Raw genomic sequence first — 54,573 nt, 5'->3', positions numbered from 1 at the left:
AGGGGGGACCCTGTGGGAGAGTAGGACGCCGCCGAACAAGTTTTGGAGAAAACCCCTGTACCGGGAAACGGTACGGGGGTTTTCTGCGTTCAGGGGTATATCCGGCTATCTCTGTTTTATTGGTGCCGGGGTATGGCGCCATACCCCGGCACTGGCTCCCGTTCGGACAGTGGTTACTTCAGGCGGGACGACGAGACGATCGAGATGATGTGGGCGGGGACGAGCAGCCAGACGATCGCTGTTATGGCGATGGTGGCGATCTTTGTGGCCGTCAGGTCGCCGAGGGCCACGTCCACGACCGCGGTCACGAGGAGCAGGATGGTGGCCTCGATGCCGTTGCACAGGCGGTGGAGCTGGACGGAAGAGGCCAGGCGACGTACTCGGGCCAGGCCGGTGGAGCGGGGGACCACGGACTGGTCGGTGGCCTTTTGGAGGCCGCTGTCCGAGCGGGCCACGTGGACCAGGTCGGAGGACGACTTGAGGAGCAGGACGCCGATGGCTGCTGCCAGGCCGGCCACCAGGTAGGGGTCCAGGCCGAGTTCGGAGGCGCGCAGGCCCATGCCGACCATGACCGCGGCGTCGGCGAGGTAGGCGCCGAGGCGGTCCAGGTAGACGCCGAGGGGGCTGAACTGCTTGCGCCAGCGGGCTACTTCGCCGTCCACGCAGTCGAGCAGGAGGTAGAGCTGCATGAAGAGGACGGAGAGTACGGCGCCGCCCAGGCCCGGCAGGAGCAGGGCCACTCCGGAGAGAACGCCCGCGAACACCATCACTACGGTGATCTGGTTCGGTGAGACGCGGGTGCCGAGCATCAGGCGGGTCACCCGGAGGGACAGGGTCCGCATGTAAAGGCGGCCGGCCCAGTGTTCCGCCCTGCTGTCCAGCTTGCCCGGAGGGTGGATCACGTTGCGGAGTTCGTCGAGTTGGACCTTGGGCATGCGGCGCTTCTCCATGGAGAGTGGGGAGTGAGTGACAGCCCCTGGCGGGCTTCTACGTCAGTCTGACGTCGTACAGGGACGATCATGACGGGGGCCCTGACGGTGGGTGTCGGCAGGGTGGATATCCGGTGGGCGTTGTCGGAGGCAGGTAATACCGTGGTTTTCATGAACCACGTGATTCGTTCCATACGTTCCGACGAGTGGGCCGAGGTGAAGGAGCTGCGGCTCGACTCGCTGCGGGACCCCGTTGCTCATCTCGCGTTCCTGGAGACGTACGAGGAGGCCGCGGCCAAGCCCGACGCGTTCTGGCGGGAGCGGGCGGCCGGGGCCGCCGAGGGGGCTGCTGAGCGGCGGCAGTTCGTGGCCGTGGGGCAGGACGGGGTGTGGGACGGGTCCGTGGCCGTGCTGGTTGAGGAGGCCGGGGAGCAGGACATCTTCGGGGGCGTGGTCGAGCGGCGCCAGGGGCATCTGGTGGGGGTGTACGTGCGGCCCGAGCGCCGGGGGAGTGGCGTCGGGGTGACCGGGGCGCTCTTTGACGCCGCCCTGGAGTGGGCTTGGGAGAGCGGGCTCGAGCGCGTACGGCTGTTCGTGCACGAGAAGAACGGGCGGGCCGAGGCGTTCTATCGGAAGGCGGGGTTCCTGCCGAGTGGGGTGGCCGTGCCGTCGCCGGGGAGTTCGGGGGAGCGGGAGCTGGAGTTCGTGATCGCTCGGCCCGCGAAGAGTCGCGGCCAGGTCAGGTACTAGACCGGTCTTTGGCCAGTCCTAGAGCGGGAGTTCGTACTGCGGCCAGCGGGAACGGGCCTGCTCCTGGGAGCGGAGGAGGACCAAGGTCGGGAAGCCTCGGGTCGCTCCGGTGGACAGGAGGTCCGGGAGCTGGGGGAGGGGGGCCACGGCCGCCACGTCGTCCAGGACGAGGGTGAGTGGTGGGTCGAGGCGACCGGAGGATGACCGTTCGGCCATGCGCCGGCCGCGCTCGACCACGCTTGAGGCGAGGGCCGTCAGGAGCGGCATCGCGCCGGGATTCGCCCTGGGGTCCTCGATGGGTTCACCGACCACATAGAGCGTGCCCCCTTCGTTCACGAAAGAATCCAGAGTGAGGGTGTCACTTCGGTTTGGGGTGCAGGATTCGCGGATGTTGACCGTGGAGAAGGCGGAGAGGGCGCGGGCCGTCAACTCCTGGGCGATGTCGCGACGTTCGGGGTGCGAGGTGAGGGCCGCTTCCAGTTCGCCTGCGGCTCCGGATGCGGCTTTGGGGTTGGTACGGAGGGCTCGTACCGCGTCTTGTACTTGCATGCCCTGGGACCAGCGGTGGACATGGCGGAAGGGTTTGCCCTCCACGGCGGCGGCGTGCAGGTAGCTGCGCAGGAGCGTTTCCGCTACGTCTGCCATGGGTTGGTCCACCTTGGCGGTGGGGCGTACGGGGGCGAGTAGGGCTGCCGCCCTTGCCGCCGCGGTGGCCTTGTCCTCGCAGCCGGAGGAGGGGGACCAGTGGAGGCGGGCCGGGGTGTCGCACAGGTGCGCGGGGTCGTAGAGGAGGACTGGGCCGAGCTTGGCTCTGGCGTCCTTGGTGTCCGACCAGGTTCTGGGGTTCGAGGTGACGACCAGAGCGGGGCCTTCTGCGTCTTGGATTGCCTGGACGGCTTGGGGGTGGCGGGATTCGGCGGGGGCCAGTCGGACGGGGCGGGGTAGTTTCGCCGGGGGGTTTTCCCACGCGGCCGGCCGATCGGCCTGGTGCAGCGGCTGTGCTTGCGTTTTGGTCTCCGCGGGGGTTTCCAGCCCGCCCGCCCCTTCACCCCCTGTTGTCAAGGGAGCCGTCGTCTGCAGTGGTTGCTCTTGCGTTGGCGGGTGCCGGTGCGTTGTGGTCTCCGCGCCTTCGGCGCGAAGAGTTTCCCACCCACCCGCCCGCTCGCCCTCCGCCGCAAAGGGAGCCGTCGACAACCCCGCCTTCGCCCCGCGTCTCGTTCTCCCCGCCCGCCACCTCGCCACCGTTCCGATCACGAACACCGTCAGTACCACCAGCAGCATCAGCTGGCCGATGAACAGTCCCCAGAACAGTCCCCACCCCGACAGCTGATCGGCAGGCGTGTCCGGCCACGCCCCCGTCAGGTCGTGCGGCTCCCCGATGAGGTGGCGCATGGCGAGGGGCGTGTGCGCGAACGTGACGGCGTTCGGCCATGCTCCCCGGGAGAACAGTCCCGCGAACCCCGTGGACGTCCACACCATCAGGGTCATGCCGAGCAGGAAGGCCAGCACCCCGACCAGCAATCCGTCGGGGACGCCCCGTTCTTCGCCGCGTTCTTCCCGTGTCATGTCATGCCGCCGTTCTCACGCCACCGTGGACTCGGACGAACCGTCGAGATCGCTGAGGTGCTGTTCCATGAAGGCTGCCGCGCGTTCCTCCGCCTCCAGTTCCGCGGCGTGCAGCGCGTCGTCGGCGATGAGTTCGGCGGAGGTCTGGGTCATGGCGCGGTCGGTGAAGACGAGGGGGCGTTCGGTCTCGGTGATCAGGTGTTTGACCACCTGGACGTTGCCGTTGACGTCCCAGACCGCGATGCCGGGGGTGAGAGTGGGGATGATCTCCACTGCCCACCTGGGGAGGCCCAGTACCCGCCCCGTAGCCCTCGCCTCGTCGGCCTTCTGGGCGTAGATCGTTCGGGTCGAGGCCATCTTGAGGATCGCGGCGGCCTCCTTCGCCGCGGCCCCGTCCACGACGTCGGAGAGGTGGTGGACGACCGCGACGAAGGACAGGCCCAGGCGGCGCCCGAACTTCAGCAGGCGCTGGAAGAGCTGGGCCACGAAGGGGCTGTTGATGATGTGCCAGGCCTCCTCGACCAGGAAGATCCGCTTCTTCCGGTCGGGGCGGATCCAGGTGTGCTCCAGCCACACACCCACGATCGCCATCAGGATCGGCATGGCGATGGAGTTCCGGTCGATGTGGGAGAGGTCGAAGACGATGAGCGGGGCGTCGAGGTCGATGCCCACCGTCGTGGGGCCGTCGAACATGCCCCGCAGGTCGCCGTCCACCAGTCGGTCGATGACCAGGGCCACGTCCAGGCCCCATGCCCGTACGTCGTCTATGGCGACGTTCATCGCCTCGGCCGACTCCGGTTCGGGGTGGCGCAGTTGCTCCACGATGTCCATCAGGACCGGCTGGCGTTCGACGATCGTCTCGTTCACGTAGGCGTGCGCGACCTTGAGGGCGAAGCCGGAGCGTTCGTCCAGGCCGTGGCCCAGCGCGACTTCGATGATGGTCCGGAGCAGCGCGAGCTGCCCGGTCGTCGTGATCGCCGGATCGAGCGGGTTGAGCCGGATGCCCATGTCCAGGGCGGCGGTGGGGTCCAGCCGGATGGGGGTTATTCCCAGCTCCTGCGCGATGAGATTCCACTCACCGGCGCCGTCCTCACCCTGTGCGTCGAGCACGACGACCTGTCGGTCGCGGAACCTCAACTGCCTTAGGACGTACGTCTTCTCCAGCGCCGACTTGCCGTTGCCGGACTCTCCAAGGACCAGCCAGTGCGGTGCCGGGAGCTGCTGGCCGTACAGCTGGAAGGGGTCGTAGATGTAGCCCTTCCCGGAGTACACCTCGCGGCCGATGATGACGCCCGAGTCGCCGAGGCCCGGGGCGGCGGTCGGCAGATAGACCGCCTGGGCCTGGCCGGTGGACGTGCGGACCGGGAGCCGGGTCGTCTCGATCTTGCCGAAGAGGAAGGACGTGAAGGCGTCGGTTGCCGTGGACAGCGGATCCCGCATCAGAACATCAGCCCCTACCTGCGGATTCCGGTGGCGAACGGCAGTGTGTTGACGAAGGCCCGGTGGTGCTCGCGGTCGCACCACTCCAGCTTCAGATACGACTTGCCGGCCGAGGCGCGGATCGTCCGCTTGTCGCGGGCGAGGGCCTCGGGGGAGCGGGAGCTGACCGTGATGTAGCCGACGAGGTTCACGCCCGCCGCGCCGCTCGCGAGGTCCTCGCCGCGCTGGTCCATGCGCCCGTGGGCGGCGACGTCGCGCGGGTCGACGGTCCGGTTCATCTTGGCGGCGCGACTGGCCTCGGCGTCGTCGTTCGTCTTCTCCGTCAGCATGCGCTCGATGGCGATCTCGGTGGGTTCGAGGTCCATCGTGACGGCCACGGTCCGGATGACGTCCGGGGTGTGGACGAGCAGCGGGGCAAGGAAGTTGACGCCGACCGGCGTCATCGGCCACTCCTTCACCCAGGCCGTGGAGTGGCACCAGGGCGCACGGGTGGAGGACTCGCGGGTCTTCGCCTGGAGGTAGGTGGGTTCCATGGCGTCGAGCTCGGCGGGCCAGGCGTTGCGCTTCGTCATCGCCTGGATGTGGTCGATGGGGTGGTCCGGGTCGTACATGGAGTGGACGAGGGAGGACAGACGGCCCTGGCCCAGCGGCTGTCGTACGCGGATGTCGGCTTCCTGGAGGCGGGAGCAGATGTCGGTCAGCTCGCGCGCCATGACGACGGCCAGGCCTGCGTCACGGTCCAGCTTCCGGCCACCCTGCGGGCGCGCCGCGCGGGCCATCGCCTGTGCCTCGGCGGCCAGTTCGCGGTTGAAGTGCATGCACGCGACGAGGTACGCACGGTGCTGCTCGCTGCTCGTGGACACCATGGACTGGAGCTGGTCGTACGACTGCTGCAGCCAGCCGGGGGCGCGCTCGTCGCCGCGTACGGAGACGTCCTTGGCGTGGGCGTCCGGGTCGGCGGGGAGGGTGCGGGCGAGCATCTGGATGCGGGTGACGAAGCCGTCGCCGTTCGCCACGTGCTTGAGGAGGGTGCCGAAGCGGTCGACGAGGGCCTCTTGGTCCTCGGAGTCGCGCAGGCCGACGCCCGGACCCTCGATCTCGATCGCGGCGGTGACCGTGCGGCGGTCGGCGTGCAGGAGTACGGCGATCTCGTCGGGGCCGAAGGGCGCCGCGAGCCAGTTGATCCGCCCGATGCCGGGCGGCGGGCCGATCTCGACCTCACGGCCTTCGATGCGCGTACCGGCCTCCATGACACTGCTGCGGTACGCCGTTCCCCGGCGCAGGCTCCGCTTGTAACTGCGGTTGATCTCGAACCACTTGTAGAACGTGCGGCGCTTGTAGGGGACGTACACCGCCGCGAGGGCGACCAGCGGGAAGCCCATCAGCAGCACGATCCGCAGGGACAGCACCGGGACGAGCAAGCCGCACATCATGCCGAGGAACGCGCCCGCGATGATCAGTGCGATCTCGCCGGACTCACGGTTCCGGCCGACGATCGCGTTCGGCCGGGCGCGGCCGATCAGATATGTACGGCGGGGCGTGATCACGTGGGACACGTGGGACTCGGTCGTCAACGCCCTTCACCTCCCGTGCGGTTGTTGCGGGCGTGCGGGGTACTCGTCGGGTTCGTACGGGGTGCGGGTGCGGCGGAGGGGACAGATCCGCCGCCTCCGTTCGACGTACGGGTGCTGTGTGCGGCCACCCCGCCGGCGGCGGGGTTGGAGGGGCGGGGCTGGCTGTTGCCGCCTCCGCCACCGCCCCCACCGCCGCCGTTGTCGGCGCGGGTGCTGTGGGTCTTGATGCCCTGGGCGACCAGGGTGGCCGGGGAGCTCATGACGGCGGCGGCCTTGCCCTCGGCGCCCTGCATGATGCGGTTGTTGCGGGAGCCCGCGATCTCGTCGCCGAAGCCCGGTACGAAGCGGTAGATCATCGCGCTCGCGAAGATGGCGAGCAGGATGATGGCCAGTCCCGAGACGACGGCGGAGAACGCGTCCGGGCCCTCCGCGGTGGACAGCGCACCGGCCAGGCCCAGCACGATCACGATCACCGGTTTGACCAGGATGACCGCGATCATGATGCCCGCCCAGCGGCGGACGTGGCCCCACAGGTTCTTGTCGACGAGGCCCGCGTACACGACGGTGCCGAGCAGGGCGCCCACGTAGAGGAGGGCGGCTCTGATGACCAGCTCCAGCCAGAGCACGCCGGCCGCCAGGATCGACACCATCGACACGACGATCAGCATGATCGGGCCGCCGCCGATGTCCTCGCCCTTGGCCAGGGCGCCGGAGAAGTTGCCGAAGAAGGTGTCCGTCTGGTTGCCCGTCGTCGACGCCAGGACCTCCGTGACGCCGTCCGTCGCCGACACGACCGTGTAGAGGATCAGCGGGGTGAACGCCGATGCCAGCACCGTAAGCCACAGGAACCCGACCGCTTCCCCGATCGCGGTGGTGAGGGGGACGCCTCGCACCGCCCTCTTCGACACGGCCAGCAGCCACAGGACCAGGGTCAGGATCGTCGACGCCGCGAAGACCACCGCGTACTGCTGGAGGAACTTCGGGTTCGTGAAGTCGACGTTCGCGGTGTCCTTGACGGCCTCGCTGAGCTTGTCGATGGTCCATGACGCGGCGTCGGCGCAGCCCTGGGCGAGGGAGGTGAGGGGGTCGAGGGTGGAGGGGAGAGAGGTGGTGCCGCTTCCGCCTCCGCCGGTGCCGCTGTCGCCTTCGCAGTAGTCCTTGGCGGGGCCCTTGATGAGGCTGCAAGGGTCACTGGTCGGGGTCGGTGTGGGGGCGGCCGCGGCTCGGGCGGCCAGCAGCAACACCGTGGCCTGTACGGCCCCGACGGCGGCGGTGAGTTTGAGTACGCGATGGTTAGCGGGCATACGTGAACCCTCCGTACTCCTCGACAGCCTTCGCGATGTCGTCGGCGCTGGAGGCCCGGTCGTCGCCCGGTACGGGCGCGGGGCCTTCCTTCTGAGAGTGCGTCACGATCTTCCAGTCGCCGCCGGTCCACTCCAGCTGCGCGGTGATCGTGAACCAGGTGCTGGTGACGGGGTTGGTGGAGTTCGTGCCTGCGAGGCCGAGGAGACCGCTGCACCAGACCTCGACGGTCGCCGTGTCGCTGGACGACTTGGTCACCTTGGTGCCGAGAGGGCTCGTACGCGAGACGAATGTGTAGCCCTGGGGTGTCGAGCCGTCCTGATTCAGACCGAGGTTCTGGTTGAACTGCGGGGTGTACGCCTGGTCCAGCGACGCCTGGAACTCGGCGACCTTGGACGGGGTGATGACGGCCGACAGGATCTGGTCCCGCCTGGTCTTGTTGAACATGTCGGCCGAGCCCAACGCCACCGCGTAGTTCGCCGCAGCGGACTCCGCGCCCTGGGAGCTGTGCGCGAACCCCGTGGGAATCCCCGAGTCCTTCGACCCCACCGGCCGCTCCCCCGAAGCCGCCGTAGGCGAAGTCTGGGCGTTGTCGGTGCCCCCTCCGTCGGAGGAGGAGGAGGAGGAGTCGTCGTCTCCACGGTTGGCGAAGGCGATCGCGGCGATGAGGAGGACGACCACGCCGACGACCGTGACCAGGCTCCGCGAGGAGGACCGCCCGCGGCGGGCACCGCCGTACACGTCGCCCGTGCCACCGCCCGGGAGTCTGGTCCGGGTCTGGCCGGAGCCGCCGTATCCGCCGTCCTCACCGCGAGAGCCGTCACCGTATCCGGGATCGTCACCGAGACTCATGCCGCGTACGCCCCCTCAACCTCTCGCTGAACCGCTGAACCGCGTAGTACGACGGTAGCCGTGCTGGTTCCCGCGCGGGCGGGGTGTGGTGACTCGACATCAGGGAACGCAACCTCAGCCGGTGGGCACGACGGACGGGTGGGTCGGAGGGAGAGGAGAGATCCGGGCGTGCCCGGCCCGCCCTAGACGGCCATGCCGTACACGATGGTGAACAGCGTGCCGAGGGACCCGATGATGAAGACTCCGGTGAGGCCCGCGATGATGAGGCCTTTGCCCTGTTCGGCGCTGAAGGTGTCCCGGAGGGCCGTCGCGCCGATGCGCTGCTTGGCCGCGCCCCAGATCGCGATCCCGAGGCAGAGCATGATGGCGACCGCCATCACAACCTGGACCATCGTCTTGGCTTCGTTGCCCAGGCTGCCGAAGGGACCCCAGTCCGGAGCGATCCCGCCGATAATTGTGGTGATGTCGCCCTTTTCGGCTGCGAAAAGCATGTAAGTCACCGCCCCTAGTGGGTAGTTCTGCACCCTCTGCCCTGTGCGCAGAGGTCGGGCCCATTCTCGCCGACGATGGCCCTGTCGGATGTCGACTTGGCGTCATTGATTGGCGAGTTTCGTACGAATCCCTTGCCGTTCCCTCGCGGAAGGCCCACGCGGGATCCCTTACGGGGTGTGTGGGACGGTATGCGAAGGATCGTATGGTCACTCTGTGTATCACGGCTGGTTACGCCGAGCAATGAAGTTGGTGCGGAACCTGTCGTGTGGTTCCGTCGTTAGCCCCTACTCATGAGACTGCGGACGGTCGCGCGTCCGCGGGGTGTGGCCGAGTGACCGTCAGCCCGAAGGCTATCCCGCGTTGTTGCGGGACAGGGAAACGGGCCGCGGCTGGTAGCCGCGGCCCGTTCTCATATGCCGCCGGTGGTCCCCACGTTCTGCCGCCGGCGGCTCCCTGTCGCCCCGGAGGTCAGCCCGTGAAGGCTGCGACTCCCTCCGGGGTGCCATAGCCGGTCGGGCCGTCGTAGCCCGACTTGGCGGTGCAGAGGTAGCTGGAGCCGCAGCTGCCGTTGGTGCCGCTGGTCACGTCGTTGAGGGCCGAGGTGCCGGCCGCCGCGTACGGGAACTTCGCCGGGTAGGAGCCGGCGGAGGGGGTGCCGGCGAGGGCGTAGACGCCCGCGATGATCGGGGCGGAGGCGCTGGTGCCGCCGAAGGTGTACCAGCCGGCGGTGACGCCGTAGGAGTCGTAGACCGAGACGCCGGTCGCCGGGTCGGCGACGGCCGAGACGTCGGCGATGGTGCGCTTCGCGCAGCCCGTGTCGGTCTGCCAGGTCGGCTTGGTGTCGTACGAGGAGCAGCCGGAGCCGGTGCCCTCGGTGCTGCTGGTCTCCCACACGCTCTCGCTCCAGCCGCGGCTGGTGGAGCTCGCGGAGAGGGCGGTGCCGCCGACGGAGGTCACGTACTGGGAGGCCGCCGGGTACTCGGCGCCGTAGCCGGAGTCGCCCGCGCTGACGGTGATGGCGACGCCCGTGTGCTTGAAGTACGAGGTGTCGTAGGTGGAGTCGGAGGAGGACTCGGAGCCGCCGTAGCTGTTGGAGACGTACTTCGCGCCCAGGGTGACGGCCTCGTTCACCGACTTGCCGAGGTTGGCCATGCTGGCGGAGGTGGCCTCGACGAGCAGGATGCTGCAGTTCGGGCAGACGGCGCTGGCCATGTCCAGGTCGAGGGAGATCTCCTCGGACCAGCCCGAGTCACTGGTGGGGAGGGAGGTCGTGGAGCCCGTCTGACTGACCTTCTTGAAGCAGCCGTTGGCGGTGGTGCAGGCCGAGAGACCGTAGTACGTACGGTACTTGGCGAGGTCCGCCTCGGCGTTCGGGTCGTTGTACGCGTCGACGATCGCGATGGTCTCGCCGGAGCCGTTGGAGGCGGCGGCGGATGTCAGGCCATAGGCGCCCTGGAGGTCGCTGGGCCCGTAGCCGGAGGGGGTCGACGCGTCGGCGGCGTCGGGGGTGACGGCGTCCGTGCGGGCCCGGGCCTGCTGCTCCTTCTGGAACGCGGTCGTGCCGCCGGTGACGCGGAGGGCCTTACAGGCCATCTGGCCCTTGGCGGGTGTGGCGCAGGCGCGGGTCCAGGTCACCGCGGGGGAGGGGGACTTGGTCGCGACCACCTGGGCGGCACCAGCGGGGGCAGCGGTGCCGAAGCCTGCGAGGACGAGGGCCGCGGTGCCGAGGGTCGCGGCACCCAGGCGGCGCCATCTGCCACGTATCGCAGGTCTTTTGGGGGATTCGGTAAGCAACGGACAGCCTCCTGAGACTGGTTGACAGGGGCGGTGCGGGTGCGGTGCGCCGCCGGTCCGGTGTCCCCGGCGGTGGGCTTGATCGGCCCGCGGATGACCATCCCTTGTTGAGTACGTGACAACAAGAGGCATCTGGAATCCTGACTTCCGCCTTACCGAACCAAGGCTGTCGGCTTACCGCCCAATGGCGCCTCGATGGCCGGAAGCTGACGGCGGCTTGACTCGACTCACAGGAAAGTCATCGGCGGCGCACCAGTGATGCATGGGTACAGCACCGATCGCTGACTATCATCTCCCACTTATATAAGCGAGAGATGATATAGTGCGGCTGTGCATGCATTTGACGTCCTTGGTGACCCCGTACGCCGCCGCATCCTGGAGCTGCTCGCCGACGGTGAGATGAGTTCCGGAGCGGTGTGTGAGGTCATCACGGTGGAGTTCGGGATATCGCAGCCCGGGGTCTCGCAGCACCTGAAGGTGCTGCGGGAGAACGGCTTCGCGACGGTACGGCCGGAGGGGACCCGGCGGCTGTACGCGGTGAACTCGGAGCCGTTGCGGGACATCGACGCATGGCTGGAGCAGTTCCGCCGCTTCTGGACGCCCCATCTGGACGCCCTGGCCACGGAGTTGGCCCGAGGGAAGCGGGAGCGCCGGCTCAGAGAGTCCGGCGATGGTGAGTAGCCGGATCCGAGGAGGACCCCAATGATCGACGTCACCCATCAGATCAATGCCGTACGGCGCCAGGTCGGCACCCGTGATTTCGAGGCGGGCGAGGCGCGTGTGGTCACGGTGAGCCGGACGTACGACACGACGGTCGAGGACGTCTGGGACGCCTGCACCAACGCCGAACGCATCCCGCGCTGGTTCCTGCCGGTCTCCGGCGACCTCCGCCTCGGCGGCAAGTACCAGTTGGAGGGCAACGCGGGCGGCACGATCGAGCGCTGCGAACCGCCGTCGAGCTTCCACGCGACCTGGGAGTACGGCGGGGAGGTCAGCTGGATCGAGCTCCGGCTGACGCCCGCCGAAGAGGGCGGCACCCGCTTCGAGCTTCAGCACATCGCACATGTCGACGACGAACGCTGGGCGGAGTTCGGACCCGGCGCGGTCGGTGTCGGCTGGGACCTGGGACTCACCGGCCTCACCCTCCACCTGGCGTCCGGGAACGCCGTCGACCCACAGGAGTTCGCGGCCTGGACGGCGTCCGAAGAGGGGCGGCGGTTCGTGACGCTGAGCAGCGAGGGCTGGTACGAGGCGAGCGTGGCGGCGGGGGCGGCGTCGGCCGGGGCACGGGCGTCGGCGGACCGGACCACGGCGGCTTATACGGGGGCGGAGCCGGATTCGGGGGCGGAGTCGGAGTTGGCTGAGTGATGTCGGGGTTTTGGCCGCCCGTTGCTTGGGCAGCCCCACGGCAACCACCCAAGCAACGGGCGGCCATACCGTCCCGGTGGTCCGCGTCAGCTCACGGCATCTGCCAGGACCGTGGCTGTCTTCGCGACCAGTGGGTTGTCCGCGGTGGCGGCCGGGTCGGGCTTGGTGGTCAGCACGGCCACGACGATCGGGGTGCCGTCCGGGGTCCAGGCGATTCCCACGTCGTTGGCTGTCCCGTACTGGCCCGTGCCGGTCTTGTCGGCGACTGTCCAGCCCTGGGGGAGGCCCTTGCGCAGGCGTTCGCCGCCGGTCGTGTTGCCGAGGAGCCAGGTCGTCAGGCGGGTGCGGTCCTCGTCGTTCAGGGCGTTGCCGAGTACGAGCCGTGCGTACGTGTGGGCGATGGCACCCGGAGTGGTCGTGTCCTCCAACCGCCCCGGCTCCGCCGAGTTCAGGGCCGGCTCCCAGCGGTCCAGGCGGGTCTTCGGGTCCCCGAGCGACCGGCTGAAGCGGCTCACTGCCGTGGGGCCGCCGAGTTCGTGGAGCAGGAGATTGGCGGCGGCGTTGTCGCTGTAGCGGATCGCGGCGTCGGACAGTTCCTCGATGGTCAGGCCGGAGGCGATGTTCTCCGGCTTGACGGTCACTGCCCCGCCTCCGGCCGCCTCCACGTCCGCCGCCGTGTAGTGGATGCGCTTGGCGAGCGTCTCCCCGTGCCGGTCCAGGTCCCGCAGCACGGCCGCGACCGCCAGCGTCTTGAACACCGAACACATCGGGAAGAGCTCCTCCGCCCGGTACCGCACGGTCGCCTTTGTCCCCAGGTTGTGGGCGAACGCGCCGATCCTGGCTCCGTGTTGCTCTTCCAGTTCCCGCAGGCTGGCGTGTGCGGTGTTCCGGGTACGGGGGGCTGCGTGCGCCGGGTTCCCTGTGAGCGCGAGTGCGGTTGTCGCGGTGGCCGTGGTGAGCAGGGTCCGGCGCGTTGTCCTTGAGCCTAGGATTTCTGGTCTCCGGTTCTTCAGCCTTTGGTTGCGGTGACGGAGACGATGTCCGTGGCGATCATGGTTCCACCGCCCGCGCTGATTCGCCGTGGGTGGGTCACGCCGTGGTGAGGCGGCCGTGGTGGACGCGGGTGCCTGCTTGTTTGACGCGGTGCAGGACCGGGACGATGTCGGCCTGGGTGACAGCCAGCAGGGCGCCGACCTTGCCGGTGACGTAGGCGTAGAGGTCGTCCATGCTGCGGCAGGTGACGGTGACCAGGAGGTTCGCCGAACCGGTGACGGCGGCGGCGAAGGTGGTCTCGGGATGGCGGGACAGCGCCTCTCCTGTGGTCGTCAACTGGCCGGGGGCGACGGTGAGCCAGAGGTAGGCCGTGGCGTGGAACCCGAACTGGGCGTACGCGAGGTCGACGGCCAGGCGCAGGGCCCGTCCGTGGAGCAGTTCCTCCAGGCGCGATGAGACGCGGGCCTTGGACCAGCCGGTCGCGCGTGCCAGTTCCACCACGCTGGTACGCCCGTCGCGGGCCAGTTCAGCCAGCAACGGGGCGTCTGTCTCGTTCAGGGTTCCGGTGCGCGGGCTGCGCTCGGGGTCCAGGTCGGTGGCGTCCTCATGGTGGTGCAAGGCGGCGAGTTCGGCGGGGGTGAGGGGTTCGTCGAAGGCGCGCCATTTGGCGCCGGCGCCGAGATGTATGTGCAGGACGGCGTAGGCGTGGAAGCCCAGGACCTTGGCGGTACGGGGCAGGCTCTGCAGGACGGAGCCGTGTGGCCGGGCGGGGTCGCTGCGGGTCTGGCAGACGATTTCGGAGCCGCCGGAGGTGACGCTGACGTAGGAGGTGTCCTCGCGGGCGGCCAGGGCGTCGGCGAGGGCGTCGGTGGCATCGGGGCGGCACTCGACCCGTACGAACCAGGTCTGCTCGCGGGAGCCGCCGTGTCCTGGCAAGCCGCGAACGCGGACCGTGCCCTCGGCGATCAGGGCCCGGTAGCGGCGTGCCACGGTCTGCTCCGAGACGCCCGCGACCTGTGCGATGCGGCGGAAAGACGCGCGCCCGTCCTGTAGCAGGCACTGCACGATGCGCCGGTCCGTCTGATCCATGACGGAAGTATAAGTCTCCCGCATCCACTTCTTTGGAGGTTCAGCACGCTTTTGGCCTGCTCGACTGTTGGGTCGGTGATCGCGGCGGCAGTGTTGACACCGAGGCCCGTGCGCCTCGGCCGATGGCGGGAACACCTCGCCCCGGACCTTCCCCCGACTGAGTTCTCAGCAAGGAGTTCGCGATGAGCGACGTACATCCCGGAGGCACCCTGCGCCTGTCCGAGACCCTGACCGTTTCCCGCGTCGGCTACGGCGCCCTCCAACTGGCCGGGCCGATGGCCTACGGGCCGCCGCGCGACCGCGTCGAAGCCCTGGCCGTCCTGCGCGCCGTGGTGGAGGCGGGGGTCACGCATCTGGACACCAGCGACTACTACGGTCCGTACCTGGTGAACGGACTGATTCGTGAGGCCCTGTACCCCTATCCCGAGGGTCTGCATATCGCCACCAAGGTCGGGGCGCGCCGCACCGCGGAGCGAGGGTGGCCCGCGGCGCTGTCGCGGCCGGAGCTGGTCCAGGCCGTCCACGACAACCTGGACCACCTGGGTCTGGAGGCACTGGACCTGGTGAACCTGCGGATGACCGACACCCTGGAGGCGGCCGACATCGTCGAGCCGTTCACAGTGCTGTCCGAGCTCCGCGACCAGGGCCTGATCCGCAACCTGGGGGTCAGCAACGTCAGCGCCGAGCAGGTCAAGGCCGCCCAGCAGATCGCGCCGGTCGTCGCCGTACAGAACCACTACAACGTCGCCTTCCGTCAGGACGACGAACTCGTGGACCGGTGCGCCGAGCAGGGCATCGCGTTCGTGCCGTTCTGGCCGTTGGGCGGGTTCCGGCCGCTGCAGGCCGAGGCACTGGAACAGGTCGCGGCCGACCTCGGTGCCACACCGCGTCAGATCGCTCTGGCGTGGCTGCTGCACCGCTCTCCCACGATGCTGCTGATCCCCGGCACCTCGACCCGTGCCCACCTCACGCAGAACATCGCCGCCGCCATGATCGACCTGCCCGTGCGGGCGCTGCACACCCTGAACGCCATCGCCGACCCCGCCCGCTGACCCCCCGCCGCCGCGTCTGCCCCGTGCCCTGGCCTTGTACTTCCTTTCCTCTCATGGAGTTTGCTGTCATGTCACAAGCACCTGTCCGTCACCGCACGCTGGTCCTGTCCGGGAGTCTGCGCACCGGGGCCGTGACCACCCAGGTCGCCCACGCGGCCCTGGCCCAGGAGCTCACCGGGCACGAGGTGGTCCTGCACACCGGGCTGGACCAACTGCCCCTGTACAACGAGGACCTGGACACCGACCCCGCCTTGCCCGTCGTGGCCGCCCTGCGGGCCCAGGTCGCCTCCGCCGACAGCCTGCTGGTCCTGAGCCCGGTCAACAACGCCAGCATCTCGGCCGCCCTGAAGAACGCCCTCGACTGGCTCTCCCGTCCCCGCAACGACGCCCCCCTCGCCGGCAAGCCTGTCACCGGCCTGGTCACCGGCTACCACTCCCACGGCGCGGAAGACCACCTGGAGGCGATCCTTCACGCCACCGGCGCCCTCAGCGTCCCTGCCCCGATCCCCGTGCTGAACCTGCGTACCGTCAACGGGAATCAGGCCGCCTATGACCCGCGGGTCATCACCGCCGTGACGCAGGCCCTTGCCGCCCTGCACCTTCCCGATCCGGCGGTGGCATGACCCGCCTCGCCGCCACCCTCCACGACCTGATCCTCGACAACCTCATCCTGTGTACGGAGCGGGCTCACGGCAACGACGTCGGAGCCCTGCGGACCACCGTCAGTCGCGACCGGCGGCGCGAGTAGTTCGTCCTCCACACGCCGAACGAGGGCACGTAGAAGTTCTTGCCGAACGCGGGTGGGCGGGCGGCCCGAAGACGGGAGTCGCTGCCGCCCGGCTCCAGCGGCGAGCGGCCGGCGCCCCCGCCCCCGCCCCGGGGCTCAGCAACCTGGGCTGCCCGTAGGGCCGTTGCCCATTCCGCACGCAGCGCGGTGAATCCTCCTGCGATGCGCTCCGCCGGTGACGCGATGCCGTTCCTTGGCCGTCTCCGGCCGGACAGCGGGCACCAGGCCCCTCCGCCATTGACCGGCCCGGCTCTTTTTCGGCTTTCGTCACAGGCGTACTGCCGCCGGACATTCACCAGCTTCAACCCACCGTGATTCATCAGCAAGGCGAAGGTGCCCCCCGTGATGACCCCCACCGCATCAGCCGCTCTCGCAGAAGCCCTGGCTTTTCTCCGGCAGTTCTCCCGCACCGCGAAAATGACGGGATCCGTCGCGCCCAGCGGAGCCGCCCTCTCCCGTGCTCTCACCCGCCACATCCACCCCGGCACCCCACACCATCCGCGTGCCGTACTGGAAGTCGGACCGGGAACCGGAGCCGTCACCCGCCACCTCGCCCCCCGCCTGGGACCCCACGACACACTCGAACTCATCGAGGCCAACGGCCCGTTCGTCGACCACCTCACCACAGCCCTCCAGCACGACCTGCGACTGGCCGCCATCGCCCACCGCACCCGCCTGCACCACGGCCTCATCCAGGACCAGAAACTCGGCCACTACGACAACATCGTCTGCGGACTCCCCTTCGCCAACTTCCCACCCCCACAGATCGAAGCCGTCCTCGGCCAACTCCTGTCCTCACTCCGACCCGGAGGCCGCCTCTCCTTCTTCACCTACCTCGGAGGCCGCGCCATCCAACACCTCAACCCCCGCCAGGCCCTCTCCCGCCACGTACTGCGCGAGGCGATAGCCCCCCACGTGGTAGGCAGCGAGATCGTCCTCTCCAACCTGCCCCCCGCCTACGTCCACCACCTCCTCGCCCCCGCCCCAGTCACCTGCCACTGCGGAGCACTGGACAACCCTTAGGCGTCTTCCGCCTCCAGCCCCTCTACGAAGTGGTCGAACTCGCCTGCCTGTACGCCCAGTACGAACGCGTCCCACTTCTTCTGGGTGGTCGTGACGACGTTCTCCGGGTCGCTGGTTTCCCGGATGTAGACCAGGTCGTTGTCGCCGAAGGCGAGTTCGATCCAGGGGCCGGGGCCGGTCGCGTCGTCCGGGGCGGCGCGGACCCAGTCCAGGTTCGGGGGGATGTCAGCCACGGGGCGGTTCCTTGTGCTTGAGGGTCTGGAGGAGGGTGCGGAAAGTGGCGGGGGCGGCGGTGAGTATGGATTCGGTGGGGTCGCTGGATTCGGTGAGATGTATTCGGGCTTCGGTTGCGGCGACGTGCAGGCAGGACTCTCCTTCGCCGCAGTAAGAGGACTTCTGCCAGGGAGTGGTGAGCACATCTACCTTTCAGAGGGTCTGGATGATGGTGTGGATGAGGGCTCGGGACTCGACTTCGATCAGGCTGAGGGCCGTCAGACGGTCGAAGATCGTGCGGTACTTGTCGAGTTGGGCCTCGGCGTCCAGGAGGACGATGCCGTGCGACTGATCGAGCTGGACGGTGTCGAGCTGCGGTACGGCTCCGTGTACGTAGTAGATGGGCTGTCCCGACCCGGGGTACCCGCCTGCGTCGAACGGGATGACCAGGATCGAGATGTTGGGATGCTCGCCCATCTTGAGCAAATGCTTGAGCTGCTGCCGGGCGATCTCACGGCCGCCGAACCTCATGTGCAGGGCCGCCTCGTGGATGATCGCCTGGTACGGGATCATCGGCTTCCCGTGGAAGAGGACCGCCTGCCGCTTGATGCGGAACGAAGTGCGGTGCTCCACCTCTGGGGGTGGTAGCTCCGGGACGACCTGCTGGAAGACCTCGCGGGCGTGATCCGTCGTCTGGAGCAGGCCAGGGATGCCTGAGGTGTGGGCGGTGCGCAACGCGTGCCCATGGCGCTCCAATTCGGCCAGGTCCAGCAACCCCGCGGGCAGAATGTTCCGGTACTCCTCCCACCAGCCGCGCTTGCGCTCGCCGGTCATCCCGGCGATGGCCTCCACCAGGTTCTTGTCCGGGCACTCGTACTGGCAGGCCAGGGTGCGTACGCGTTCCGCGCTCACGCCGAGCCGTCCGGTCTCCATGTTGCTGACCTGGGCCTGCTTCATTCCCAGGAGCTGGGCGGCCTGCGTTGACGACAGTCGCGTGCGCTCACGCAGTCTGCGCAGTTCGGCACCGAAGCGCAGTTGACGTGCCGTTGGGTTGGTCCTCACGGGCATCGCCGTCGTTCCTCCGTGCTGTCTGGTCACTCACACGAGTGGTTGCAGTAATTATCGTCCGGAACGGGATGAAGAATATATCCGTCACCGCTACTTTGGTCCCAGGCGCCTCTGCTCAGAAGAACCCCGCTCGACGGAGCGGCACCGTCACTAAGCGACCACCCAACTCCCCTCCGTGATCGGAGACTTCCGATGGCAACCGTATCCCCGTCCTGGGCCTACACCCTTCAACTCCCGCACGATCCCCGTGCCCCCGGCATCGCCCGAGCCACCCTCCGTACCATCCTGACCGCGCACGACCTCACCGAACTCACCCTCACCGCCGAACTGTTGGCCTCCGAGCTGCTCACCAACGCCCACCTGCACACCCGGGGTCCGTACGCCCTGCGCCTGTTCGCCGCCGAGCCCGACCGGCTTCGTATCGCGGTCTGGGACACCGATCCGACCGTCCCGCCGGGCTTTGCGGAGAAGGACGCCCCCGCCCTCGTACCCCCGGAAGACGCGGAACGCGGGCGCGGCCTGCACCTCGTACGTGCCTGCGCGGACGCGTGGGGCGTGTCCGCGCTGCGGGAGCTGGGGGCTTCGAAGGGCGGGAAGCTGCTGTGGGCGGAATGCGGGGGCTAGGCCAGCGCCTCGGTCGGAGACAGACGTGACGCCCGTACGGCTGGGTAGAGGCCTGCGATCGCGCCGATCAGCAGGGTCGCTCCGGCGCCGCCGGACATGGCCCACAGGGGGACGACCGTGGGCCAGTCCTGCGTGGTCGCGTAGGCCGTGGTCACGCCGATGCCCAGGAGGAGGCCTCCGGCGCCGCCGAGCGCGGACAGCAGGAGGGACTCGGCAAGGAACTGGAGCCGGATTTGTCCGCGGGTGGCGCCCAGTGCGCGGCGCAGGCCTATCTCGGGGCGCCGTTCCAGCACGGAGATCACCATGGTGTTGGCCACCCCGATGCCGCCGACCAGCAGCGCCACCGCACCGAGCCCGAGCAGTAGCGCGCCGAGTGTGGAGTCGGCGGCGCGCTGGGCGGCGAGCGCGTCCGACGGCCTGGAGACCTGGACCTCGGCCGGCGCCTCGGGGTTGACGGTGGCCGCCAGCACGGTCCGTACGGCTTCGACGGAAGGCTCGGCGGATCGCACGTACAGCTCGGTGGGGTGGCCGTCGAAGGAGAGGAACTGCTGGGCGGCGGGCCAGCCGACCATCGCGGAACTGTCCAACTCGTCCGCCAGCGGGACCGGTTCGAGGATCCCGGTGACGCCGAACCACTGGTTCCCCAGCCACACCCGCGTCCCGGGCTCACGGATGTCCAGCCGTCGTGCGGCCGCCGCCCCGAGCACCACCCCCGGATAGCGCGCGGTCGCCTCGTTGAGCCATACCCCTGTGCGCATGTGGCTGCCGACCGCCGTCGGCAGGCCGGGCTGGACCGCCACCACTTCGATACTGCCGGTCTGCCCGGCGGGAATGTGGTCGTTGCGGTAGACGTGTGCCGTGACCCGGCCGACGGCGGCGACCGAGTGCACGGGGCCGATGCGGCCGACCATCGTGACCGATTCCTCGGGGAGTCGGGCGGCGTCACCGAACATGGTGCTGCCCGGTTCGACGGTGAGGAGATTGGTGCCGAGCCGGTCCAGCGTGCGGTTCAGGTCGGCCCGGCTGGAGGTCGAGATACCGACGACGGCCAGCATGGCGGCGATGCCGATGGCGATCCCGAGCGCGGACAGCACGGCCCGCAGCGGACGGGCGCGCAGTCCCGCCGCGCCGACGCGGGCCACATCGGTGGCGCCCAGCCGCGCGGGGACGAGTTCCGTACGCGGGTCCGTACCCGTTTCCGTCTGCCTTTCCGTGCGCGCACTCATGACCTGCTGCCCTTCGCCCTGCCGTCACGGACGTGCACTTGACGTGGTAGTTCCGCCGCGATCTCCCGGTCATGGGTGATGACGACGACCGTTGTCCCGGCCGCGTGCAGGTCTCGCAGTACCTGCATCACCGCCTCGCCGGCCGACGAGTCGAGGTTGCCGGTCGGCTCGTCGGCGAGCAGCAGCGCCGGTGACCCGACGACCGCACGGGCGATCGCCACGCGCTGCCGCTCCCCGCCGGAGAGCTGGTGCGGCAGGTGGTCGAGCCGGTGGTCGAGCCGTACGCGTTCCAGCGCCTCGGCCGCCTCCCGTCTGCGCTCGCGCAGCGGTACGCCCGCGTAGAGCAGACCGTCGGCGACGTTGTCCAGTACGGGCACTCCGGCGGCGAGATGGAACTGCTGGAAGACGAAGCCGATGCGCCGGGCTCGCAGTGCCGACACCTTGCGGTCCGAAAGCCCGGCGATGTCGTGCCCGGCGATGCGGACCGTGCCGGCGGAGGGTCGGTCGAGCGTGCCGACGATGTGCAGCAGTGTGGACTTGCCGGAACCGGACGGGCCGACGATGCCCAGCAGCTCGCCGTACTCGATGGCGAGGTCGACGTCCCGCAGTGCGACGACCCCGCCGGGATAGGACTTGGACACGCCCTTCAGCTCGACCACCCTTGTCCCGATCGGCGGGCTCACCGGGCTCACCGGGCTCGTTGAGGTCATCCGGGTATCCCCACGCGCTGCCCCGCGCTGATGCCGGATCCGCTCACCTCGACCCAGCCGTCGGCGAAGAGGCCGGTGCGTACGGCGACGATGGCGGTGTGTGTGCCGGCCACCGTCTCCAGCCCGTAGCCGCCCTCGGCCAGGGCGAGCAGCGCCGCGACCGGAACGGCCAGCACGTCCTTGCGGGTCTCGACGGTGTGGCGGACGTCGACCGGCGTCGTTTCCAGGCTGCCGAGCGCCGACTGACGGGCGACGGTGACGGTGACCGGCACGGTGGCGGTGTCCGTGCCGGTGGCCGGATCGTCGCCCTGGCCGCCCTCGCCGGAGGCCTGAGCCGCGGTGGCGTCCGTACCCACGCTGAAGACCGTCCCCGCAACGGTCTTCCCGCCCGGCAGGGCGACCGTCACCTTCGTCCCCTTGACCGCCCAGGCGGTGTCGGCCGCGCGGACGTCGACGGTGACCACCTTGGTCGTGGCGGTGCGGGTCAGCATCTCCCCGGTGGCGGACGCCCCGACCTTGGCGGAGTGCGAGGCGATCCGTACCGGACCGGCGGCGTATACGACCTGGTCGATGCCGACCTTTCCGGTCCGCGGCAGGCCGAGGTCCTTCTGCCAGCGTTTCACCGCCTTCGCCGTCAGGTCGGTGAACTCCTGATCGACGGTGAAGCCTTCGTAACCGAGCTCCCGCAGATTCCGCTCGAACTGTTCGACGTCCGGGCCGTTGGTCGCCGGGGTGCCGACAGCCGGTTCCGGCTGGGTGGCCTCCGAGGGTGCCGTGCCGGTGCCCTCGGTGCCCGAGCCGGTCTCCGGCTCCGGTGGAGTCGGCGGAGGAGCCGGGACGGCCGCCGTGAGAGTGCGGTACATGGGCAGGGCTCCGTACAGGAGAACCACCGGCTTGTTGTCCGCCCGCAGCAGCACACCGCCTCGGCCGATCGTCTTTCCCACGGCGGGCAGCCAGGTCAGAGTGCCCGTCGCCCTGGACTCCACGGACGTGGCGGCCCCGTACCCGAGTCTGCCCGCAACGGTGGTCTCGTCGACGAGGGTCCGGCGGGTGATGGTGGCTGTCTTCCCGGGGGTGTCCGCCGCCTTGTCCGTACCGGCCGGGGACGACCCGCCGAAGCCAAGGGCCGCTGCGGCGACCGAGGCGGCGACGGCTGCCACCAGGACCACGGTCAGGATCGTGCCCCGGCGGCGCCGGACCGAGCGCGTGCTCATCCCCCGCGCACCCCGCTCGAACTGGGCGAGGGCAGGACGTTGCGGCATTCCGCGAGCGCCGACTCGAACGTGGCGTCCGTCTTGAGCTGTCGCGCCAGTTCGTCGTCGAGGACCGACTCCCCGGTCCGGGGATCGGGGTCGGGGTAGTCCTTCACTCCGTGCTCACGGATGCAGGCCGCGTACTCCCGGCGCTTCTCGAGGTCTTCGGGCGACACCTGCGGCACGTCGGTGGCAGCAGCCTCGGGCTGGAGGTTCCGGCACTTCTCGGACGCTTGGAGAATCGTCGTCTGCGGAGTCTTTTCCTTGTCCACCTCTAGCGTCCCGTCGGCGCCCTGCGTCATCGTCACGCCCGCGTCCTTGAGGCAGTTCGCGTACTTCTGGGCCTGCTGGGCCGCGTCGCCGCCGGACTGGCTCGCGCTCCCGGCGGACTGGGCGGTCGCCACGCCCGGATCGTCACCGCCGCCGCCACAGCCGGTGATGCCGAAAACCAGCGCGGTCAGCGGTACTGCGGCCAACATGGTCAATCGGATTCTGGTCATCTGCGGCTCCCTCCCGTTTGCCGACCGCCATCACAGCGCCTGCCATGTAAGCCAGTTGTGAGGGAAAATCCTTATGAGCGGCTTACACAGGGCCCGGCAGCATGACCCGTCCACGGGAGCGGGGACCTGGCCCGTCCACGGGAGCGGGGGGACTGTGCGCGTACTCGTCGTCGAGGATGAGGTGCTGCTGGCCGACGCCATTGCCGAGGGTCTGCGCCAGGAGGCCCTGGCGGTGGATATCGCCTATGACGGCGCCGCCGCCCTGGAACGGATGGGTGTCAACGAGTACGACGTCCTCGTCCTGGACCGGGACCTGCCACGCGTGCACGGCGACGAGGTCTGCCGTCAGGTTGTCGCGGCGGGCTGGGACACCCGGATCCTGATGCTGACGGTCTCCGGTGAGATCGCCGACCGGGTCTCCGGGCTGTCCCTCGGCGCGGACGACTATCTCGTCAAGCCGTTCGCCTTCGCCGAACTCGTCGCCCGGGTAAGGGCGTTGGGCCGCCGGGCCCGTCCCGCCTCGCCGCCGGTGCTCGCACGCACGGGGATCTCACTCGATCCCGGCCGCCGGGAGGTCTTCCGTGACGGCCACTACGTATCGCTGTCGAAGAAGGAGTTCGCCGTACTGGAGGAGCTGCTGCGCGCCGGAGGAACGGTCGTCAGTACGGAACAGCTTCTGGAGCGGGCCTGGGACGAGAACATCGACCCGTTCACCAACGTGGTGCGGGTGGCCGTCATGACGCTGCGCCGCAAGCTCGGTGATCCGCCCGTGGTGGAAACCGTCCCTGGAATCGGATACCGCATACCGTGAACTCCCGTGCTGTGAACCCGCGTGCTGTGAACCCCCGCCACTGGACCATCCGCGTCCGGCTGACCCTCTTGTACGGCGGGCTGGTCATCCTGACCGGTGCCACTCTGCTGGTCGTGATCTATCTGCTGCTCGACAGGATCATCGACCGGCAGAGCATCGATGTCCGCTCGCTCTACTCCCCTGCATCGGGGCAGACGTCCGAGGAGTTCGAGACAGCGGTCAAGCCGCAGGTGGCGGCGGCGACCGAGCAACTGCGCGGCGATTTCAGGGAACGCACGCTCAACCCCCTGCTCAGCAACGGCGGTCAGGCTCTGGCGGCCCTCGCGGGGGGCGGGCTGGGCATTGGGTGGGTCGTTTCCGGCCGAGTGCTCCGCCCGATCAGCCAGATCACCTCCACGGCGAGGCGGGTCGCGGACCGCAGTCTGCACGAGCGGATCGGGCTGACAGGCCCCAAGGACGAACTCCGGGAACTCGCCGACACCTTCGACGACATGCTGTCCCGGCTCGACTCCGCCTTCGACGGGCAGCGGCGCTTCGTCGCCAACGCCTCCCACGAGCTGAAGACCCCGCTGGTGATCAACCGGACGCTGATCGAGGTCGCCATGGGGCGGCCCGGTTCCCCGCCCGAGGTGGCCAGACTCGGTGAGACCCTGCTGGAGGTCAACGCTCGCCACGAACGGATGATCGACGGTCTGCTCACTCTGGCTCGCTCCCAGCACGCCGTCGTCGATCCGGTCCCCTTCGACCTCGCCGACGTGGTGAAGCGCGCCGCCGACACCATCGGACCGGAGGCCGAGCGGGCCGAGGTCACCCTGACGGTGCTGGCCGGGTCGGCAAAGGTCAAGGGCGACCCCGTGCTCCTGGAACGGGCCGCGCAGAACCTGCTGCAGAACGCGGTCCGGTACAACACGGCGGACGGCTGGGTGCGTGCCGCGGTGACGTGCGAGAACGGACAGGCGCTGCTCACCGTGGAGAACACCGGTCCCGGTATCGCCGACTACGAGGTCCCCGGGCTCTTCGAACCCTTCCGCCGTCTCACCGACCGCGTGGGCTCCGCCCATGGCACCGGTCTCGGCCTTTCGATCGTCCGTTCCGTGGCCCGCATGCACGGTGGGGACGCGACCGCGGTGTCCGGTGCGGGAGGTGGCCTGGTCGTCGTCGTCACGCTGCCGGCACACGGCGGTATTGGCTGACTTCATGCACAGGAAACAATTAGGTCCCGGAACTCTGTGCTCCGGGAGTACAGTCGATTGAGTGACGCAGTATCACAGAGATGCCCAAGAGGCAAAGCAACATCATTCCGGGGATCGCGCTACAGGGGGGCGTGGCTTCACGAACAAGATCGATCGTTGCCAGACCTGTGAATTGATCAGTGCTCATCCAGAAATCAGACTCGCCACCAGCCTCAACGCCGCATTACCAAGAGTCGTTTTACTGAGCAACCGCGAAATGGACGTATTCCATCTGCTCTCCGGCGGGTTGTCCAATCGTGAACTCTCCAGGGCTCTGCACATCACCGAGCGCACTGCCAAGGCGCACGTGGCCAGCATCGTACAGAAGCTTTCGGTCGACTCGCGTCTGCAGGCCTGCATGGTATCCGGGGCATTTCACGCAAAGAACTGTCCCGAAGGACAATGGCAACCCGCTCCGCCGCCTGATGAGATGACCAGTGTCCGGTCTTCCTGACCGGACCGCGTCAGATATTCCAACAGGCTTCTGGAGAATCATGCGTAGTGGAACCAGACAGCAGCTGCGGCGGCTCGTGGTGACCGGTGTGGCCGTGGCCGCCCTGGGCACCGCGGGCATCGCCACCGCCGGATCGGCATCCGCCGCCACCGGCAAGAACGGCGTGGTGGAGGTCGGCGAGTTCGGCCTGTACTACGTCACCGGATCGAGCGGCACGGTCTTTGACCTGTTCGTCTCGGACACGAACTTCAGCGGTGACGTGTTCCCGGGCACCAGCATCTCGGCCAACGACAACACCGAGTCGTACCGGAACCGCGACTCGCTCACCTGGTACGTGTACACCAACGCCTCGGCGGGTGGCTCGGAAGGGTGGCTCGACCCGGGCTACGTCGGCAACGCGTCGACGACATTCAAGAACAAGATTTCCTCGGCGTACTACTACGACGCCAACTGATAGTCCACGGTGAACGCTGCTCTGCCCATTGCAGTTGGGCAGAGCAGCGCTCCATGGAATTCTACCGAAGCGTGTCGGAGTTCACGATGCCTACGCACGAACGCCGCTTTTTCCTGCGTCCCGCACTGAGCCTGGCAGGTGTATTTTCCGCCCTTCTCGCGATCAGCGGCTGTGTTTCCGCCGCCAGCGGAACGGAAAGCTCGGAGCCGGACATCGGAAAGCCTCTCACAACGCTCTCGACCAAGGATCTTCGGCTTCCGCTGGAATCCTATCTTCCCACGGCCGGACAAGTGCGCGAGTTCGACCGTGCGCGGCTCGTTCTTGTCAACCGGTGCATGCAGCGCTTCGCGTTTTCCTACAAGGTCGATGTGCCGGCCGTCGAGGGATCCACGGATTCCAACAGTCGCAGATACGGAATTACGGATTCAAGCCTCGCGGCAAAAAAGGGATACGGCCTGGCTACCGATGCCGAAGCTCACCCGGCGACTCCCGAACTCGGAGCGGACGAGCAGACCGTCCTCTACGGGGAGGGCGCCTCCAGCCTCGACGGCAGGGCCGTGCCCGAGGGCGGATGCCTCGGCGAGGCCAGTCGCGGACTCGACGCGCACTCGCCCAAGGGCGCCGACTTCACTCTGACCCAACAGCTCGCTTTCACCTCTTTCAAGCAGGCCCAGGAGGACTCCCGGGTGCGCAAGGTCGTCAAGGCCTGGTCGGACTGCATGGCAGAGCAGGGCTACCACTACGCGAACCCCCTCGCGCCGCTCTCCGACCCGAAGCTCGGTGACGGCACCGGCGCCGATGCCATCAGGACCGCCCGTGTCGACCTCGACTGCAAGACGCGTACCAACCTGGTGGGGGTCTCGTTCACGGTGGAATCCGCCTACCAGCAGCGGCTCATCAAGCAGAGTGCGGAACTGGTGAAAGCCACCAAGGAAGCACGCGATGCACGGCTCCGCGTCGCGGACTCGCTCGTCTAGGCCGTGAGCCCGGTCTCGGCCGTGGGCCCGGCTCTAGGCGGTGGGCCCGGCTCTAGGCAGTGAGCCCCGGCACCGTGGTGCCGGGGCTCACTGAAGGTGCGTCAGTGGTTCATCAGGGCGAAGACACCCCAGCCCAGGTACTCGCGCTGGTAGCGGGTGTGGCGGGCGGGGCCGGTGGTGAGTTCCGCGCGCATTTCGGGGGCCAGTCCGTCGTCGGGGTTCGCGTCCAGCCAGCGGCGGATGTTGAGCCACTGGGCGGCCGCATAGCGGTCCCAGCTGTCCTGGTCGGCGAGGACCATCTCGACCACGTCGCAGCCGAGTTCGCCGAACTGTTCGAGCAGCTCCGGCAGAGGGAGGAAGTCCTCCTTGGCGGAGGCGTGGCAGGCCTCGACGGTGGTCTGGTCCGGGGGGTCGATGCGCCAGTACGGCTCGCCGATCAGGATGGTGCCGCCGGGGGCGAGGCTGCGCCGGAGGAGTTCGACCGTGCCGGCCGCGCCACCGCCGATCCAGGTGGCGCCGATGCACGCGGCGATGCCGACCGGTTCGTCGGCGACGTGGCCCGACGCGTCTGCGTGGGTGAAGTCGACCCGGTCGGCCACACTCAGCTCGACGGCTCGGGCGCGGGCGCCTGCGAGGAACACGGTGCTGATGTCCACGCCGGTGCCGGTCAGTTGGTGGTCGCGTGCCCAAGTGCACAGCATTTCGCCCGTGCCGCAGGCGAGATCGAGCATGCGGGTCCCCGGCGGTGGGCTGAGCGCCTCGCCCAGGGTGGCCAGCTTCTCGCTGGTGAACGGGTTGTGGATGCGATGTCCGCTCTCGCGGATGGTGAAGCTACGTGGAAGATCCACTTCTGGGATTCCTTCGGTCCAAGGTGCTTGCGATGGTCGCGATGGCTGCTGTGGGCGGCCGGTGGAACTCGGTCGCGCCTGCCTGGACCGTCATCAAACGCACCTCTTCGGAAGCATCAACGTGTGGACCGGCCGAGGTTAGGACCGTCGGGCCGGTCACGTCCATCGGTTATAGCCTCCGCGATCGACGCACTGTCCTGGCCATGCCGTCGGACGAGGACCTGCGTGCGGGCGGGCGGAGCGACCTGGCCCTGGAATGGGCGCTTGAGCTGGGCCTGATCGTGGTGTCGGTGGAGTACCGGCGCGCCTTCCGGTCGACGGCTCGGCCCTGGTGGAGACCTCCTCGACCGCCGATGCCCGATCGGCTTGCCGCGGTCAGGGCGATTGGGTGCCGGGCAGCAGGAGAGGGAGAAGTACCTCGTCCACGATGCTGATGATCGTCTCGTCGCTCACCTCGCCGTGGATCAGGACATCGTGGCGGAGCAGGTCCAGGGGGAGCCTGAGCACACGGGAGGCCGGACGGTCGGGGCCGATCTCCCCTCGGGCGACAGCGCGGTCGAGCAGTGCGGTCGTCAGTTCCTCCTGGCGCAGGGTTCTGGCGAACTGCGTGCGGACGAGGGCGGAGAGTCTCGGGTCGCGGGCGGTCTCGGACATGAGGCCCCAGAACACTTCCGCGCCGACGTCGACGAACCTGCGGGCGAACCGCTGGAGCAGGGCGATGAGATCGGAGCGGAGGGACCCGTTGTCGGGCAGGTCATCGGCGCGGAGGTGGGAATCGCTCAGGGCGGCGATGACGAGTTCGGCGCGGGTGGGCCAGCGGCGGTGGAGTACCGGCCTGCTGGTGCGGGCTCGGGCCGCGACGGCTTCGACGGTGAGACCTACGTATCCCGTCTCGGTGAGTTCATCGAGCGCCGCGCGGAGGATGGCCTGTTCGAGCTCTCTGCCCCGGCGACGCGTGACGGTCTTGCCCTCTGTCCGCGCGGTGGGCGCGAGCTGACGGGGAGCGGGCGGTTGCCGCACCGAGGCCTCCTAAGAGCGGTTGTGCATCTTATGTGGTTCACTCTGACATGGCACTCGAAGATGCGACGTGCATCTTATATTCGCCGAATCGCGAGCCGACTCTGCGCTCACCTCACCACAGATCAAAGGAGGACCGGTGTCTGTATCTCCGTCCCAGGACCAGGCTCCGCCGTCCGGCGACTGGCGCCGTCCCGCCATAGTCGTCGTCGGGCTGGTCGCACTCTTCGTCGCCATGTTGTCGGCCTTCGCCCTGCCGCCACTCCACCTGAAGCCGCGAGACATCCCCCTCGCCGTCGCCGGACCGAGCGGGCCTGCCGAGCAACTCCGCCATCAGCTTCAGGAGCAGCAGCCTGGCGCTTTCGACATCTCCATGGTCGGCAACGCCCAGGAGGCCAAGGACCGCATCCTGGACCGTGACGTGTACGGTGCCATCGTCACCGACGGCACCGGCACCACCGTGCTGGTCGCCTCCGCCGCCAGCCCGGCGGTCGCCAATACGCTCAAGACCCTCGCCACCCAACTGGGCGAGGCGCAGGGAGCGGCCGTCCCGGTCGACGACGTACGGCCACTGCCGTCGGACGACCCCACGGGCGCCGGACTCGCCGCGGGCGCGCTGCCTCTCGCGCTGGGCGGCTGGATCGGCGCGGTCGTGCTGCTGGCCGCTGTCCCCCGGCCGCGTCAGCGCGCCGTCGCCGCCTTCGGCTTCGCCATCTCCGGGGCGCTGGCCCTCACGGCCCTGATGCAGTACGGATTCGGCTCACTGGACGGCAACTACTGGCTGACCAGCGCCGGCGCGGCCTTCGGTATCGCCGCCACGGCATGGACGATCCTCGGCCTGCGCACCGCGTTGGGCAACGCCGGCCTGGGTCTGGGTGCCGTGACCCTGATCTTCCTCGGCAATCCTCTGTCGGGCCTGAACAGTGCGCCCGAACTGCTCCCGTCCGGTTGGGGAACCCTGGGCCAGCTCCTGCCACCGGGCGCCACCGGCACCCTGCTGCGCTCGCTCGCATTCTTCGACGGCGCCGGCTCCGCGCGGCCCCTGACCGTCCTCGCCTGCTGGCTGGCCGGAGGACTTGCCCTGTACGTCGTAGGGCTACGACGCGCCCGGAACCGAGTGGTGGCCCCCACCTCCGCCGACAGCGAGAACAGGGCCGTCAAGGAGTCGGCGCCTGCCGTCTGACCACCCAGATCCGCGATGGCCTCGCCTCCGTCGGCGAGCATCACCGCCAGGTTGGTGGCGGTCCGGCCTGGAATATGTCCGGTCCCGCGCGGCCGAAGCGGGCTGAGGGCGGCGGAGTACGCGGCGGTCAGCCCGGTGGCATCGGCTGGATCCGCCGGCAACCGTGCCCCGGCACGCACTTTCGTGTTTCCGCCTCACCACCCGCCGTACCCAACCGAAACGGCGAGGCCGGAAGATCGCTGGAAGGAGCGGGAGTTCGCGCCGACGTGCAGGTTCCGGTCATGCGCCTGCGCCCCATTTGGCGCGTAACCGCCTTGCAAGGCAGAGGGGTTGCCGCAGGGCGGGTTCGGCAGAGGGGCGGGGTCGCCACGTGCGGTTTCTCCTTGCGCGTGATCATCCCGTCGCACAGTGCCCGCCTCTACACTGACCTCGGCGGACTCCCGGGCGGTGAGGGGCGGTTGACGGTGCGTAAGGCATGGGTCGTGGCGATCGCCGCCGTCGGGGGCGGGCTCAGCTTCGTGATGGTGCTCGTCGTCGGTGTCTACCTGGTCGCGGGGAACCTCGCGGGCGGGGTCGGCGGAGGGGCCATCACGCTCGCCAAGGGCGCCGTGCCGGCCGCGTACCAGACGCTCGTACAGAAGTGGGGCAATCTGTGCACCGCCATCAACCCGGCGCTGCTGGCTGCGCAGCTGTATCAGGAGAGCGGATTCAATCCGACCGCCCAGAGTCCGGCGGCGGCACAGGGGATAGCGCAATTCATCCCGGGAACCTGGGCCACCCACGGAATCGACGGGGACGGTGACGGCGACCGCGACGTATGGGATCCGAATGACGCGATTCCGTCTGCCGCTTCGTACGACTGCGAGCTCGCCTCGTACGTGAAGGACGCGCCCGGGGACCCGACGCACAACATGCTCGCCGCCTACAACGCGGGGGCGTACGCGGTCATCAAGTACGGGGGCGTACCGCCGTACAAGGAGACCCAGAACTACGTGAAGACGATCACCACGCTGCAGGCGAGTTTCGCCGCGCCGGTGACCCGGGTCGACCCCTCCAAGCAGGCCGCGGCGGCCATCTCGTACGCCCAGGAGAAGCTCGGCACGCCCTACCTGTGGGGCGGGAACGGTACCGCTGACCAGGGCGGACGCTTCGACTGCTCGGGACTGACGAAGGCCGCGTACGAGAGTGTCGGGGTCACGCTTCCGCGGGTCGCCAACGATCAGTACAACGCCGGTCCGCACCCCGCGCGGGAAGAGCTGATGCCGGGGGATCTGGTGTTCTTCTCGGACGACCTGAACGACTCCCGGGCCATCCGGCACGTGGGCATCTACGTGGGCGGCGGATACATGATCGACGCGCCGAGGACGGGTGCCGTCATCCGCTTCGACCCCGTCGACACCCCCGACTACTTCGGAGCCACGCGCGTGACCGAAGATGGCGCGAAAGCATTGCCCACGACGGTCTGAACGTGCCCTCTGAGCTGCGACGATGTATCTCTCTTCGATAACGTATGAGTGATCATTCGGTGGAGGGTGGAACGTATATCAGGGGAGTGTGCGTTCCTTTTCTCGTAGAGCGGATCTACGACCACGGGGGTGGGACAGAGCGCCGCACGAAAGGCTGCGCGCGCGGGAAAGACGACGAAGGGGCCACAGCACCATGGCTGGACTCGCCGAATCCGGTTCCAACCCCGACGTCAACCTGCTCTACGACATCAACGGCCTGGCCAAGAAGGCGCCGCAGTGGTTCGACCGCGGTGTCGAGTTCGTGGGTGAATACGGGCTGTTGATCGCGATGGTTCTGCTGGCGGCCGCGTGCTGGTGGGCCGTGCGGCGGCGGGGCGGCGAGGATGCCGCGTCGTCCGTGGCCGCGGTGATCTGGGCGCCGTTGGCCGCCGCGATCGCCGTGCTGGTGAACGTGCCGATACGGGGTTTCGTGCAGCGGCCCAGACCCTTCGTCGACCACCAGGACCTGGACGTACTGGTGTCCGGCAAGAACGACTACTCCTTCGTCAGCGACCACGCGACGCTCACCATGGCGGTCGCGGTCGGACTCTTCGTCGCCCACCGGAAGTTCGGGCTGATCGGCATAGGGCTCGCGCTGGTCGAGGGGTTCTGCCGGGTCTACATGGGCGTGCACTACCCGACGGACGTGATCGGCGGCTTCGCCCTCGGCACGGCGGTCGCACTCCTGCTGTCCCCGCTCGCCATGCTGCTGCTGACGCCTTTGACCAAGGCTGTGGAGGGGTCGGCGCGGGTCGGAGGGCTGATCCGGGCGCGCGGAGGGGCCTTGGCCGGGGAGGAAGCGGTGATCTCGGGGGTACAGGTGGAGCGGCCCGAGGATCGGGATCTGGCTGCGTAGCTCACCGTGTAGCTCCTCGCGTGCTGTTCAAAGCGCCTGCGGGAACGTGAAGACGCGGTTCGGGTCGTACAGCCTTTTCAGGGTGGTCAGGCGCGGGGCCGCGTCGCCGTAGTACGCCTTGCGCCAGTTGGTGAGGGTGGGGTCCGCGTAGTTCTGGTAGGCGGCGCCCGAGGCGTAGGGGGACATGGCCTTGTGGGCGGTCGACAGCCAGGACTGGGCGGTCGTGCCGGTGGTGCCGGCCTTCCAGGAGACGATGTACTGGGCGAGCATCCGCGAGCGGCGGTGGACGAAGGCCGTGGAGGTGGGCGAGACGCGGTTGATCGCGCCACCGAGTGCCGTCAGAGCGATGCTCCCAGCGCTGCCTCGGACCGTGGAGAGCTGGTTCAGGAGGGTCTGGACACCGGCCGAGGACAGCGAGCGGTCGAAGAAGTCCGAGCGTGCGGCGTACGTCTCGCGGCCCAGCGCGCCCTGCGAGGAGCGGCCCGGGGTCGAGCCCGGGAGGTGACACTGGGCGTCGCTGGAGAAGGACGAGCAGCCCGCGTACACCTCCATCGAGTCCTCGTACGACCGCCGCTTCAGCGAGACGCTGGTCGCGGAGGCGCCGATCGCGCCGGCCAGGCGGTCCACGGCATTCTGGAGTTCGCCGTACGTGCCGAGGGAGAACGCCGCTATGGAGATCGTGGGGGTGCCGCCGGGTGCGTTCGCGAGGTGGCACGAGGACCAGATCTCGTCGGGCTGCGTCGGGCCCCACTCCTGCCAGGCCTTGACCACGGCGGCGGCCTTGGACCAGGGCCAGGTCATGTAGGCGGATACGGCCTGGGGCGCGGGGTGGGTCTTGTAGCGGAGCTCGGTGACGATGCCGAAGTTGCCGTTGCCTGCGCCGCGCAGGGCCCAGAAGAGGTCCTTGTGGTCGGTGGCGTTCGTGGTGAGCTGCTTGCCGTCGGCCATGATCAGCGTCGCCTGCGTGAGGCTGTCGCAGGTCAGGCCGTACGCGCGGGAGACCACGCCGTGGCCGCCGCCCAGGGTCAGGCCCGAGACGCCGACGGTGGGGCAGGAGCCGGCGGGGATCGTGACGCCCTTCGCGGAAAGGGCCCGGTAGACGTCGATCAGTTTGGAACCGGCGCCCACCACCGCCTCGTTGGCGCTCGCCCGGATCTGGTTCAGCTTCGATACGTCGATGACCAGGCGGTCGTTTCCGGAGGACCAGCCGCCGTAGGAGTGGCCGCCGTTGCGGATCGAGATCTTGATGGCGTGGGCGCGGGCGTAGGCCATGGTGGTGCGGATGTCGTCGGCGTTGGCGACGTAGGCGACGGCGGTGGGCTTCAGGGTGTCGAAGCGGGTGTTGTAGAGCTGGTGGGCGGCCGGCCAGGTGGCGTCGCCCGGGCGGATCAGGGTGCCGTCCAGGTCGCCGGCCAGGGCGGTCCAGTTTGCGGCGGCTTTGGTGCTGGTGGTGGTTGTGCGGAGGGGGGTGCTGGTTGCTTTGGTCGCGGTGCTGTTGCCGGCGCTGCCTGTGCCTGTGCTCCTGCACGCGGTTGTGGCTGCTGCCGCCGCGAGTGTGGCGGCCGCCCCGCCTATGAACATACGCCGTTGCATGTGCGCCTCCCCGTTGGTTCTGTGGGAGGAGACGAGTCCCCAGGGTTGGGGGTTCCACTTACGGCGGGTCTGCGGGTTGGGTGGGGCTGGGGTGGGGTTTTTCGCCCCCTCCGCCCCTTCCCGTCCCTTGTTCCTGGGTGGGGCTCCGCCCCAGACCCCGCTCCTCAAACGCCGGAGGGGCTGAATCTCTCCCCGGCCGACGCTAAAAATGTCCCTACAGGAACGCCAGGTTCACGATCCAGAAGCTCAACGCCGCTACCAGCGCCGCCGCCGGCATCGTGATGAACCAGCCCAGGATGATGTTCTTGGCGATTCCCCAGCGGACGGCTTTGAGGCGCTTGGTTGCGCCGACGCCCATGATGGCGGAGGTGATGACGTGGGTCGTGGAGATGGGGGCCTTGAAGAGGTACGCCGAGGCGAACATGATCGACGCGCCGGTTGTCTCCGCGGCGAAGCCCTGGGGAGGGTCGAGTTCGATGATCTTGCGGCCCAGCGTGCGCATGATGCGCCAGCCGCCCGCGTACGTGCCGAGCGACAGCATCACGGCGCAGACGATCTTCACCCAGACCGGGATCGGATCGCCCGAGTCCTGTACGTCGGCGATGACCAGGGCCATCACCACGATGCCCATGGTCTTCTGGGCGTCCTGGAGGCCATGGCCCAGGGCCATACCCGCGGCCGAGACGGTCTGTGCGATGCGGAATCCGCGCTTGGTCTTGTGCGGGTTGGAGCGGCGGAACAGCCACATGATCGCGGTCATCACCAGGTAGCCGACGATCAGGCCGACGACCGGGGAGATGAACATCGGGATCACGATCTTCTCCAGCACGCCGTGCCAGTAGACCGTTGTCCCGCCGGCGAGCGCCGCGCCCACCATGCCGCCGAACAGGGCGTGGGAAGAGGAGGACGGCAGACCGAAGTACCAGGTGACCAGGTTCCAGGTGATCGCGCCGACGAGGGCCGCGAAGAGGATTCCCATGCCCTTCGAACCCTCGGGCGTCTCGATCAGGCCCTCGCTGACCGTCTTGGCGACACCGCTGCCGAGGAAGGCGCCCGCGAGGTTCATGACCGCGGCCATGGCGAGCGCCGCCCGCGGCGTGAGTGCCCGCGTCGACACGGAGGTCGCGATCGCGTTCGCCGAGTCGTGGAAGCCGTTCGTGTATGTGAATCCGAGCGCGACGCCAATGGTCACGATCAGGGCGAAGGTGTCCATGAAGAGGTCAGGACTCCTTGACGGCGATGGTCTCCACCGTGTTCGCCACGTGCTCGAACGCGTCGGCCGCTTCCTCCAGCACGTCCACGATCTGCTTGAGCTTGAGCACGTCCATGGCGTCGTACTTGCCGTTGAAGAGCTGAGCGAGCAGCTTGCGGTGGATCTGGTCGGCCTGGTTCTCCAGGCGGTTGACCTCGATCCAGTACTCCGTGAGGTTGTCCATGGTGCGGAGGTTCGGCATGGCCTCCGCCGTCAGCTCGGCCGCCCTGGCCAGCACCTCGATCTGCTGCTCCACACCCTTGGGGAGCTCCTCGACCTGGTACAGCACGACCAGGTCGACGGCCTCCTCCATGAAGTCCATGATGTCGTCCAGGGACGAGGCCAGGTTGTAGATGTCCTCGCGGTCGAACGGCGTGATGAACGAGGAGTTCAACTGGTGGAAGATGGCGTGCGTGGCGTCGTCACCGGCGTGTTCCGCGGCCCGCATACGCTCTGCGATCTCGGTCCGGCCGGAGGCGTCGGCCCCGAGCAGTTCCATGAGGAGTTTCGAGCCCGTGACGATGTTGTCCGCGGATGCGGAGAACATGTCGTAGAAGCTCGTCTCCCTGGGGGTCAGACGAAAGCGCACGTGGGGTCCTCGGGGTGCTTCGGTTTCGGTCAGGCTGATGCTAGGCGCATCATCCGGCCACGGCTAATGGGCCGTCTCCCAGTGTCGCCCATCAGGCACAGTGATCAGCACAGGGTCCGGTCCCGGCATCGGGCAAGGGCCCTATACCCAGCAAAGTTCGATACCATATACCTACCAGGGGTATATGTATGCGGCGAACCGGACGGGATCTCGACAAGGGCCTCCGGAATATCCCCCGAGGTGCCCCACGGGCCCTCCGGGACCGCCGACAGGATCATCAGGAGGACGCGATGACGACCACCGAGGCCGGCGCGACGGCGCCCTCCGGCGAACCCCCGCAGCAGGTCGTGACCGACCACGACCGGGGTATCCACGGCTACCACCACCAGAAGGACGAGCACCTCAAGCGGCTGCGTCGGATCGAGGGCCAGATCCGCGGCCTGCAGCGGATGGTCGACGAGGACGTCTACTGCATCGACATACTCACCCAGGTCTCCGCCTCCACGAAGGCCCTGCAGTCCTTCGCCCTCCAGCTCCTGGAGGAGCACCTGCGCCACTGCGTCGCGGACGCGGCCGTCAAGGGCGGCGCCGAGATCGACGCGAAGGTCGAGGAAGCGACGAAGGCGATCGGGCGACTGCTGCGTACGTGACGCACATCCCTGGATGTGACATACATCCCTGTACGCGGGTGGGAACGGCGTCGCGGGACCGGGCTACACCCGGCTGGCCGGAATGGGCTACAGGTTCATGCCCCGCGGCTGCTGACGCTCACGCTCATGGGCGCGCGCTTCGGCCACTTTCAGCACCTCGTCGATGCTCTCAAGGCTGAGCCGGTCCTCGTGAGCGGCCGAGGCCGCGATGATCAGGTCTCCGCACAGCTCGATCTCGGCGAGGGCCACGTGGTCCTGAACTGCCGTACCGCCGACCGGAGCCACGTACATCACCTCTTCCTGCCGTCACCGACTTCCTAGAGTAGGTAGCGGCCTACACACCGCGCATGGCACGGAAGGGCCATTTCCGGCCCCCAACTGTCCTACGTCCGCCCCTGCCCATGACGGCGCTTCCTACTCCGCGATTTTCCCGGCGAAGATGTCCGCGGACTCCGGGAGCAGTACGTCGGCGGCGACCCCGAAGTCGTACAGCAAGGTCGTCGAGGCGACGGCGACGGTGCCCTTCTGCGAGCCGTTGACGAAGCTGAAGCGGTGGCGGACCTTGCGCAGGCGTCCCTGGTCGTCGAGGTAGGCGTCGAACGGCACCTGGGCGGTCGCGAACCCTTTCGCCGCGGCCTTCAGCGCGTCCCGGTTGCCCTCCGACGCGCTCTTCGCGGCGACATCGAGGTCGGCCGTGCCGCGGTAGTGCCGCACCGGGGTTCCGGCGACCTCGGTCCTCCCGACGTACGTCGCCGACCGTGCCCCGCGCAGCAACTCGGCCGCCGCGTACGGATCGGTGGCGCCGCCCGTCACCAGGTTCCCGTCGGAGAGGGTGGCCGTCTCGACGCGGACCCACTTGTCGGCGGGGACACCGGCACCGCGGTTCTTCATGAACAGGGCGCCCGGGGCGAGGAGTTCGGTGATGGGCCGGTGTTCGGCGGCACCCGCGGGATCCTGCGGCAGCTGCACCTTCAGCCGGCCCCGCTGCTGCTCGAAGTCGTACACGCCCTCGCCCCGGATGGTGACCCGGGTCCCGCCGGTTGCCATCTCCATGGACGTACGGGTCTGCGCGCTGCCCGCCCGCCGCAGGGTGGCGGCGGCCTGGTGGAGCACCTCGACGGTGTCGGCACCGGCGCGGGCGTCCTCCGCGACGCCGGCGCCGTCCGAGCATCCGGTGACAGAGACACAGACCATGAGTCCGGTCGCCGCGGCCGTGGCCGCGGTGGCCAATCGGCCGGGCCGCCCGTCCTCCACTCGCGCCACCCTTTGCGCCACCATCGCCTGCTGACCCCCAGCCGGTTCGTCCCGGGGCTCTCGGCCTCCCCGTCGTTCCGCTTAACGACGTGTGGGGGTGCTTGTCACGCGTCTGAGTGCCGTTCACTTGCCTTGGGTAACGTTGTCAACGTGGCACAGCAGGAAGAGACCGCCCAGGCCCAGGAACACCACACGACAACGGTCGAGCAGGGCCGTTTCTGCTTTGCCCGCTGCTCCTGCGGCTGGCGTGGCCCGGCGCGAAGAGCGCGCAGCCTGGCCCGTACGGACGCGGAGGGGCATCCGCAGAGGTAAGAACGCGGTGAGAAACGAGGCGGGCCCGCCCCTGGAAGCCAGGGGCGGGCCCTTCTCGTCCTCGCGGTGGCACCGCCATGCAGCACCGCGAGGGGTTCTGGAGGCCGTGGCTCAGCCGAAGCGGCCCGAGATGTAGTCCTCGGTGGCCTGGACCGACGGGTTGGAGAAGATGCGCTCCGTGTCGTCTATCTCGATGAGCCTGCCGGGCTGGCCGACCGCCGACAGGTTGAAGAAGGCGGTGCGGTCGGAGACGCGGGCGGCCTGCTGCATGTTGTGCGTCACGATGACGATCGTGAAGCGCTCCTTCAGCTCGCCGATCAGGTCCTCGATCGCGAGGGTGGAGATCGGGTCCAGGGCCGAGCACGGCTCGTCCATGAGGAGCACCTGCGGCTCCACCGCGATCGCCCGCGCGATGCACAGACGCTGCTGCTGGCCGCCGGACAGGCCCGAGCCGGGCTTGTTCAGGCGGTCCTTGACCTCGTTCCAGAGGTTGGCGCCCTTGAGGGACTTCTCCACGACCTCGTTCAGCTCGGACTTCTTGTAGGAGCCGTTGAGCTTCAGGCCCGCCGCCACGTTGTCGAAGATCGACATGGTGGGGAACGGGTTGGGACGCTGGAAGACCATGCCGATCGTGCGGCGCACGGCGACGGGGTCGACGCCGTGCCCGTACAGGTCCTCGTCGTCCAGGAGCACCTTGCCCTCGACGCGGCCACCGGGGGTGACCTCGTGCATGCGGTTCAGGGTGCGCAGGAAGGTCGACTTGCCGCAGCCGGAGGGGCCGATGAAGGCCGTCACGGAGCGCGGCTCGACCGTCATGGAGATGTCTTCGATCGCCTTGTGGGCGCTGTAGTAAGCGGTGAGTCCGCTTACGTCGATTCGCTTGGCCATTTCACTCACTGCTTCTTTCGAGGGGGAGACGTCAGTCGCTGATATGGCCGCGTCAGCGACCTGTCTTCGGCGCCTTCCAGCGGGCGATGCCGCGAGCCGCCAGGTTGAGAACCATGATGAAGGCGATCAGGGTGAGCGACGCCGCCCAGGCACGGTCGTAGGCCGCGCCCGAGCCGGCGCTGTTCGCGTACTGCTGGTAGATGTACAGCGGCAACGAGGACTGCGCACCCTCGAACGGGTTCGAGTTGATGAACGGGTTGCCGAACACCAGCAGCAGCACCGGTGCGGTCTCGCCCGCGATACGGGCGATCGACAACATGATGCCGGTGGTGATGCCGCCGAGGGAAGTCGGCAGAACCACCTTCAGGATGGTGCGCCACTTCGGGATACCCAGCGCGAGGGAGGCCTCACGCAGCTCGTTCGGTACGAGCTTGAGCATCTCCTCGGTGGAGCGGACGACGATCGGCATCATCAGGATCGCCAGGGCGAGCGAGCCGGCGAAGCCGAAGGGCTGCATCTTGAACTGCACCATCAGGCTCAGGATGAACAGACCGGCGACGATCGACGGGATACCGGTCATCACGTCGACGAAGAACGTGATGGCCCGGGAGAGGTTGCCGCGCCCGTACTCCACGAGGTAGATCGCGGTGAGCACACCGATCGGCACGGCCATCAGCGCGGCGAGGCCGACCTGCTCCAGGCTGCCGAGGATGGCGGCGTAGATGCCGCCGCCCGGCTCGGTGTCGGCGACGACTCCCATCGAGTGGGTCAGGAAGTAGACGTCGAGGACCTTCACACCGCGCGAGAGGGTCGTCCAGACCAGGGAGACCAGCGGCACGACGGCGAGGATGAACGCGACCCAGACCAGGCTGGTCGCCACCCGGTCCTTGGCCTGCCGGCGGCCCTCGACGCGGGCGGCGATGCCGTACGTCCCGGCGACGAAGAAGACCGCGGCCATCAGGCCCCACTGGATGCTGCTGTCCAGCCCGGCCGCGGCGCTGATACCGATGCCGAGGGCGACCGAGCCCGCGGCGATCGCCCACGGGCTCCACTTGGGCAGCCGCGCGCCCTGCAGGGTGCTGGGGCGCTTCACATTCAGGGTCTGGCTCATGCGTTGGCCCCCGAGTACTCCTTGCGGCGGGCGATGATCGCGCGGGCCGCGCCGTTGACCAGCAGGGTGATGACGAAGAGGACCAGACCGGAGGCGATGAGCGCGTCACGGCCCTGCTCCGTCGCCTCGCCGAACTTGCTGGCGATGTTCTGGGCGAAGGTGCCGCCGCCCGGGTCGAGCAGGCTGGCCTGGATCGTGAAGGTCGGCGAGAGGACCGTGGCGACGGCCATCGTCTCGCCGAGCGCACGGCCGAGGCCCAGCATCGAGGCGGAGATCACGCCGGAGCGGCCGAAGGGGAGCACCGACATGCGGATGACCTCCCAGCGCGTGGCGCCGAGGGCGAGAGCCGCCTCTTCGATCATCTGCGGGGACTGCCGGAAGACCTCGCGGCTCACGTTCGTGACGACCGGCAGGATCATGATCGCGAGCAGGATGCCGACGGTGAGCATCGAGCGCGGGGCGCCGCCCTGCCACTCGAAGATGCCGGTCCAGCCGAGGTAGTCGTTGAGCCAGCCGAAGAGGCCGTTCATGTGCGGTACGAGGATGAGGGCGCCCCACAGGCCGTACACGATGGACGGCACGGCGGCGAGCAGGTCGATCACGTACGAGATGGGGCCGCTGAGCCTGCGCGGGGCGTAGTGCGTGAGGAACAGTGCGATGGCGACCGCGATCGGGACCGCGATGACCATGGCGATGATCGAGGAGACCACCGTGCCGAAGGCCAGGACGGCGATGCCGAAGTCCGGCGGGATGGCGGTGGGGTTCCACTCGAAGGTGGTGAGGAAGTTGCCCTCGTCCTTGCTGATCGCGAGGGAGGCGCGATAGGTGAGGAAGACCGCGATGGCGGCCATGATCACCAGCAGGAAAATGCCCGAGCCGCGGGAGAGACCGAGGAAGACTCGGTCACCGGGTCGGGTGGCGCCGCGGCTCGTGCGCTTCTGCTCGGCCTCGGAAGGTTCGGGGATCGGGGGAGGAGCTTCTGTGTTCTTGGTCGATATATCCATCGGGATTCTCCGGTCTGCGGAGTCGCACGAGATGTGGGGCTCCTGGCGGCGGTGCACCGGACGCGGTGCGGTCCGGCCCCGGGTCGGGGCCGGACCGCACCGTCGGGGTTTAGCTCAGGCCCGCGATGGTGGTGCGGACCTTGCTGATGATGTCGGCCGGGATCGGCGCGTAGCCGGCGTCGGGCAGCAGCGCCTGGCCTTCCTCGCCGGCGATGTAGGTCAGGAACGCCTTCGTGGCGGGCAGGGTGTCGGCCTTGTTGCCCTTGTCGCAGACGATCTCGTAGGTGACCAGGGTGATCGGGTAGGCGCCGTCGGCCTTGGTCGTGTAGTTCAGCTGCAGCGCGAGGTCCGAGCCCGTGCCGACGACCTTGGCGTCCGCGATGGCCGCCGTGGCGTTGTCGACGGTGGCCTGGACCGGTGCTGCGGCGCCCGTGTCCAGGGAGGCGGCGCTGATGCCGTCCTTGGCGTACGACAGCTCCATGTAGCTGATGGCGCCGGAGGTCTGCTTGACCTGCGCGGCGACACCGCTGGAGCCACTCGCGGACTGGCCGCCCTTGGCCTGCCAGGCCTTGCCGCCCTCGTACTTCCAGTTGTCGGGCGTCGCGGCGATCAGGTACTTGGTGAAGTTGTCCGTGGTGCCGGACTCGTCCGAGCGGTGGAACGCCTGGATCTTGAGGTCGGGCAGCGTGGCGTCGGGGTTCAGCGCCTTGATCGCGGCGTCGTTCCAGTTGGTGATCTTGCTGTCGAAGATCTTCGCGATGGTGGGCGCGTCCAGGACCAGGTTGTCGACACCCGGGACGTTGTAACCGACCGCGATCGGGCCGCCGACCATCGGGAGGTCGATGGCCTGGCCGCCGGTGCAGACCGCCTTGGAGGCCTCGACCTCTTCGGGCTTCAGCGCGGAGTCGGAGCCGGCGAAGGCGACCGTGCCCTGCGTGAACGCGGTGACGCCGGCGCCCGAGCCGCCGCCCTTGTAGTTGATCTGCACGCCACAGGCGGTGCTGAACTGCTTGACCCAGGCGTCGATCGCGTTCTTCTGCGCGGAGGAGCCGTCGGCCAGGAGCTGGCCCTTGGCGTCGTCACACTTGATCGAGCTGGTCGAGCCCGACGAAGCGCTTGCGCCCGTGCTGGTGCCGGTGTCGTCCGAGCCGCACGCCGTGAGGGCCAGGGCGCCGGAGACGGCGAGAGCACCGAGGGTGATGGCCTGCCGGTTCATGCGCTGAAGCTTCACTTTTCGGGAGTTCCTTCCGGGAGCCGCCGTCTGGTGGCGGCGTGCGAAGTCTGTGTGATGCGGAGAAGGCTTCCTGAATGCCCTTCGCACCTTGTAAGGCCGAAATTAGGCAGATCAGGTGAAGGCGCCGATGGCCAAAAGTGAACGGAGGGTGAACCCCTGCGGACGGTGCGGTGAGGTCACGGAACGCTTACGTCGAGGACACAGAGAGATCCCGGGTTATGAGACCCGAATGGAAACTCTACGTAACCGATCGGGTCTGCACATGTTGCGACGCCGGCCGTGAATCGGCCGGATCCGTGCAACGCGCTGTCGGCGTCCTCAGGCAAGGTGCAGTGCACTCAGCAGGGCGTCCACCAGGTCGCGGTCGCGGAGCTGGGTGAGGCGGGTGCGGGCGGCGTCCGGGGGGAGCCAGACGATGCGGTCGACCTCGCGGTTGGGGGTGAAGCGGCCGTCCGTCGCCTCGGCGGCCCAGTAGCTGACCTCTTTGCGGTGTCCGTCCACGTAGTAGAGGGCGGAGGGGAGGCGGGCGCCGGGCACGCAGCGGAACCCGGTCTCCTCCTCGACCTCGCGCAGGGCGGCCGCGAGGGGTTCCTCGGCGCGCTTGAGCTTGCCCTTGGGGTGCGACCAGTCGTCGTACTTCGGCCGGTGGACCAGGCAGATCTCCAGCTCGCCGGCGACAGAAGAAGGGCGCCACAGGACGCAGCCGGCCGCCTGGATGGTGTCGTCGTCGGTCATCGGACCTCCAGTCCCTTCAAGAGGGTCCTTTTGCGAGGGTCCCTTGCGGTCCTTCTGCGAGGGTCCCTTACCGGGTGGGTCCCCTATGGAGTGGGTCCCCTACAGGGTCGGTACCGCTTCCTTCTGCCAGCTCTGCTGGAACGCGAACCGCGCCGCCTCCACCTCGTGCCGCTGGTCGGCGTGGAGCACGCCGAGGGCGTACGCCGTCGCCGGGGCGATACGCGGGGTGCGGGCCGCGGACGCCGCGGCCGAGGCGGCCTCCGCCGCGTCCCGGTGCTGGTTCAGGGCCTGGCCGGCGCCGAGCAGGCGTACGTCGACGGGGCACTCCTCGCCGTACAGGACCTCGCGGGCGTAGCGGTGCAGGCGCAGCAGCAGGCGGACCTGGTGCCAGGGGGCGTCCTGCGGCTGGGGCGCGGTGTCGGCGGAGAGGCCGTGCACGAGGGCCTCCGCGTTGTACGGGTGACCCGCGGTGAGCAGCGGCAGCGCGGCGACGGCGTCGAGCAGCCGGCCCTCCGCGGCGGCGGCCGGCGGGCGCAGGTCGGCGGTGGCCGCCGCCGGGGTCAGCGGGACCTCGCTGGCGAGGACGGCGACGCTGTCCGCGACGGCGTGGAAACGGGAGGAGCCCAGCGCCTGGAGGGCGGCCGAGTGGGCGCGGGTGCGGGCCAGGGTCAGCTGGCGGTCGAGCAGGGCGCCCGCTTTCGCCGCGCCGATGGTGAGATTGCCCTTGGGGGCCGCGCTCGCCCCAGGTCCGGCGGCCTGCGCGGGGAAACCGGAGCCGGAGCCGGACAGCCGGTTCAGTGCGCCGAGCAGCCGCTCCAGACGGGCCGAGTAGGCGTGCTCGCGGGCCAGGGTGCCCGAAAGCCAGGCCAGTTCGGGGCGCATGCCCTCCGACCAGTCCGGGTCGAGCAGCGGCCGGTAGGTGTGCAGCGAGCCGCTGATCCGGCGGGCCGAGCGGCGCAGGGCGCGCGCCGCGTCGACGGACCTGTCCGAGCCGTTCTCCCCCACGCTCGAACTCGCTCGCGCGGGGGTACCCCCACCACCGCCGGTCTCCCGGTGCAGGCGCAGCGAACGGAGGAACTCCGTTGCCTGGGCCCGCAGATAGCCCGCGAGGGCGTCCCCCGATACGGGCACGGCCTGGGCCGTGGGGTCGGTGGGGTCAAGGTGTTGCTGTGCCACGCCGGCGCCTCCGGGCGTCAATGAGCATCTCCTGGACGTTCCGCAGGGGCTGGCCCTCGGCATCGGTCGCGTGCCGGGTCCATTCGCCGTCCGGGCCCAGGTGCCAGGAAGCGGTGGTGTCGGACATCCCGGTCTCGAACAGCCGGTTGAGGGCTGCCCGGTGGGCCGGGTCGGTGATCCTCACCAGGGCCTCGATGCGACGGTCGAGGTTGCGGTGCATCATGTCGGCGCTGCCGAGCCAGATCTCGGGTTCGCCGCCGTTGCCGAAGGCGAAGACCCGGGAGTGTTCCAGGAAGCGGCCGAGGATCGAGCGCACCCGTATGTTTTCGGACAGGCCCGTGACGCCGGGCCGGACCGCGCAGATACCGCGTACCCAGATGTCGACCGGTACCCCGGCCTGCGAGGCGCGGTACAGCGCGTCGATGATCGCCTCGTCCACCATCGAGTTGACCTTGATACGGACGAACGCGGGGCGTCCGGCCTCGTGATGCTGGACTTCCTTGTTGATCCGCGAGATCAGGCCGTCGCGCAGCGACTTGGGGGCGACGAGCAGCCGGCGGTAGGTCTCGCGGCGCGAGTAGCCGGAGAGCCGGTTGAAGAGGTCGGAGAGGTCGGCGCCGACCTGCGGATCGGCGGTGAGCAGCCCCAGGTCCTCGTACAGGCGGGCGGTCTTGGGGTGGTAGTTGCCCGTGCCCACATGGCAGTAGCGGCGGAGGGTGTCGCCCTCCTGGCGTACCACCAGCGACAGCTTGCAGTGGGTCTTCAGGCCGACGAGCCCGTACACGACATGGCAGCCGGCCTCTTCGAGCTTCCTGGCCCACTTGATGTTGGCCTGCTCGTCGAAGCGGGCCTTGATCTCGACCAGGACGAGGACCTGCTTGCCGGACTCGGCGGCGTCTATCAGCGCGTCGACGATCGGCGAGTCGCCCGAGGTCCGGTACAGGGTCTGCTTGATGGCCAGCACGTCCGGGTCGCTCGCCGCCTGCTCCAGGAAGGCCTGGACGGAGGTGGAGAAGGAGTCGTACGGGTGGTGGAGCAGTACGTCCCGTTCCCGGAGCGCCGCGAAGATGTCGGGCGCGGACGCCGACTCGACCTCGGCGAGGTCGCGGTGGGTGCCCGCGATGAACTTCGGGTACTTCAGCTCGGGCCGGTCCAGGCCGCCGATGCCGAAGAGGCCGGTGAGGTCGAGCGGACCCGGCAGCGGGTACACCTCGGCCTCGGAGATCTTCAACTCCCGCACCAGCAGGTCCAGTACGTACCGGTCGATGGACTCCTCGACCTCCAGGCGCACCGGCGGCCCGAAGCGGCGCCGCATGAGCTCCTTCTCCAGGGCCTGGAGCAGGTTCTCGGCGTCGTCCTCCTCGACCTCCAGGTCCTCGTTCCGGGTGAGGCGGAACGTGTGGTGCTCCAACACCTCCATGCCCGGGAAGAGTTCCTCGAGGTGGGCCGCGATGACGTCCTCGATGGGGACGTAGCGGCTCGGGGCGGCCTCCAGGAAGCGGGAGAGCAGCGGCGGGACCTTGACGCGCGCGAAGTGGCGGTGGCCGCTGACCGGGTTCCGTACGACGACGGCCAGGTTCAGGGACAGACCCGAGATGTACGGGAAGGGGTGCGCGGGGTCGACCGCGAGCGGGGTGAGGACCGGGAAGATCTGATGCCGGAACAGGGTGAACAGGCGGGCCTGCTCCTTCTCCGTCAGCTCGCTCCAGCGGACCAGGTGGACGCCCTCCTCCGCGAGTGCGGGGGCCACGTCCTCCTGGTAGCAGGCCGCGTGCCGGGCCATGAGCTCGCGCGAGCGGGCCCAGATCATCTCCAGGACCTCGCGGGGCTGGAGGCCCGAGGCGGACTTGGTGGCCACACCGGTTGCGATACGGCGCTTCAGCCCTGCCACCCGGACCATGAAGAACTCGTCCAGGTTGCTGGCGAAGATCGCCAGGAAGTTGGCGCGCTCCAGGAGGGGTGTGTTCGGGTCCTCGGCGAGTTCCAGCACCCGTTCGTTGAACGCCAGCCAGCTGCGCTCGCGGTCCAGGAACCGGCCCTGCGGCAGCTGGACGCCGTCCTCGACCATGTCCTCGTACTCATCGAGGTCGGCGTCGAGGTCGGGTTCCAGGTCGGAGACGTTCGCCGCCACGGTGTGCGGGCGGTGCGCGGCTATCGAGCCGACGGACGGCTGTGCGTGCTGGACCGGGGCCTGGGCGCTTGGCTGGTTCATGGACCCATTCTTCCGCGCCGGGGGCACTACCGGCGCGTCGGAGAGGGCGAGAGGCAGCGCGGCGAGGCGGATGTTCCCGTTCCGCTTGGCCGGCCCGGGCTCTTTCACCGTCGACGGCAGGGGCTCGCTCTCCTCGGAAGGCGGAGGCTCTGGCACGGCGGGGTTCATTGGTCGAGCGTCGCAAGGTCGTCTGAATCGATGGTTACGGGGACATGACGTGCGGGATATGGAGGGGCGTCTCCCGGAAGTTCGCGGGGCCGGGAGACACGCCCATTCGGGGCTTGTCGGCCTGTACGCCGCTTCTCAGGCGGTACGCCGCTTCAGGACCCGGAAGGCCAGGAAGACGGCGAGAGCGGTGAGGGTGAGGAGGAGGGCGGTTTCGGTGAGCTGGAGGGGCCAGAAGTGGGAGGAGGGGTGGTAGGTGGCCCAGAAGTCGGAGATGCCGTGCTCGCTCATGCAGTTCTTGAGGTCGGCGCCCGTCCTCTCGACGCAGGCCGCATTGATGCCGACCCGCTCTCCGGAGGTGAGGATCACGCCTTCCCTCACCAGCGCCGCGCTGTCCGGGATGTTGAGGGCGGCCGCTCCGGTGACGGTCACCACGGGCCACAGGCTGTCCCGGTAGACGTCACCTAGGGTCTGCACGGCCACGGTGACGACGACGGCCAGGCCGAGCGCCGGCAGCGTACGGCGGACCAGCATGCCCACCAGGGCGCCCACGGCGACGGCGCACAGAGCGGCGGCGACGGCGACCGTGCCGTTGGAGCGGTAGGCGTCCGTCTCGTACCAGTCCTGGTAGAGGATGTCCCGGTGGCCGTCGGTCCACATCAGGCGGTGCAGCAGCACCAGCACGGTCGTGCCGGCGGTGATCAGCGCGGCCGGGACCGCGAGCTGCGCCGCCAGCCAGCGCGCGGGCGTGACGGACTGCGTCCAGGCGAGGGCGGCCGTGCCGCTCTCCAGCTCGCGGGCGACGAGGGCGGCGCCCGCCCAGGCGGCGACGAGGTAGGGCAGGTAGACGATGGCATAGGCGGCGAGCTGGGCGACCGCTTCGTAGAGGGACGTCGCGCCGTCGGGTGTGTCCCCGCAGAACGAGTCCATGGCGCACGAGGCCGCCAGCCGATGCGCCTCCTCCCGTACGGCGTCCGCGCCGAGGCCGCAGGCCCACAGCAGGCCCATCGCGGTCACCGCGACCAGTGCCACCCAGATCCACAGCGCGGCGCCGTGCAGCCGCAGCGCGGTCCAGACCGTGCCGCGCGGGGTGAGCGGGGAGGGGCGCGGGGTGAGGGGACGTGTGGCGGTGGCCGCGGTCATGCGCCCTCCTTGGTGGTGTCGCGGATCGGGAGGGTGGCGGAGGTGGCGCCTGTGTGGCGCTTCAGCAGGCGGAACGCGACCAGGGCCGCGAGTGCGGTCAGGGCGAGGACGAGGGCGGTCGCGGTGAGCTGGAGGGGCCAGTAGTGGGAGAAGGGGTGGGAGTCGGTGTAGTAACTGACGGCGTCGAGGTGCTCGTACACGTCGCGGCACGCGCTGTACCGGCTGCTGCCGCAGCCCGGGTTGGCGATACGGGCGCCGGTGGAGGTGAGAAGACCTTCATCGAGGGTGAGGCCAAGGCTCTTGGGGCCGTAGCCGGTGAGGTCGGTGACGGTCGTCACCGACGGCCACAGGTGGGGCAGCGCCAGGGAGACGGCGGCGCGGACGCCCACCATCCACACCAGGGCCAGGGCGAGCGCGGCCAGCGAGCGGCGCAGCGCCAGCCCGGCGAGGGCGCCGGCGACCAGCCCGAACAGGGCGAAGGCGACCGTGCTCGGACCGTTGGCGTGGAAGGTGAGGTCGTCGGTCCAGGGCTTGGCGGTGTCGATCTTTCCGTGACCCTTGGACCACACCAGGTTGTGCAGCAGCACCAGCACGCTCGTGCCGGCGGTGACGAGCACGGCCGGGACGGCGAGCTTGGCGGTCAGCCAGCGGGCCGGGGAGATCGACTGGGTCCAGGCGAGCTGCGCGGTGCCGCTCTCCATTTCCCGGCCGATCAGCGAGGCACCGGCCCAGGCGGCGACCAGGAACGGGACGAGGTTCACCGCGATGCTCATGTACTGCGCGAGCGACTTGTAGGTGAGGATCGCGTCCTGGTCGTAGACGCAGGCGTTCATGCCGCAGCCGTTCCACTGCCGCCATGCCGAGGCCGCCGCGTCCGTGAGCGGGCCGTAGAGCCACAGCAGCAGGGCTCCGACGACGAGGAGTACACCGGCCCAGACGTAAAGGGCGGGCCGGTGCAGCCGCAGCATCACCCGTGTCGTGGTGAAGGGGATGAGGGCGCTCATGCGACGGGCTCCTGAGCGGCGGTGGGGGTGGCGTCGAGGGACAGCGCGGGCGCTCCGGGGCTGCGCAGATGCGCGAGGACCAGCTCCTCCAGGGACGGCCGGGTGCTCTGCCAGCCGTCGGAGAGGGGGCCGTTCGTGCGTACGAGCGCGGTGAGCTGGCGTCCGGTGGTGCGGGACTCGACGACGGTGTGCGGGGCGAGGTCCTGGGCGGCGCCGGTCTCCCGGGAGCGCGCGGGGCCGGTGAGAAGGGCGTGCGCGGCCAGCAGGTCGTCCAGGTCGCCCGCCAGGCGTACCCGGCCGCCGCCTATCAGGAGCAGGTGGTCGCAGGAGCCCTCCAGGTCGGCGACGACGTGCGAGGACATCACGACCGTGGTGCCGTGTTCGGCGGCCTCGGCCATCAGCGTGCCCATCAGTTCATGGCGGGCGAGCGGGTCCAGGTCGGCCATCGGCTCGTCCAGGAGCAGGAGTTCGGGCCGCTTGCCGAGCGCGAGGGCGAGCGCCACGCGGGTGCGCTGGCCGCCGGAGAGGGAGCGGATCCGGCTCCTCGGGTCGAGGTCGCCCTTCGCCACGATCCGCTCGGCGACCGAGGCGTCCCAGCGGGCCGGGTTGAGTTCGTGGCCCAGGCGGAGTGTGTCGCCGACGGTGAGCTGTGGGTAGAGCGGCTTGGCCTGCGCGACGTACGCGATGCGTTCGCGGGCGGCGGCCGGGTGGGTGCCGAGCACGGTCAGGGAGCCCTCGGTGGGGGCGAGCAGTCCGGCCGCGTGGGCCAGCAGGGTCGACTTGCCCGCGCCGTTCGGTCCGACGACCGCGCAGACGCGTCCGGCCGGGAGCCGGAACGTGCACTCGCGCAGTGCCCAGCCGCCGCGCCGTCCGAACCGCTTGCCGAGTCCGGCCGCCTCCAAGGCGGTGTCCGTCATTCCTGGTCTCCCTTGGTGAACTGTTCATCGAGTACGGCGGTGAAGAGCGCTGCCACGTCGTCGCGCTGGAGTCCGGCCTCGCGGGCGCGGGCTGCCCACGCGTCCAGTTCGGCGCTGAGGGGCGAGTCGGCCGGGGCGCTGCCCAGCGAGCGTGTGACGAAGGTGCCGACGCCGCGTCTGGCTTCGACCAGGCCCTCGCGCTCCAGCTCGCGGTAGGCCTTCAGGACGGTGTTCGGATTGATCGCGGTGGCCTCCACGACCTCGCGGGCCGTGGGGAGCTTGTCGCCCGGCTCAAGGAGGCCCAGGCGCAGGGCCTGCTTGGTCTGCTGGACGATCTGGACGTACGTGGCGACACCGCTGCGCCGGTCGATGCGGTACTCCACCACTGCGGCGACCACCTTTCACTATTTGAGTAGTGAAAGGGTGTTCCATGAGAGTGATCGTTGTCAAGAATGAGATTTCTTCGGTGGACGTGAACCGATCAGCGGGGCTCGTGCGATGAGGGGGCGTGAGGGAAACGAAAAGCGACGGGGAGCTGCTGCGGGCCATCGCGGCGGACGGTGACCGGCGCGCCTTCGAGGAGCTGTACCGGCGGTACGCGCCGTGGCTGACCGCGCGGCTGCGCGGCCGGTGCGCCGACGCCGGGGTCGTCGACGACGTCGTGCAGGAGACGTTCCTAGCCGTGTGGCGCGGCACCGCCCGCTACCGCGAGGAGGGTTCCTCCGGAGACGCCGCGGGCTGGCTGTGGCGCATCGGCTCGCGGCGGCTCATCGACACCCTGCGCGGCGACGGCGCGCGCGGGCGGATGCGGCAGGCGCTGGCCCGCCTTCGGCACCGGGACGAGGTCTCCGCCGAGGAACGCGTCCTGGCCGGCGTCGAGCACGGCGACCTCGCGGGCGCCCTGACCCGGCTCTCGCCCGAACTGCGCGCGGTGCTCCAGGCCACCGTGATCGACGGGCTCACCACCCGGGAAGCGGCCGTCCTGCTCGGCATTCCGCCGGGCACGGTCAAGACGCGGGCACTGCGTGCGCGCAAGCAGTTGCGGGAGGCACTGGCATGAGCCGTAGCGAAATCACCTGGCATGTGCCGGAGGAGGACCTCCGGGCCTACACGCAAGGCGAGTTGCCCCCTCCCCGGCTCTGGTCCGCCGACACCCACCTGGCCTCCTGCGCGCAGTGCCGCGAGACGCTTGCCTCCGTGAGCGATCCGGTCGCGCTGGACGCGGGCTGGGAGCGGCTGGACGCCGAACTGGACGCGCCACGCCCGGGGTTGACCGAGTCCCTGCTCGTGCGGTTCGGCGTCGCCGACCACACGGCACGGCTGCTGGCGGCCACGCCCGTACTGCGCCGCTCCTGGCTGCTTGCGGTCACCGCCGTGCTCCTGATGACCGTGGCGGCCACCTACGCGGTGGAGGCCGGGGCCACCCCCAAGCTGTTCCTGGCCCTCGCACCGCTGCTCCCGCTCGCCGGGGTCGCCCTGTCGTACGGGCCCACGCTGGACCCGACGTACGAGATGGCCGTCGTCTCGCCGACGCACGGGTTCCGGCTGCTGCTGATCCGTACGGTCGCCGTGCTCACCGTCGGCCTCGGTCTGAACGGGCTCGCCACCCTGGCGCTGCCCTCCTACGGGCTGCGCGCGCTGGCCTGGCTGCTGCCCGCGCTCGCCCTCACCGGCGCCGGGCTCGCACTGACGCCCCGCCTCGGCCCTGTCCTCGCGCCCTCGCTGGTCGGCGGCGCGTGGGTCGCGCTGCTGCTCGTGGCCCAGGCGACGAGCGCCGAGCACGCCACGCTCGCGCCGTTCACGGCGGCGGGGCAGGGGGTTGCCGGGGCGGTCGCCGCACTCGCGGTCGCGCTGCTCTATCTCGTACGGGACCGGTTCGACTCGGCGCCCGCGCAGGCGCCCTTCTCCGGCGGGGGCGCCGTATGACCGGCGCCTGCACGGACTTCACCGGCGGGGGCGCGACGTGACCGCCCCCTCCGCACATCACTTCTCCGCCCGCCTCTCCGACAGGAGCGCCGTACGCATGACGCCCACCGTCTCCGCCTCCGGACTGACCCTCCGCTACGGCAAGACCTTCGCCCTCGACGACGTCTCCCTGCGCCTCGGCGAGGGGGTCACCGGCCTCCTCGGGCCCAACGGGGCCGGAAAGACCACCCTGTTGAGGGTGCTCGCCACCGCCGTGCCCGCCGACAAGGGGGCCTTCACAGTGCTCGGGCACGACCCGGGTACCGCGGCCGGGCGCCTGGATCTGCGGCGCGAGCTGGGGTACCTGCCGCAGACCCCGGGGTTCCACGAGGACTTCTCGTCCTTCGAGTTCGTCGACTACGTGGCGATCCTCAAGGAACTGACCGACCGCACCGCCCGGCACCGGGAGGTGCGCCGCGTGCTCGACGCCGTCGACCTGTCCGACGTACGGAGCAAGCGCATCAAGAAGCTGTCCGGCGGTATGCGCCAGCGGGTCGCGCTGGCCGCCGCGCTCGTCGGTGACCCCGGTTTCCTCGTCCTCGACGAGCCGACCGTCGGACTCGACCCCGAACAGCGCATGCGCTTCCGTGAGTTGATCGCCCAGGCTGGAGAAGGGCGGACGGTTCTCCTGTCCACCCACCAGACCGAGGACGTCGCGATGCTCTGCCACCGCGTGATCGTCATGGCCCGCGGGCGCGTCCGCTTCGAGGGCACCCCGGCCGCACTGACCGCGCGTGCGGCGGGCCGGGTGTGGAGCAGCACGCAACGCGAGCCGGCCGCGCGCGCCGGATGGCGTACGGGCACCGGCTCCTTCCGCAACGTCGGAGACCCGCCCGAGGGCGCCGAACTCCTTGAACCGACCCTGGAGGACGGCTACCTGCTGACGATGGACGGCGATACAGGCGATACGGGCGATACGGGCCAGAGCGACGAGACCGCGGGGGTAGCCGCATGAGCAGCACGACCGGACTGGTCAAGGAGGCGGCTCCCACGGGGGTGGGGCCGACTTCGGACACCAAGCAGCACAGAGCCGCCGCCGTCATCGCCCTCGCCCGCTTCGAGGCACGCCAACTCTTCCTGCACATACCGGTGTTCGCCTTCCTCATGCTCTACCTCGGCTTCACCGGCTGGGAGCTGTTCAACGGCCGTGAGGGCATGGACGAGTTCCCGGTCCTCCAGGACGTCGACCGGGCGACCCAGTCCGCCCCGCAGCTCCTCGGCTTGGCGCTGCTCATCGTCGTCAACCGGACCGTCCTGCGCTCCCACCGGCGCGGCACCGACCGGCACTTCGACGTCCTGGTCATGGAACCGTGGCGGCGTACGGTGGCGCACGCGCTGTCCGTAGTGCCGTACGCGGCGATCACCGCGGGGGTCGTCGCCTTCCAGATCATCTGGGCCGGGCACAAGCTGGGCGCCGTCGGCCACCCCTCGCTCGCCGAACTGGCCGTGGGACCGCTGGCGGTGCTTCTTTCCGGCGTCCTCGGCGTGCTGCTCGCGCGGCTGTTCCGGTCCGCGTTCGCCGCCCCGCTCTTCGTCGTCGGTGTCGTCATCCTGCCCCCTCTGCTGCTCTCCAGCGCGGGCAGCCCGCACTGGCAGCAGTGGCTGTCGCCGGTCGTCACCGAGACGGGCGCCGATCCGTTTCCGTCCGAGCTCATCGGCCGCCCGGCCGCCTGGCACGCGCTGTATCTGGTGGGGCTCGTCGGGGTGCTGGTCGGCGCCGCGGTACTGGTCAGCGGCGGTCGTACCCGGATCGTGCAGGCGGCCACCGGCGTCGCCCTCGCCGCCACGGTCGCGGGTGTCGCCGGGCAGTCCCCAGGTGACTCGGCCGCCCTGATCGCGGCCCGCACAGAGGCGTCCGTCAGCCCGGAGAAGGTCCAGACGTGCCATGAGTACGGCAGGTCGACGTACTGCGCCTTCCCCGAGTGGGATGCCCGCGCCGCTCTCGACTGGGCCCCGGTCGTCGACCGCGTCCAGTCCCTCGCGGGGGGCGCCGCCGGAGGCGAACGGCTGACCGTACGGCAGCGGGTCGACGCCCGTTACGGCCTGACCGGCAGCGCCACGTTCGAAGCGTCCACCACACCGGGCACGGTGACCGTCGGCACGCGGTGGGGCGGCAACCGGGTCCCCGAGTTCGCCGTCGGAGTCGCCTCGGTCCTGGTGGCGGGCAGTGAGGCGGCCACCATCGAATGGTGCGACGCCCGAGCGGTCACCGTCATGTGGCTGGCACTGGGCGGCGAGTCCGACCCGATGACCGCGTTCCGCAACGTCCGGCTCGACGACAGCGTCACGGGCTCCGGGCTCTCCATCGCACCCATCAACGCGGTCTATCTGACCGCCGAACAGACCCGGATCGTAAGGGAGTTGCTACAGAAGCCCCGCTACAGCGTCATCCCCAAGGTGAAGTCCCACTGGACGGAACTCACGTCTGCGGAGACGTCCACGGCACGGGTGGCCGAGCTGCTGGGAGTGCCGGCCGCGCCCAAGGGAACGGCCGACGTGGCGGAGGACGAGTCGTGCCAGGGGTAGCCGCTCCCGGCGAGGGCGCGCGGTCCAGGGCGGCCGAGACCCGTGCACCGGCCAAGGTGCCCTGCACCGGTGAATCGCCCAGGAGGCGTACGTACGCCGTGATCCGCGCCCTTCTCCACCCCGTGTTGCGCTCCCTGCCCCGCCGGGCCCTCGCGGCTGGAGCCGCCCTGGGACTGCTGATCACCGCGGCCCCATGGCTGCTGTCGGTCTCCCGCGACTCCTGGCCCGGCCTCACTCTCCTGCGGGCCGCCGCGCTCGCCTTCGGCCTGGGCCTGGCCTTCCTGCTCGACGACCCCGCCCGGCACACCACCGCGGCGGTGCCGATCCGGCGCCCGGTGCGTACCGGCCTGCGGGTGGCGTTCGCCGTCCCGCTCGCCGCGCTCTGGTGGACCGCCGCGCTGCTCCTCGTACCGGAGAATGCCCGGCCGCCGGTGGGCGCGCTGACCCTGGAGGCCGCCACCGTCGCCGCACTCGCCCTGGCCGGCGCGGCCGTGGGGGTGCGGTGCACGGACGCGGCCGAGCCCGGGATCGCCGTGTCGGCCGGGCTGCTCTGCGGCGGGCTGTCCGCCGCCCTGCTGGTCCCGTACCGGTGGGCGCTCGTCGTGCCGGTGAACGACCCGCGCTGGGACGGCGCCCACGACCGGTGGGCGGCGATCCTGGTCGTGGCGGCGGTGGTGGGGGCCGCGTCCTGGGCGGAGCCGCTGCGGCGGCGGTCGGCGATGCCCGTCCGCCGCGCGGCACTCACGCGCCGGCGCTGACACCGCGGCGTTCGTCGGCGCGAGGGTTTTTCGCCCCCTCCGCCCCTACCCGTCCCTTGTTCCTGGGGGCTGCCGCCCCCAGACCCCCGCTGTCGCGCTGAACGCGCTCGTCCTCAAACGCCGGACGGGCTGAAACGGGGCGG

58 protein-coding genes and 1 pseudogene are annotated in these 54,573 nt (G+C 69.4%); 23 read left to right on the top strand and 36 right to left on the bottom strand.

Annotated elements, in window-relative coordinates; all coding sequences use genetic code 11:
• Positions 1-173: 173 nt before the first annotated feature.
• Entirely contained in the window at positions 174-935 is a 762-nt protein-coding gene (locus AB0N66_RS38835) for a CDP-alcohol phosphatidyltransferase family protein (protein ID WP_365444378.1), read from the bottom strand.
• 165 nt (positions 936-1,100) lie between these two features.
• Between AB0N66_RS38835 and AB0N66_RS38830 the strand changes: the two genes are divergently transcribed.
• The gene (locus AB0N66_RS38830) at positions 1,101-1,679 is read left to right on the top strand and encodes a GNAT family N-acetyltransferase (RefSeq protein ID WP_365444375.1); all 579 of its coding nucleotides are present in this window, start codon (positions 1,101-1,103) and stop codon (positions 1,677-1,679) included.
• Between the two features lie 18 nt (positions 1,680-1,697).
• Here AB0N66_RS38830 and AB0N66_RS38825 read toward each other — a convergent pair whose 3' ends face one another.
• The 7 genes from AB0N66_RS38825 to AB0N66_RS38795 all read right to left on the bottom strand — a co-directional run bounded on the left by AB0N66_RS38825 (position 1,698) and on the right by AB0N66_RS38795 (position 10,699).
• Positions 1,698-3,245 (bottom strand): type IV secretory system conjugative DNA transfer family protein, encoded by a 1,548-nt coding sequence (locus AB0N66_RS38825; RefSeq protein ID WP_365444372.1) that lies wholly within the window; start codon positions 3,243-3,245, stop codon positions 1,698-1,700.
• A 15-nt stretch (positions 3,246-3,260) separates the two neighbouring features.
• Positions 3,261-4,685 (bottom strand): ATP-binding protein, encoded by a 1,425-nt coding sequence (locus AB0N66_RS38820; protein ID WP_365444369.1) that lies wholly within the window; start codon positions 4,683-4,685, stop codon positions 3,261-3,263.
• 14 nt (positions 4,686-4,699) lie between these two features.
• Entirely contained in the window at positions 4,700-6,259 is a 1,560-nt protein-coding gene (locus AB0N66_RS38815) for an SCO6880 family protein (protein ID WP_365444366.1), read from the bottom strand.
• On the bottom strand, positions 6,256-7,563 hold the full coding sequence (locus AB0N66_RS38810; RefSeq protein WP_365444363.1) for a hypothetical protein: 1,308 nt from the start codon (positions 7,561-7,563) through the stop codon (positions 6,256-6,258). The genes AB0N66_RS38815 and AB0N66_RS38810 overlap by 4 nt, the downstream gene beginning before the upstream one ends.
• On the bottom strand, positions 7,553-8,413 hold the full coding sequence (locus AB0N66_RS38805; protein ID WP_365444360.1) for a hypothetical protein: 861 nt from the start codon (positions 8,411-8,413) through the stop codon (positions 7,553-7,555). Before AB0N66_RS38805 ends, AB0N66_RS38810 begins: the two co-directional genes overlap by 11 nt.
• A 182-nt stretch (positions 8,414-8,595) precedes the next feature.
• Positions 8,596-8,904 carry a hypothetical protein gene (locus AB0N66_RS38800; RefSeq protein ID WP_266459173.1) on the bottom strand — a complete coding sequence of 103 codons (309 nt, stop codon included), beginning with the start codon at positions 8,902-8,904 and terminating at the stop codon, positions 8,596-8,598.
• Between the two features lie 469 nt (positions 8,905-9,373).
• Complete coding sequence (locus AB0N66_RS38795) at positions 9,374-10,699, bottom strand: S53 family peptidase (RefSeq protein ID WP_365444356.1); 1,326 nt, start codon at positions 10,697-10,699, stop codon at positions 9,374-9,376.
• A 330-nt stretch (positions 10,700-11,029) separates the two neighbouring features.
• Between AB0N66_RS38795 and AB0N66_RS38790 the strand changes: the two genes are divergently transcribed.
• Together AB0N66_RS38790 and AB0N66_RS38785 are read left to right on the top strand one after the other, a co-directional pair.
• A complete protein-coding gene (locus tag AB0N66_RS38790) occupies positions 11,030-11,380 on the top strand; it encodes a metalloregulator ArsR/SmtB family transcription factor (RefSeq protein WP_365444353.1) in 351 nt (116 codons plus the stop codon).
• Between the two features lie 21 nt (positions 11,381-11,401).
• Positions 11,402-12,067, top strand: a complete 666-nt coding sequence (locus AB0N66_RS38785; protein ID WP_365444350.1) for an SRPBCC family protein — start codon at positions 11,402-11,404, stop codon at positions 12,065-12,067.
• An 86-nt stretch (positions 12,068-12,153) separates the two neighbouring features.
• On the opposite strand, the gene bla is transcribed toward AB0N66_RS38785, so the two are convergent.
• Positions 12,154-12,927, bottom strand: coding sequence for a class A beta-lactamase (gene bla, locus AB0N66_RS38780; protein WP_365444393.1), 774 nt, complete (start codon positions 12,925-12,927; stop codon positions 12,154-12,156).
• A 229-nt stretch (positions 12,928-13,156) separates the two neighbouring features.
• Positions 13,157-14,149: an AsnC family transcriptional regulator gene (locus AB0N66_RS38775; RefSeq protein WP_365444347.1), complete on the bottom strand. Its 993-nt coding sequence runs from the start codon at positions 14,147-14,149 to the stop codon at positions 13,157-13,159.
• Between the two features lie 182 nt (positions 14,150-14,331).
• On the opposite strand from AB0N66_RS38775, the gene AB0N66_RS38770 reads away from it, so the two are divergent.
• From AB0N66_RS38770 to AB0N66_RS38755, 4 genes are all read left to right on the top strand, one after another.
• Positions 14,332-15,201 (top strand): oxidoreductase, encoded by an 870-nt coding sequence (locus AB0N66_RS38770; RefSeq protein ID WP_365444344.1) that lies wholly within the window; start codon positions 14,332-14,334, stop codon positions 15,199-15,201.
• A gap of 68 nt (positions 15,202-15,269) precedes the next feature.
• Positions 15,270-15,824, top strand: coding sequence for an NADPH-dependent FMN reductase (locus tag AB0N66_RS38765; RefSeq protein WP_365444341.1), 555 nt, complete (start codon positions 15,270-15,272; stop codon positions 15,822-15,824).
• On the top strand, positions 15,821-15,949 hold the full coding sequence (locus AB0N66_RS38760) for a hypothetical protein (RefSeq protein ID WP_365444338.1): 129 nt from the start codon (positions 15,821-15,823) through the stop codon (positions 15,947-15,949). The genes AB0N66_RS38765 and AB0N66_RS38760 overlap by 4 nt, the downstream gene beginning before the upstream one ends.
• Before the next feature lie 384 nt (positions 15,950-16,333).
• A complete protein-coding gene (locus AB0N66_RS38755; protein WP_365444335.1) occupies positions 16,334-17,011 on the top strand; it encodes a methyltransferase in 678 nt (225 codons plus the stop codon).
• Here AB0N66_RS38755 and AB0N66_RS38750 read toward each other — a convergent pair.
• The 3 genes from AB0N66_RS38750 to AB0N66_RS38740 are packed head-to-tail and all read right to left on the bottom strand — an operon-like array spanning position 17,008 to position 18,292.
• Complete coding sequence (locus AB0N66_RS38750) at positions 17,008-17,244, bottom strand: DUF397 domain-containing protein (RefSeq protein WP_365444333.1); 237 nt, start codon at positions 17,242-17,244, stop codon at positions 17,008-17,010. The two genes, AB0N66_RS38755 and AB0N66_RS38750, sit on opposite strands and share 4 nt — an antisense overlap.
• Complete coding sequence (locus AB0N66_RS38745; RefSeq protein WP_365444330.1) at positions 17,237-17,428, bottom strand: DUF397 domain-containing protein; 192 nt, start codon at positions 17,426-17,428, stop codon at positions 17,237-17,239. Before AB0N66_RS38745 ends, AB0N66_RS38750 begins: the two co-directional genes overlap by 8 nt.
• 9 nt (positions 17,429-17,437) lie before the next feature.
• A complete protein-coding gene (locus AB0N66_RS38740; RefSeq protein WP_365444327.1) occupies positions 17,438-18,292 on the bottom strand; it encodes a DUF5753 domain-containing protein in 855 nt (284 codons plus the stop codon).
• 192 nt (positions 18,293-18,484) lie between these two features.
• Here AB0N66_RS38740 and AB0N66_RS38735 point away from each other — a divergent pair, with 192 nt between their 5' ends.
• On the top strand, positions 18,485-18,916 hold the full coding sequence (locus AB0N66_RS38735) for an ATP-binding protein (RefSeq protein WP_365444324.1): 432 nt from the start codon (positions 18,485-18,487) through the stop codon (positions 18,914-18,916).
• Here the strand turns inward: AB0N66_RS38735 and AB0N66_RS38730 are convergent.
• The 4 genes from AB0N66_RS38730 to AB0N66_RS38715 are packed head-to-tail and all read right to left on the bottom strand — an operon-like array spanning position 18,913 to position 22,605.
• On the bottom strand, positions 18,913-20,142 hold the full coding sequence (locus tag AB0N66_RS38730; protein WP_365444321.1) for an ABC transporter permease: 1,230 nt from the start codon (positions 20,140-20,142) through the stop codon (positions 18,913-18,915). The genes AB0N66_RS38735 and AB0N66_RS38730 overlap by 4 nt on opposite strands.
• Positions 20,139-20,852: an ABC transporter ATP-binding protein gene (locus tag AB0N66_RS38725; RefSeq protein ID WP_365444318.1), complete on the bottom strand. Its 714-nt coding sequence runs from the start codon at positions 20,850-20,852 to the stop codon at positions 20,139-20,141. Before AB0N66_RS38725 ends, AB0N66_RS38730 begins: the two co-directional genes overlap by 4 nt.
• Positions 20,849-22,066, bottom strand: coding sequence for a peptidoglycan-binding domain-containing protein (locus tag AB0N66_RS38720; protein ID WP_365444315.1), 1,218 nt, complete (start codon positions 22,064-22,066; stop codon positions 20,849-20,851). Before AB0N66_RS38720 ends, AB0N66_RS38725 begins: the two co-directional genes overlap by 4 nt.
• The gene (locus AB0N66_RS38715; protein ID WP_365444312.1) at positions 22,063-22,605 is read right to left on the bottom strand and encodes a hypothetical protein; all 543 of its coding nucleotides are present in this window, start codon (positions 22,603-22,605) and stop codon (positions 22,063-22,065) included. Before AB0N66_RS38715 ends, AB0N66_RS38720 begins: the two co-directional genes overlap by 4 nt.
• Before the next feature lie 154 nt (positions 22,606-22,759).
• On the opposite strand from AB0N66_RS38715, the gene AB0N66_RS38710 reads away from it, so the two are divergent.
• From AB0N66_RS38710 to AB0N66_RS38690, 5 genes are all read left to right on the top strand, one after another.
• A complete protein-coding gene (locus tag AB0N66_RS38710; RefSeq protein ID WP_365444309.1) occupies positions 22,760-23,416 on the top strand; it encodes a response regulator transcription factor in 657 nt (218 codons plus the stop codon).
• A gap of 11 nt (positions 23,417-23,427) precedes the next feature.
• Positions 23,428-24,609, top strand: a complete 1,182-nt coding sequence (locus AB0N66_RS38705; protein WP_365444306.1) for an ATP-binding protein — start codon at positions 23,428-23,430, stop codon at positions 24,607-24,609.
• A gap of 61 nt (positions 24,610-24,670) precedes the next feature.
• A complete protein-coding gene (locus tag AB0N66_RS38700; RefSeq protein ID WP_365444303.1) occupies positions 24,671-25,102 on the top strand; it encodes a LuxR C-terminal-related transcriptional regulator in 432 nt (143 codons plus the stop codon).
• A 40-nt stretch (positions 25,103-25,142) separates the two neighbouring features.
• Positions 25,143-25,556 carry a peptidase inhibitor family I36 protein gene (locus tag AB0N66_RS38695; protein WP_365444301.1) on the top strand — a complete coding sequence of 138 codons (414 nt, stop codon included), beginning with the start codon at positions 25,143-25,145 and terminating at the stop codon, positions 25,554-25,556.
• A 53-nt stretch (positions 25,557-25,609) separates the two neighbouring features.
• On the top strand, positions 25,610-26,533 hold the full coding sequence (locus AB0N66_RS38690; RefSeq protein ID WP_365444298.1) for a hypothetical protein: 924 nt from the start codon (positions 25,610-25,612) through the stop codon (positions 26,531-26,533).
• A 101-nt stretch (positions 26,534-26,634) separates the two neighbouring features.
• Here the strand turns inward: AB0N66_RS38690 and AB0N66_RS38685 are convergent, their stop codons facing one another.
• Both AB0N66_RS38685 and AB0N66_RS38680 read right to left on the bottom strand, forming a co-directional pair.
• Positions 26,635-27,381, bottom strand: coding sequence for a methyltransferase domain-containing protein (locus tag AB0N66_RS38685; RefSeq protein WP_365444295.1), 747 nt, complete (start codon positions 27,379-27,381; stop codon positions 26,635-26,637).
• A gap of 375 nt (positions 27,382-27,756) precedes the next feature.
• Complete coding sequence (locus tag AB0N66_RS38680; RefSeq protein ID WP_365444292.1) at positions 27,757-28,401, bottom strand: TetR-like C-terminal domain-containing protein; 645 nt, start codon at positions 28,399-28,401, stop codon at positions 27,757-27,759.
• Positions 28,402-28,537: 136 nt separating this feature from the next.
• On the opposite strand from AB0N66_RS38680, the gene AB0N66_RS38675 reads away from it, so the two are divergent.
• Complete coding sequence (locus tag AB0N66_RS38675) at positions 28,538-29,581, top strand: hypothetical protein (RefSeq protein ID WP_365444289.1); 1,044 nt, start codon at positions 28,538-28,540, stop codon at positions 29,579-29,581.
• A 5-nt stretch (positions 29,582-29,586) separates the two neighbouring features.
• Here the strand turns inward: AB0N66_RS38675 and AB0N66_RS38670 are convergent.
• Positions 29,587-29,754, bottom strand: a pseudogene (locus AB0N66_RS38670) (IS1380 family transposase); the annotation flags it as partial.
• A 285-nt stretch (positions 29,755-30,039) separates the two neighbouring features.
• Between AB0N66_RS38670 and AB0N66_RS38665 the strand changes: the two are divergent.
• Complete coding sequence (locus tag AB0N66_RS38665; protein ID WP_365444390.1) at positions 30,040-31,047, top strand: bifunctional lytic transglycosylase/C40 family peptidase; 1,008 nt, start codon at positions 30,040-30,042, stop codon at positions 31,045-31,047.
• 193 nt (positions 31,048-31,240) lie between these two features.
• Positions 31,241-31,942, top strand: coding sequence for a phosphatase PAP2 family protein (locus AB0N66_RS38660; protein ID WP_365444286.1), 702 nt, complete (start codon positions 31,241-31,243; stop codon positions 31,940-31,942).
• Between the two features lie 27 nt (positions 31,943-31,969).
• Here the strand turns inward: AB0N66_RS38660 and AB0N66_RS38655 are convergent, their stop codons facing one another.
• The 3 genes from AB0N66_RS38655 to AB0N66_RS38645 all read right to left on the bottom strand — a co-directional run bounded on the left by AB0N66_RS38655 (position 31,970) and on the right by AB0N66_RS38645 (position 35,376).
• Positions 31,970-33,535 carry an FAD-binding oxidoreductase gene (locus tag AB0N66_RS38655; protein WP_365444283.1) on the bottom strand — a complete coding sequence of 522 codons (1,566 nt, stop codon included), beginning with the start codon at positions 33,533-33,535 and terminating at the stop codon, positions 31,970-31,972.
• A 214-nt stretch (positions 33,536-33,749) separates the two neighbouring features.
• A complete protein-coding gene (locus AB0N66_RS38650) occupies positions 33,750-34,748 on the bottom strand; it encodes an inorganic phosphate transporter (protein ID WP_365444280.1) in 999 nt (332 codons plus the stop codon).
• Positions 34,749-34,755: 7 nt separating this feature from the next.
• On the bottom strand, positions 34,756-35,376 hold the full coding sequence (locus AB0N66_RS38645; RefSeq protein ID WP_266459195.1) for a DUF47 family protein: 621 nt from the start codon (positions 35,374-35,376) through the stop codon (positions 34,756-34,758).
• A 290-nt stretch (positions 35,377-35,666) separates the two neighbouring features.
• Between AB0N66_RS38645 and AB0N66_RS38640 the strand changes: the two genes are divergently transcribed.
• Positions 35,667-36,026: a metal-sensitive transcriptional regulator gene (locus AB0N66_RS38640; RefSeq protein ID WP_365444277.1), complete on the top strand. Its 360-nt coding sequence runs from the start codon at positions 35,667-35,669 to the stop codon at positions 36,024-36,026.
• An 87-nt stretch (positions 36,027-36,113) separates the two neighbouring features.
• Here AB0N66_RS38640 and AB0N66_RS38635 read toward each other — a convergent pair whose 3' ends face one another.
• Together AB0N66_RS38635 and AB0N66_RS38630 are read right to left on the bottom strand one after the other, a co-directional pair.
• On the bottom strand, positions 36,114-36,317 hold the full coding sequence (locus AB0N66_RS38635; RefSeq protein ID WP_365444274.1) for a hypothetical protein: 204 nt from the start codon (positions 36,315-36,317) through the stop codon (positions 36,114-36,116).
• A gap of 123 nt (positions 36,318-36,440) precedes the next feature.
• Entirely contained in the window at positions 36,441-37,220 is a 780-nt protein-coding gene (locus AB0N66_RS38630) for a hypothetical protein (RefSeq protein ID WP_365444387.1), read from the bottom strand.
• A 210-nt stretch (positions 37,221-37,430) separates the two neighbouring features.
• Here AB0N66_RS38630 and AB0N66_RS38625 point away from each other — a divergent pair, with 210 nt between their 5' ends.
• Positions 37,431-37,592 carry a hypothetical protein gene (locus AB0N66_RS38625; RefSeq protein WP_365444271.1) on the top strand — a complete coding sequence of 54 codons (162 nt, stop codon included), beginning with the start codon at positions 37,431-37,433 and terminating at the stop codon, positions 37,590-37,592.
• A 111-nt stretch (positions 37,593-37,703) separates the two neighbouring features.
• Here AB0N66_RS38625 and pstB read toward each other — a convergent pair whose 3' ends face one another.
• The 11 genes from pstB to AB0N66_RS38570 form a co-directional block, all read right to left on the bottom strand.
• A complete protein-coding gene (gene pstB / locus AB0N66_RS38620; RefSeq protein ID WP_365444268.1) occupies positions 37,704-38,480 on the bottom strand; it encodes a phosphate ABC transporter ATP-binding protein PstB in 777 nt (258 codons plus the stop codon).
• Positions 38,481-38,532: 52 nt separating this feature from the next.
• Positions 38,533-39,591 carry a phosphate ABC transporter permease PstA gene (pstA, locus tag AB0N66_RS38615; protein WP_365444265.1) on the bottom strand — a complete coding sequence of 353 codons (1,059 nt, stop codon included), beginning with the start codon at positions 39,589-39,591 and terminating at the stop codon, positions 38,533-38,535.
• The gene (gene pstC, locus AB0N66_RS38610) at positions 39,588-40,595 is read right to left on the bottom strand and encodes a phosphate ABC transporter permease subunit PstC (protein WP_365444262.1); all 1,008 of its coding nucleotides are present in this window, start codon (positions 40,593-40,595) and stop codon (positions 39,588-39,590) included. The genes pstA and pstC overlap by 4 nt, the downstream gene beginning before the upstream one ends.
• Positions 40,596-40,704: 109 nt before the next feature.
• Complete coding sequence (gene pstS / locus AB0N66_RS38605; protein WP_365444259.1) at positions 40,705-41,826, bottom strand: phosphate ABC transporter substrate-binding protein PstS; 1,122 nt, start codon at positions 41,824-41,826, stop codon at positions 40,705-40,707.
• Positions 41,827-42,147: 321 nt separating this feature from the next.
• Complete coding sequence (locus AB0N66_RS38600; RefSeq protein WP_365444256.1) at positions 42,148-42,564, bottom strand: NUDIX hydrolase; 417 nt, start codon at positions 42,562-42,564, stop codon at positions 42,148-42,150.
• Between the two features lie 99 nt (positions 42,565-42,663).
• Positions 42,664-43,740, bottom strand: a complete 1,077-nt coding sequence (locus AB0N66_RS38595) for a CHAD domain-containing protein (protein WP_365444253.1) — start codon at positions 43,738-43,740, stop codon at positions 42,664-42,666.
• A complete protein-coding gene (locus tag AB0N66_RS38590; RefSeq protein ID WP_365444250.1) occupies positions 43,721-45,952 on the bottom strand; it encodes an RNA degradosome polyphosphate kinase in 2,232 nt (743 codons plus the stop codon). The genes AB0N66_RS38595 and AB0N66_RS38590 overlap by 20 nt, the downstream gene beginning before the upstream one ends.
• A 303-nt stretch (positions 45,953-46,255) precedes the next feature.
• Positions 46,256-47,260 carry a hypothetical protein gene (locus AB0N66_RS38585; RefSeq protein WP_365444247.1) on the bottom strand — a complete coding sequence of 335 codons (1,005 nt, stop codon included), beginning with the start codon at positions 47,258-47,260 and terminating at the stop codon, positions 46,256-46,258.
• Positions 47,257-48,264: an ABC transporter permease gene (locus AB0N66_RS38580; protein WP_365444244.1), complete on the bottom strand. Its 1,008-nt coding sequence runs from the start codon at positions 48,262-48,264 to the stop codon at positions 47,257-47,259. Before AB0N66_RS38580 ends, AB0N66_RS38585 begins: the two co-directional genes overlap by 4 nt.
• Complete coding sequence (locus AB0N66_RS38575) at positions 48,261-49,181, bottom strand: ABC transporter ATP-binding protein (protein ID WP_365444241.1); 921 nt, start codon at positions 49,179-49,181, stop codon at positions 48,261-48,263. The genes AB0N66_RS38580 and AB0N66_RS38575 overlap by 4 nt, the downstream gene beginning before the upstream one ends.
• Positions 49,178-49,567, bottom strand: coding sequence for a GntR family transcriptional regulator (locus AB0N66_RS38570; protein WP_365444384.1), 390 nt, complete (start codon positions 49,565-49,567; stop codon positions 49,178-49,180). Before AB0N66_RS38570 ends, AB0N66_RS38575 begins: the two co-directional genes overlap by 4 nt.
• Positions 49,568-49,689: 122 nt before the next feature.
• Between AB0N66_RS38570 and AB0N66_RS38565 the strand changes: the two genes are divergently transcribed.
• The 5 genes from AB0N66_RS38565 (at position 49,690) to AB0N66_RS38545 (ending at position 54,430) form a co-directional block, all read left to right on the top strand.
• A complete protein-coding gene (locus AB0N66_RS38565; RefSeq protein ID WP_365444238.1) occupies positions 49,690-50,241 on the top strand; it encodes an RNA polymerase sigma factor in 552 nt (183 codons plus the stop codon).
• Positions 50,238-51,107 (top strand): zf-HC2 domain-containing protein, encoded by an 870-nt coding sequence (locus tag AB0N66_RS38560; protein ID WP_365444235.1) that lies wholly within the window; start codon positions 50,238-50,240, stop codon positions 51,105-51,107. The genes AB0N66_RS38565 and AB0N66_RS38560 overlap by 4 nt, the downstream gene beginning before the upstream one ends.
• Positions 51,108-51,204: 97 nt before the next feature.
• Positions 51,205-52,101 (top strand): ABC transporter ATP-binding protein, encoded by an 897-nt coding sequence (locus AB0N66_RS38555; protein WP_365444381.1) that lies wholly within the window; start codon positions 51,205-51,207, stop codon positions 52,099-52,101.
• Positions 52,098-53,672 carry an ABC transporter permease gene (locus AB0N66_RS38550; RefSeq protein WP_365444232.1) on the top strand — a complete coding sequence of 525 codons (1,575 nt, stop codon included), beginning with the start codon at positions 52,098-52,100 and terminating at the stop codon, positions 53,670-53,672. Before AB0N66_RS38555 ends, AB0N66_RS38550 begins: the two co-directional genes overlap by 4 nt.
• On the top strand, positions 53,660-54,430 hold the full coding sequence (locus AB0N66_RS38545; protein WP_365444229.1) for an ABC transporter: 771 nt from the start codon (positions 53,660-53,662) through the stop codon (positions 54,428-54,430). Before AB0N66_RS38550 ends, AB0N66_RS38545 begins: the two co-directional genes overlap by 13 nt.
• Positions 54,431-54,573: the final 143 nt, after the last annotated feature.

The sequence above is a fragment of the Streptomyces sp. NPDC093544 genome, assembly GCF_040683495.1.
Taxonomy (GTDB): Bacteria; Actinomycetota; Actinomycetes; order Streptomycetales; family Streptomycetaceae; genus Streptomyces.
The sequence above is the reverse complement of the archived record's forward strand: the minus strand, read 5'-3'. Positions and strand labels throughout refer to the sequence as shown.

Coding starts and splice junctions, on each gene's coding strand:
- AB0N66_RS38720 (WP_365444315.1), bottom strand. CDS start 22,066: ATGAGCACGCGCTCGGTCCGGCGCCGCCGGGGCACGATCCTGACCGTG.
- pstB (WP_365444268.1), bottom strand. CDS start 38,480: ATGGCCAAGCGAATCGACGTAAGCGGACTCACCGCTTACTACAGCGCC.
- AB0N66_RS38630 (WP_365444387.1), bottom strand. CDS start 37,220: ATGGTCTGTGTCTCTGTCACCGGATGCTCGGACGGCGCCGGCGTCGCG.
- AB0N66_RS38755 (WP_365444335.1), top strand. CDS start 16,334: ATGACCCCCACCGCATCAGCCGCTCTCGCAGAAGCCCTGGCTTTTCTC.
- AB0N66_RS38715 (WP_365444312.1), bottom strand. CDS start 22,605: ATGACCAGAATCCGATTGACCATGTTGGCCGCAGTACCGCTGACCGCG.
- AB0N66_RS38730 (WP_365444321.1), bottom strand. CDS start 20,142: ATGAGTGCGCGCACGGAAAGGCAGACGGAAACGGGTACGGACCCGCGT.
- AB0N66_RS38835 (WP_365444378.1), bottom strand. CDS start 935: ATGCCCAAGGTCCAACTCGACGAACTCCGCAACGTGATCCACCCTCCG.
- AB0N66_RS38660 (WP_365444286.1), top strand. CDS start 31,241: ATGGCTGGACTCGCCGAATCCGGTTCCAACCCCGACGTCAACCTGCTC.
- AB0N66_RS38690 (WP_365444298.1), top strand. CDS start 25,610: ATGGAATTCTACCGAAGCGTGTCGGAGTTCACGATGCCTACGCACGAA.
- AB0N66_RS38560 (WP_365444235.1), top strand. CDS start 50,238: ATGAGCCGTAGCGAAATCACCTGGCATGTGCCGGAGGAGGACCTCCGG.
- AB0N66_RS38590 (WP_365444250.1), bottom strand. CDS start 45,952: ATGAACCAGCCAAGCGCCCAGGCCCCGGTCCAGCACGCACAGCCGTCC.
- AB0N66_RS38555 (WP_365444381.1), top strand. CDS start 51,205: ATGACGCCCACCGTCTCCGCCTCCGGACTGACCCTCCGCTACGGCAAG.
- AB0N66_RS38760 (WP_365444338.1), top strand. CDS start 15,821: ATGACCCGCCTCGCCGCCACCCTCCACGACCTGATCCTCGACAACCTC.
- AB0N66_RS38785 (WP_365444350.1), top strand. CDS start 11,402: ATGATCGACGTCACCCATCAGATCAATGCCGTACGGCGCCAGGTCGGC.
- AB0N66_RS38600 (WP_365444256.1), bottom strand. CDS start 42,564: ATGACCGACGACGACACCATCCAGGCGGCCGGCTGCGTCCTGTGGCGC.
- pstA (WP_365444265.1), bottom strand. CDS start 39,591: ATGAGCCAGACCCTGAATGTGAAGCGCCCCAGCACCCTGCAGGGCGCG.
- AB0N66_RS38580 (WP_365444244.1), bottom strand. CDS start 48,264: ATGAGCGCCCTCATCCCCTTCACCACGACACGGGTGATGCTGCGGCTG.
- AB0N66_RS38765 (WP_365444341.1), top strand. CDS start 15,270: ATGTCACAAGCACCTGTCCGTCACCGCACGCTGGTCCTGTCCGGGAGT.
- AB0N66_RS38635 (WP_365444274.1), bottom strand. CDS start 36,317: ATGTACGTGGCTCCGGTCGGCGGTACGGCAGTTCAGGACCACGTGGCC.
- AB0N66_RS38810 (WP_365444363.1), bottom strand. CDS start 7,563: ATGCCCGCTAACCATCGCGTACTCAAACTCACCGCCGCCGTCGGGGCC.
- AB0N66_RS38820 (WP_365444369.1), bottom strand. CDS start 4,685: ATGCGGGATCCGCTGTCCACGGCAACCGACGCCTTCACGTCCTTCCTC.
- AB0N66_RS38575 (WP_365444241.1), bottom strand. CDS start 49,181: ATGACGGACACCGCCTTGGAGGCGGCCGGACTCGGCAAGCGGTTCGGA.
- AB0N66_RS38740 (WP_365444327.1), bottom strand. CDS start 18,292: ATGCCCGTGAGGACCAACCCAACGGCACGTCAACTGCGCTTCGGTGCC.
- AB0N66_RS38805 (WP_365444360.1), bottom strand. CDS start 8,413: ATGAGTCTCGGTGACGATCCCGGATACGGTGACGGCTCTCGCGGTGAG.
- pstC (WP_365444262.1), bottom strand. CDS start 40,595: ATGGATATATCGACCAAGAACACAGAAGCTCCTCCCCCGATCCCCGAA.
- AB0N66_RS38830 (WP_365444375.1), top strand. CDS start 1,101: ATGAACCACGTGATTCGTTCCATACGTTCCGACGAGTGGGCCGAGGTG.
- AB0N66_RS38825 (WP_365444372.1), bottom strand. CDS start 3,245: ATGACACGGGAAGAACGCGGCGAAGAACGGGGCGTCCCCGACGGATTG.
- AB0N66_RS38800 (WP_266459173.1), bottom strand. CDS start 8,904: ATGCTTTTCGCAGCCGAAAAGGGCGACATCACCACAATTATCGGCGGG.
- AB0N66_RS38775 (WP_365444347.1), bottom strand. CDS start 14,149: ATGGATCAGACGGACCGGCGCATCGTGCAGTGCCTGCTACAGGACGGG.
- AB0N66_RS38695 (WP_365444301.1), top strand. CDS start 25,143: ATGCGTAGTGGAACCAGACAGCAGCTGCGGCGGCTCGTGGTGACCGGT.
- AB0N66_RS38640 (WP_365444277.1), top strand. CDS start 35,667: ATGACGACCACCGAGGCCGGCGCGACGGCGCCCTCCGGCGAACCCCCG.
- AB0N66_RS38585 (WP_365444247.1), bottom strand. CDS start 47,260: ATGACCGCGGCCACCGCCACACGTCCCCTCACCCCGCGCCCCTCCCCG.
- AB0N66_RS38770 (WP_365444344.1), top strand. CDS start 14,332: ATGAGCGACGTACATCCCGGAGGCACCCTGCGCCTGTCCGAGACCCTG.
- AB0N66_RS38550 (WP_365444232.1), top strand. CDS start 52,098: ATGAGCAGCACGACCGGACTGGTCAAGGAGGCGGCTCCCACGGGGGTG.
- AB0N66_RS38735 (WP_365444324.1), top strand. CDS start 18,485: ATGGCAACCGTATCCCCGTCCTGGGCCTACACCCTTCAACTCCCGCAC.
- AB0N66_RS38725 (WP_365444318.1), bottom strand. CDS start 20,852: ATGACCTCAACGAGCCCGGTGAGCCCGGTGAGCCCGCCGATCGGGACA.
- AB0N66_RS38650 (WP_365444280.1), bottom strand. CDS start 34,748: ATGGACACCTTCGCCCTGATCGTGACCATTGGCGTCGCGCTCGGATTC.
- AB0N66_RS38655 (WP_365444283.1), bottom strand. CDS start 33,535: ATGCAACGGCGTATGTTCATAGGCGGGGCGGCCGCCACACTCGCGGCG.